General features: G+C 61.0%; 53 protein-coding genes (1 of these 53 cut by a window edge). 23 read left to right on the forward strand and 30 right to left on the reverse strand.

Annotated features, from left to right (window positions below):
- Positions 1-375 precede the first annotated feature (375 nt).
- The 6 genes from ACXAH0_RS14120 to ACXAH0_RS14145 form a co-directional block, all read right to left on the reverse strand.
- A complete protein-coding gene (locus ACXAH0_RS14120) occupies positions 376-1,572 on the reverse strand; it encodes a thiolase family protein (RefSeq protein WP_475192249.1) in 1,197 nt (398 codons plus the stop codon).
- Positions 1,569-2,996, reverse strand: coding sequence for an AMP-binding protein (locus tag ACXAH0_RS14125; protein ID WP_475192252.1), 1,428 nt, complete (start codon positions 2,994-2,996; stop codon positions 1,569-1,571). Before ACXAH0_RS14125 ends, ACXAH0_RS14120 begins: the two co-directional genes overlap by 4 nt.
- Before the next feature lie 25 nt (positions 2,997-3,021).
- Positions 3,022-3,573, reverse strand: coding sequence for a biotin transporter BioY (locus tag ACXAH0_RS14130; protein WP_475181616.1), 552 nt, complete (start codon positions 3,571-3,573; stop codon positions 3,022-3,024).
- 79 nt (positions 3,574-3,652) lie between these two features.
- The gene (locus ACXAH0_RS14135) at positions 3,653-4,351 is read right to left on the reverse strand and encodes an energy-coupling factor transporter transmembrane component T family protein (protein WP_475192256.1); all 699 of its coding nucleotides are present in this window, start codon (positions 4,349-4,351) and stop codon (positions 3,653-3,655) included.
- Entirely contained in the window at positions 4,348-5,121 is a 774-nt protein-coding gene (locus tag ACXAH0_RS14140; RefSeq protein ID WP_475192259.1) for an energy-coupling factor ABC transporter ATP-binding protein, read from the reverse strand. Before ACXAH0_RS14140 ends, ACXAH0_RS14135 begins: the two co-directional genes overlap by 4 nt.
- A 114-nt stretch (positions 5,122-5,235) precedes the next feature.
- The gene (locus ACXAH0_RS14145) at positions 5,236-6,645 is read right to left on the reverse strand and encodes an aminotransferase-like domain-containing protein (protein ID WP_475192263.1); all 1,410 of its coding nucleotides are present in this window, start codon (positions 6,643-6,645) and stop codon (positions 5,236-5,238) included.
- Positions 6,646-6,742: 97 nt separating this feature from the next.
- Between ACXAH0_RS14145 and ACXAH0_RS14150 the strand changes: the two genes are divergently transcribed.
- Positions 6,743-7,339, forward strand: a complete 597-nt coding sequence (locus tag ACXAH0_RS14150) for a LysE family translocator (RefSeq protein WP_475192266.1) — start codon at positions 6,743-6,745, stop codon at positions 7,337-7,339.
- A gap of 27 nt (positions 7,340-7,366) precedes the next feature.
- Here ACXAH0_RS14150 and ACXAH0_RS14155 read toward each other — a convergent pair whose 3' ends face one another.
- Positions 7,367-7,555 (reverse strand): hypothetical protein, encoded by a 189-nt coding sequence (locus tag ACXAH0_RS14155; RefSeq protein WP_475181634.1) that lies wholly within the window; start codon positions 7,553-7,555, stop codon positions 7,367-7,369.
- 146 nt (positions 7,556-7,701) lie between these two features.
- Here ACXAH0_RS14155 and ACXAH0_RS14160 point away from each other — a divergent pair, with 146 nt between their 5' ends.
- Entirely contained in the window at positions 7,702-8,640 is a 939-nt protein-coding gene (locus tag ACXAH0_RS14160) for a LysR family transcriptional regulator (protein ID WP_475192270.1), read from the forward strand.
- Here the strand turns inward: ACXAH0_RS14160 and ACXAH0_RS14165 are convergent.
- Entirely contained in the window at positions 8,626-9,954 is a 1,329-nt protein-coding gene (locus tag ACXAH0_RS14165) for an aspartate aminotransferase family protein (protein WP_475192273.1), read from the reverse strand. The genes ACXAH0_RS14160 and ACXAH0_RS14165 overlap by 15 nt on opposite strands.
- Positions 9,955-10,144: 190 nt before the next feature.
- Here ACXAH0_RS14165 and ACXAH0_RS14170 point away from each other — a divergent pair, with 190 nt between their 5' ends.
- Positions 10,145-10,561, forward strand: a complete 417-nt coding sequence (locus tag ACXAH0_RS14170) for a YcbK family protein (protein WP_475181646.1) — start codon at positions 10,145-10,147, stop codon at positions 10,559-10,561.
- Positions 10,562-10,733: 172 nt separating this feature from the next.
- On the opposite strand, the gene coaBC is transcribed toward ACXAH0_RS14170, so the two are convergent.
- Positions 10,734-11,960: a bifunctional phosphopantothenoylcysteine decarboxylase/phosphopantothenate--cysteine ligase CoaBC gene (gene coaBC, locus ACXAH0_RS14175; RefSeq protein ID WP_475192276.1), complete on the reverse strand. Its 1,227-nt coding sequence runs from the start codon at positions 11,958-11,960 to the stop codon at positions 10,734-10,736.
- A gap of 27 nt (positions 11,961-11,987) precedes the next feature.
- Positions 11,988-13,184 (reverse strand): penicillin-binding protein activator, encoded by a 1,197-nt coding sequence (locus ACXAH0_RS14180; protein ID WP_475181658.1) that lies wholly within the window; start codon positions 13,182-13,184, stop codon positions 11,988-11,990.
- 216 nt (positions 13,185-13,400) lie between these two features.
- Between ACXAH0_RS14180 and rsmI the strand changes: the two genes are divergently transcribed.
- From rsmI to gshB, 3 genes are all read left to right on the forward strand, one after another.
- Entirely contained in the window at positions 13,401-14,318 is a 918-nt protein-coding gene (gene rsmI, locus ACXAH0_RS14185; protein WP_475181660.1) for a 16S rRNA (cytidine(1402)-2'-O)-methyltransferase, read from the forward strand.
- A 1-nt stretch (position 14,319) separates the two neighbouring features.
- The gene (locus ACXAH0_RS14190; RefSeq protein WP_475192277.1) at positions 14,320-14,721 is read left to right on the forward strand and encodes a YraN family protein; all 402 of its coding nucleotides are present in this window, start codon (positions 14,320-14,322) and stop codon (positions 14,719-14,721) included.
- Between the two features lie 239 nt (positions 14,722-14,960).
- Positions 14,961-15,905: a glutathione synthase gene (gshB, locus tag ACXAH0_RS14195; RefSeq protein ID WP_475181666.1), complete on the forward strand. Its 945-nt coding sequence runs from the start codon at positions 14,961-14,963 to the stop codon at positions 15,903-15,905.
- Positions 15,906-15,910: 5 nt separating this feature from the next.
- Here the strand turns inward: gshB and dgt are convergent, their stop codons facing one another.
- Together dgt and hppD are read right to left on the reverse strand one after the other, a co-directional pair.
- Positions 15,911-17,242 carry a dGTP triphosphohydrolase gene (gene dgt / locus ACXAH0_RS14200; protein ID WP_475192279.1) on the reverse strand — a complete coding sequence of 444 codons (1,332 nt, stop codon included), beginning with the start codon at positions 17,240-17,242 and terminating at the stop codon, positions 15,911-15,913.
- A gap of 472 nt (positions 17,243-17,714) precedes the next feature.
- Positions 17,715-18,827 (reverse strand): 4-hydroxyphenylpyruvate dioxygenase, encoded by a 1,113-nt coding sequence (hppD, locus tag ACXAH0_RS14205; RefSeq protein ID WP_475181676.1) that lies wholly within the window; start codon positions 18,825-18,827, stop codon positions 17,715-17,717.
- Positions 18,828-18,954: 127 nt separating this feature from the next.
- On the opposite strand from hppD, the gene ACXAH0_RS14210 reads away from it, so the two are divergent.
- Positions 18,955-19,422: an Lrp/AsnC family transcriptional regulator gene (locus ACXAH0_RS14210; RefSeq protein ID WP_475181682.1), complete on the forward strand. Its 468-nt coding sequence runs from the start codon at positions 18,955-18,957 to the stop codon at positions 19,420-19,422.
- A gap of 292 nt (positions 19,423-19,714) precedes the next feature.
- On the opposite strand, the gene ACXAH0_RS14215 is transcribed toward ACXAH0_RS14210, so the two are convergent.
- On the reverse strand, positions 19,715-20,146 hold the full coding sequence (locus ACXAH0_RS14215; RefSeq protein ID WP_475181685.1) for a hypothetical protein: 432 nt from the start codon (positions 20,144-20,146) through the stop codon (positions 19,715-19,717).
- A 245-nt stretch (positions 20,147-20,391) separates the two neighbouring features.
- On the opposite strand from ACXAH0_RS14215, the gene ACXAH0_RS14220 reads away from it, so the two are divergent.
- A complete protein-coding gene (locus ACXAH0_RS14220; RefSeq protein WP_475181690.1) occupies positions 20,392-21,141 on the forward strand; it encodes a tellurite resistance TerB family protein in 750 nt (249 codons plus the stop codon).
- Between the two features lie 51 nt (positions 21,142-21,192).
- On the opposite strand, the gene ACXAH0_RS14225 is transcribed toward ACXAH0_RS14220, so the two are convergent.
- Entirely contained in the window at positions 21,193-22,296 is a 1,104-nt protein-coding gene (locus ACXAH0_RS14225; RefSeq protein ID WP_475192281.1) for a citrate synthase/methylcitrate synthase, read from the reverse strand.
- A gap of 85 nt (positions 22,297-22,381) precedes the next feature.
- Here ACXAH0_RS14225 and ACXAH0_RS14230 point away from each other — a divergent pair, with 85 nt between their 5' ends.
- On the forward strand, positions 22,382-23,551 hold the full coding sequence (locus ACXAH0_RS14230) for a citrate synthase (protein WP_475192282.1): 1,170 nt from the start codon (positions 22,382-22,384) through the stop codon (positions 23,549-23,551).
- 119 nt (positions 23,552-23,670) lie between these two features.
- Here the strand turns inward: ACXAH0_RS14230 and ACXAH0_RS14235 are convergent, their stop codons facing one another.
- From ACXAH0_RS14235 to ACXAH0_RS14250, 4 genes are all read right to left on the reverse strand, one after another.
- A complete protein-coding gene (locus ACXAH0_RS14235; protein WP_475192283.1) occupies positions 23,671-24,153 on the reverse strand; it encodes a GNAT family N-acetyltransferase in 483 nt (160 codons plus the stop codon).
- Entirely contained in the window at positions 24,150-24,983 is an 834-nt protein-coding gene (locus ACXAH0_RS14240) for an isocitrate lyase/PEP mutase family protein (protein ID WP_475181704.1), read from the reverse strand. The genes ACXAH0_RS14235 and ACXAH0_RS14240 overlap by 4 nt, the downstream gene beginning before the upstream one ends.
- A gap of 182 nt (positions 24,984-25,165) precedes the next feature.
- The gene (locus tag ACXAH0_RS14245; RefSeq protein WP_475181707.1) at positions 25,166-25,630 is read right to left on the reverse strand and encodes a DUF1203 domain-containing protein; all 465 of its coding nucleotides are present in this window, start codon (positions 25,628-25,630) and stop codon (positions 25,166-25,168) included.
- Positions 25,631-25,711: 81 nt separating this feature from the next.
- A complete protein-coding gene (locus ACXAH0_RS14250) occupies positions 25,712-26,878 on the reverse strand; it encodes a hypothetical protein (protein ID WP_475192285.1) in 1,167 nt (388 codons plus the stop codon).
- A 204-nt stretch (positions 26,879-27,082) separates the two neighbouring features.
- Between ACXAH0_RS14250 and ACXAH0_RS14255 the strand changes: the two genes are divergently transcribed.
- The 11 genes from ACXAH0_RS14255 (at position 27,083) to ACXAH0_RS14305 (ending at position 39,734) form a co-directional block, all read left to right on the forward strand.
- Positions 27,083-28,702 carry a GMC family oxidoreductase gene (locus ACXAH0_RS14255; protein WP_475192286.1) on the forward strand — a complete coding sequence of 540 codons (1,620 nt, stop codon included), beginning with the start codon at positions 27,083-27,085 and terminating at the stop codon, positions 28,700-28,702.
- A gap of 4 nt (positions 28,703-28,706) precedes the next feature.
- A complete protein-coding gene (modA, locus tag ACXAH0_RS14260) occupies positions 28,707-29,471 on the forward strand; it encodes a molybdate ABC transporter substrate-binding protein (protein ID WP_475192288.1) in 765 nt (254 codons plus the stop codon).
- A gap of 48 nt (positions 29,472-29,519) precedes the next feature.
- Complete coding sequence (gene modB / locus ACXAH0_RS14265) at positions 29,520-30,227, forward strand: molybdate ABC transporter permease subunit (protein ID WP_475181722.1); 708 nt, start codon at positions 29,520-29,522, stop codon at positions 30,225-30,227.
- Positions 30,220-31,305 carry a molybdenum ABC transporter ATP-binding protein gene (gene modC, locus ACXAH0_RS14270; protein WP_475181725.1) on the forward strand — a complete coding sequence of 362 codons (1,086 nt, stop codon included), beginning with the start codon at positions 30,220-30,222 and terminating at the stop codon, positions 31,303-31,305. The genes modB and modC overlap by 8 nt, the downstream gene beginning before the upstream one ends.
- A gap of 71 nt (positions 31,306-31,376) precedes the next feature.
- Positions 31,377-33,173 (forward strand): sensor histidine kinase, encoded by a 1,797-nt coding sequence (locus ACXAH0_RS14275; protein WP_475192291.1) that lies wholly within the window; start codon positions 31,377-31,379, stop codon positions 33,171-33,173.
- 4 nt (positions 33,174-33,177) lie between these two features.
- Entirely contained in the window at positions 33,178-34,512 is a 1,335-nt protein-coding gene (locus ACXAH0_RS14280; protein ID WP_475192293.1) for a sigma-54-dependent transcriptional regulator, read from the forward strand.
- A 181-nt stretch (positions 34,513-34,693) separates the two neighbouring features.
- On the forward strand, positions 34,694-35,125 hold the full coding sequence (locus tag ACXAH0_RS14285) for a carboxymuconolactone decarboxylase family protein (RefSeq protein WP_475181738.1): 432 nt from the start codon (positions 34,694-34,696) through the stop codon (positions 35,123-35,125).
- 15 nt (positions 35,126-35,140) lie between these two features.
- Positions 35,141-36,055: an RNA polymerase sigma factor SigJ gene (sigJ, locus tag ACXAH0_RS14290; protein WP_475192295.1), complete on the forward strand. Its 915-nt coding sequence runs from the start codon at positions 35,141-35,143 to the stop codon at positions 36,053-36,055.
- Positions 36,056-36,309: 254 nt separating this feature from the next.
- On the forward strand, positions 36,310-37,317 hold the full coding sequence (locus ACXAH0_RS14295; RefSeq protein WP_475192297.1) for a DctP family TRAP transporter solute-binding subunit: 1,008 nt from the start codon (positions 36,310-36,312) through the stop codon (positions 37,315-37,317).
- A 106-nt stretch (positions 37,318-37,423) separates the two neighbouring features.
- Entirely contained in the window at positions 37,424-38,131 is a 708-nt protein-coding gene (locus ACXAH0_RS14300) for a TRAP transporter small permease (RefSeq protein ID WP_475192299.1), read from the forward strand.
- A 4-nt stretch (positions 38,132-38,135) separates the two neighbouring features.
- The gene (locus ACXAH0_RS14305; RefSeq protein WP_475192300.1) at positions 38,136-39,734 is read left to right on the forward strand and encodes a TRAP transporter large permease; all 1,599 of its coding nucleotides are present in this window, start codon (positions 38,136-38,138) and stop codon (positions 39,732-39,734) included.
- Positions 39,735-39,899: 165 nt separating this feature from the next.
- Here ACXAH0_RS14305 and ACXAH0_RS14310 read toward each other — a convergent pair whose 3' ends face one another.
- From ACXAH0_RS14310 to ACXAH0_RS14350, 9 genes are all read right to left on the reverse strand, one after another.
- Positions 39,900-40,181 carry an SCP2 sterol-binding domain-containing protein gene (locus ACXAH0_RS14310; RefSeq protein WP_475181752.1) on the reverse strand — a complete coding sequence of 94 codons (282 nt, stop codon included), beginning with the start codon at positions 40,179-40,181 and terminating at the stop codon, positions 39,900-39,902.
- A gap of 212 nt (positions 40,182-40,393) precedes the next feature.
- Complete coding sequence (locus tag ACXAH0_RS14315) at positions 40,394-42,193, reverse strand: IlvD/Edd family dehydratase (protein WP_475192301.1); 1,800 nt, start codon at positions 42,191-42,193, stop codon at positions 40,394-40,396.
- 112 nt (positions 42,194-42,305) lie between these two features.
- Positions 42,306-43,595: an HAD family hydrolase gene (locus ACXAH0_RS14320; RefSeq protein ID WP_475181762.1), complete on the reverse strand. Its 1,290-nt coding sequence runs from the start codon at positions 43,593-43,595 to the stop codon at positions 42,306-42,308.
- A gap of 1,206 nt (positions 43,596-44,801) precedes the next feature.
- Positions 44,802-46,523 carry an ABC transporter ATP-binding protein gene (locus ACXAH0_RS14325; protein ID WP_475192303.1) on the reverse strand — a complete coding sequence of 574 codons (1,722 nt, stop codon included), beginning with the start codon at positions 46,521-46,523 and terminating at the stop codon, positions 44,802-44,804.
- A 7-nt stretch (positions 46,524-46,530) separates the two neighbouring features.
- Positions 46,531-47,472: an ABC transporter permease gene (locus ACXAH0_RS14330; RefSeq protein ID WP_475192305.1), complete on the reverse strand. Its 942-nt coding sequence runs from the start codon at positions 47,470-47,472 to the stop codon at positions 46,531-46,533.
- Positions 47,473-47,486: 14 nt separating this feature from the next.
- Positions 47,487-48,461, reverse strand: coding sequence for an ABC transporter permease (locus ACXAH0_RS14335; protein ID WP_475181776.1), 975 nt, complete (start codon positions 48,459-48,461; stop codon positions 47,487-47,489).
- 74 nt (positions 48,462-48,535) lie between these two features.
- A complete protein-coding gene (locus ACXAH0_RS14340; protein ID WP_475192308.1) occupies positions 48,536-50,116 on the reverse strand; it encodes an ABC transporter substrate-binding protein in 1,581 nt (526 codons plus the stop codon).
- Between the two features lie 123 nt (positions 50,117-50,239).
- Positions 50,240-51,409: an acetylornithine deacetylase gene (argE, locus tag ACXAH0_RS14345; protein WP_475192310.1), complete on the reverse strand. Its 1,170-nt coding sequence runs from the start codon at positions 51,407-51,409 to the stop codon at positions 50,240-50,242.
- A gap of 63 nt (positions 51,410-51,472) precedes the next feature.
- Entirely contained in the window at positions 51,473-53,185 is a 1,713-nt protein-coding gene (locus ACXAH0_RS14350) for an adenylate/guanylate cyclase domain-containing protein (RefSeq protein WP_475192312.1), read from the reverse strand.
- Between the two features lie 203 nt (positions 53,186-53,388).
- Between ACXAH0_RS14350 and ACXAH0_RS14355 the strand changes: the two genes are divergently transcribed.
- Positions 53,389-53,748, forward strand: a complete 360-nt coding sequence (locus tag ACXAH0_RS14355) for an ArsC family reductase (RefSeq protein ID WP_475181794.1) — start codon at positions 53,389-53,391, stop codon at positions 53,746-53,748.
- A gap of 37 nt (positions 53,749-53,785) precedes the next feature.
- Here the strand turns inward: ACXAH0_RS14355 and ACXAH0_RS14360 are convergent, their stop codons facing one another.
- The 3 genes from ACXAH0_RS14360 to ACXAH0_RS14370 all read right to left on the reverse strand — a co-directional run bounded on the left by ACXAH0_RS14360 (position 53,786) and on the right by ACXAH0_RS14370 (position 55,780).
- Positions 53,786-54,574 (reverse strand): DODA-type extradiol aromatic ring-opening family dioxygenase, encoded by a 789-nt coding sequence (locus ACXAH0_RS14360; RefSeq protein WP_475192313.1) that lies wholly within the window; start codon positions 54,572-54,574, stop codon positions 53,786-53,788.
- 185 nt (positions 54,575-54,759) lie between these two features.
- Positions 54,760-55,341 (reverse strand): OmpA family protein, encoded by a 582-nt coding sequence (locus ACXAH0_RS14365; protein ID WP_475181802.1) that lies wholly within the window; start codon positions 55,339-55,341, stop codon positions 54,760-54,762.
- A gap of 19 nt (positions 55,342-55,360) precedes the next feature.
- On the reverse strand, positions 55,361-55,780 hold the full coding sequence (locus ACXAH0_RS14370; RefSeq protein ID WP_475181807.1) for a hypothetical protein: 420 nt from the start codon (positions 55,778-55,780) through the stop codon (positions 55,361-55,363).
- A gap of 172 nt (positions 55,781-55,952) precedes the next feature.
- Between ACXAH0_RS14370 and dut the strand changes: the two genes are divergently transcribed.
- Together dut and ACXAH0_RS14380 are read left to right on the forward strand one after the other, a co-directional pair.
- Positions 55,953-56,402: a dUTP diphosphatase gene (gene dut, locus ACXAH0_RS14375; protein ID WP_475192315.1), complete on the forward strand. Its 450-nt coding sequence runs from the start codon at positions 55,953-55,955 to the stop codon at positions 56,400-56,402.
- A gap of 8 nt (positions 56,403-56,410) precedes the next feature.
- Positions 56,411-56,563 carry the 5' end (the start) of an HAD family hydrolase gene (locus ACXAH0_RS14380; protein WP_475192318.1) on the forward strand. 516 nt of this gene lie beyond the right edge of the window, so 153 of the gene's 669 nt are visible here — the first part of the coding sequence; the start codon lies at positions 56,411-56,413; its stop codon lies beyond the right edge, outside the window.

Genomic DNA, 56,563 nt, shown 5'->3' on the forward strand with positions numbered 1-56,563 from the left:
TCGATCCTTGCTGAAAGATCAGCGTACCTGCGTAACTCCTTAAAACACCCAGCATCTCTACCAGATATCGCAAGACCAACGCCGCCTACGCTTCCCTTCCTTCATATCATATTGTCAAAGAACAGAGGAAAATCCTCTCAAGCCGCAAACCAAAAACCAGAGAAAACAAACCCAAAACCGAACCCTCAAGCCCGGCCCTCATGAGCCAATTTTCCGGAAGTAAGGTCGCAAAACCCTGTCGCCAGCGACGTTGCCGCCGTCGATGAGCGCGGTTATACGCACACCAAGCATGACCGTCAACAGCCGTGAGCGAAAAAAATGCAAAAAAGCGAAAAAAGTTTCATGAGATGAATTTTTCTTTATTTTCTCAAGGCGTTACTCTTTATCCACCTTTGCAAACCCACCCTCTGCCAGGAGGCCACTGGCCAGGCCTCCCGCCGCTGCAATCAGGGCCAGACCCAGCGCCGGAGCACCTGGATCCAAGGCTTTCTGCTGGCGCAAGCGCTCATAAAGATGAACGGCCAGAATGGCCCCCGACGCCCCGATTGGATGGCCTCTGGCCAATGCCCCGCCCAGGCTATTGAGGGTCTCCTTCCCAAAAGACAGGCGCGCCACCGTTCCCAATGCCTGCACCGCATAGGCTTCCATCAGCTCAACAGCGGTGATCCCGCCTAGGTCCTGGCGGACTGATCCGGGCCCTGGTTTTTCCAGAAGGCGGCGCGCCAGGTCAACCGGAACCAGCGCCGGTTGACCCGTGCTGCCACCCAGGGACAGCCCCTCCCTGACAAGGACGCCGGACCACCCGGCCTCTGCCGCCAGAGCGCTTGAGACAAGAAGCACGGCCGCAGCCCCATCCGCCTCACAGGCAATTGTTGCGGCCGTCAACCCTGTTGCCTGCCGCCCTGCCAGAACCGGCGCCCGGAGCGCGGCCTTGGTCCTGAGCGGCCGGGTAAAGCTGTCTCTTTTGGGAAAGGCCCCGCCTGCCTGCACCAGGCGCTCAGCCCAAAAGGGAGCTGCTGCCCGGGCCTTGTCATGGGAGCGAACAGCATAGGCTGCCTGATCCTCTCTGGAAACACCATCCTCTGCCGCAAGGCGGGCGGCGGCGTCTGTCAAGTCCGGGTCAGCGAAGGGCGGTGGGGCGAAGGGCGGTCGGGAATAGGGCGCAGGGGCTTCCTCCGGGGTGCGCGGCCGGTGGTAGCGCAAAGGCGCCCGGCTGAAGCTTTCCGCCCCGCCCGCCAGCACGATCCGGGCTGATCCGGCTTCAATCAGGCGGGCCCCCAAGACAATGGCGTCGAGCCCGGCGCAGCATTGGGTGTCCAAGGTCAGGGCTGGAACAGTGTCAGGCAGCCCCGCCCGCAAGGCTGCAAGACGCCCCGGATTGCCGCCGCCATAAAGCGCATTGCCCAAAAGAACCTGATCCACCTGATCCCCAGACAGACCCGCATCCGCCAGAAGCTGGCAGAACACCGGCGCGGCAAGCTCATCGGCCTGAAAGGCTTTCAGCGCGCCGCCGCGCGGGGCGACCGCCGTCCGCCGGGCGGCGATCATCACCGCCTTGGGCCGGTCCGTCACGTCTCCAGCTCCAGCGAGGATACAATGCGCTGGATATCCGGCTTGCCGCCGGGGGTCAGCGGCAGGTGCTGGCGGATATGGATCTTGCGGGGCAGCTTGCCCTTGGCAAGCTGGATCCGGCAATGGGCCAGAAGCTGCCTTTCAGGGGCCGGCAGGTCTTGCCTCAATTCAACCAAGGCTTCGATCCGCTCGCCGCGCACCGGATCTGAGATCCCGGTGACAAGCGCCACGGCCACCGCCGGATGCGCGCCCAGAACCGCCTCAATCTCTTCGGGATAGACATTCAGGCCCGAGGTAACGATCATCCGGCTGGCCCGGCCGGTGAGACGCAAATAGCCGTTCCGGTCCAGCGCGCCGTGATCACCGACGGTCAGCCAGCCGTCCTGCCAGCGCGTGTCCGGTGCCGTGCCGCAAAGATAGCCTGAAAAGAGCAGACCGCTTTTGACCCAGATGGCCCCGGGACTGTCCGGGGGATTGGGGGCTGACGGGTTGCCGATGGCAATTTCGACGCCCTTTGCGGCCCGGCCAACAGAGCCCTCGGGCACCGGCTCATGGGGGCTCGACAGGGTAATGAAGCTGGTCTCGGACGCCCCATAAAATTCATAAAGCGCCGCATTGGGAAAGAGCTGCCTCAAGGTCCTGCGGTCTTCATCCAGCCATTTGGCGCCGCTTGCCAGCACCTGGCGCAAGCCGGTCACTGGCCCGGAGCGGCGGGCAGCCTCACCCAGAAAATGCAGCTGGGTCGGGGTCGCATAAAGCACTGAGCCCGATTTCGCGCCCCGCAGCGCCGTCAGGATGGCGCGCGGGTCGAACCGGGGCATCAGCACGACCTCCTGGCCACTGACGGCCCCGCAGACGGCCCCAAAAAGATGCAAGGAGTGGAAGAGCTGGCCGGGAATGACAATCCGGCTGTCCGGCGCCAGGCCAAATTCCTGGAGCGTAACCTTAAAACTCTTCAGCCAGGAGCCGTGGGAACGCACATAGCCCTTGGGCACGCCACTGGAGCCAGAGGTGAACCCTGCATAGAAAAGATCGCCTGGTGCAGGCGGCCTGGAAGGGGCCGGGCGGGCCGCGGCTGCATCTCCTTGCAATATCTGCGCGGACAGCTGGTCCCCGATCTCAGCGTCCGGGGCAACGGCTGCTAGCACCTTGGCCCGGTGCGTCCCGGGCCAGGCGGGGTCCAGCACCAGCGCGACCCGGCCCTGGCGGGCACAGGCCAGAAAGGCAATCAAGAGGGCCGCCGGATCCGTCAAGGTCAGGGCCACCCGGCCACCCTGCGGTGCCCGCGAGGCCACAAGGGCCCCGGCCGCGCGGACCCGGTTCAGAAAGGCCCGGCGGGTCAGATGCAGACTGCCGCAGACAAGCGCCGGCTGTCCCGGGGCGTCCCCGGCCAGCCGGTCCAGACTGTCTCCGACGAAGCCCATCGTACCTCTGACCCGCCTTCCTGGCTCAGCTGCGCGAGAGAATTGCACCGGGCAGGCCGCGCGCAACCGTCTGGGCAATAACGGCAGCAATCGCGACCTTGATCAGATCCCCGGGAATATAGACCGCGCTCAAAGCCGTTGCTTTCAACAGAGGAACTCCCGCCATGAGGGCAATGCCGGGAATGCCGAAGAGATAGACCACGCCAATCCCGCCAACCACTGCCGCTGCGGCAGCCGAAACCAGAATGTTACGCTGCGCAGTCACCTGCATGATCCAGCCAGCCACAAAGGCCCCCACCGGAAAGCCGATCAAAAAGCCGGCCGAGGGGCCCGCAAACACTCCGAGACCGCCGCGCCCGCCGGCCAGGAATGGCGCTCCCAGCGCCACCAGGAACAAGAGCAAGAGCACAGCCAATGCCCCGCGCACCGGGCCAAGCATAATCCCGGCCAGCATCACTCCGAGGCTCTGGGCCGTGATCGGCACACCCAGAAACGGGATCATGACCGGCGGCACCAGACCAAGGGCAGCAATCAGCGCCGCGTAAAAGGCAATATGAACAAGGGAGCGGTCAGTCATGTTTTGGGTGTCTCCAGTTTATGTTTTTTATCCGGAAGCTGCTCCGGGGCGGGCATTGGCCCAATTCCTTTTTCGTTTTTCAGGCCCTCGAGCCACCTGACCTTCGAGGGGATTGCCCCGGGCAGGCCGCACTTGAGGCAGCGCCGGGGGCCGTATTGGGCGCCGTACTGGGGGCCGCGAGCCCCTGCGAGCCGCCTCTGGCCTGCAGGGCTTCGGCCACGTGATCGGACAGCCTCAGACACTGAATAGCAAGCGGCGGCAGCATTCTCCACGAGGAGATTCGGCCTGTGCGCGCCCGGTAAGCGTCTTTCAGTTTGCCATGGATCTGCAGCATATGGGGGGCAAAGCGCAGCACCAGGGTCATGGCCAGAGCCGGTTTTTGCGGTGGCAGGCCGATCCAGGCAAGCGGCCTGAACAGCGGCAGGACCGCCGCCTGCATGTCGTCCATGCGGGTGGTGAGCGACACCAGATGGGCCGCCAGAAACAGAACCGTCAGCCGCAACAGCACATTCACGCCGGTCCAGAAGGTTCCCGACAGCCCGTGGATGACGAGCAAGGCGGCCAGAAACACCGCGAGGCCTTTCAGAACCGTGAGCTGCGCGAGACCTTTCCGGCCAAGGCTGCCATAAAGCGCCAGCACAAGACAAAGAAGCCCCAAAAACACGGACAGGCTTTCCAGCCGGAACAAAGCCACGCTTGCCAGCGCAACGCACAGCAATTTCAGCCCGGCGGGGCAGCGATGCAGAAAACTGTTGCCAGTGAGATAGATCGGGATCACAGGGCAGCCAACTCCATCTTGCCGCCCGCACGCCGGTCCACATCCGCCTGAAACGCGCTCAACACCGTGTGCGGCGGGCCATCCATACGCAGCCGCCCCTCTTCCAGCCAGAGAACCCGGTCAAATCCGGCCAGATGATCAAGATCGTGGCTGATCATGACAATTTTCTGGGGCAGGGACAGGATCTTGTCGCGGATGCGGCGGGTGACCAGCCCGTCCAGGCTGGTCATGGGCTCGTCCAGCACCAGAAGCTGCGGCTCCATCACCAGAACCGCGAGAATGCAGACCAGCTGTTTCTGGCCTTCCGACAGCTCGGCAATGGGGAGGGGCGCAAGCGCTTCGCAGCGATGCTCGCAAAGGAATGCCAGGGCCTTTTCCCGGCTTTCCGCCTTGCCGTGGCCGAGCTGGGTCAGGCCGAAGGCGATTTCTTCTTCCACCGTCGGGAAGATGGCCTGGTGGTCCGGGTTCTGAAAGACAAAGCCCACATGGCGCGGCAATTCGGGGGCCGCTTGCGCGGCATCGGCGCCAAACAGGGTGAGCCGGCCGCTGTCCGGCTGGCGCAATCCGTTGAGCAGGCGCACGAAGGTGCTTTTGCCCGAGCCGTTAAGCCCGATGACCCCGATCCGGTCTTCGCTCAAGGCAAGGCTCAGCCCGGACAGGATGGTCCGCCCGCCAATGGCAACACCGGCGTCTTCAAAGACGGCAAAGGGGTTTGCCTTGGGATCGCAGACCCGTGCCTGAAGCAGTTTTTTGCGTTTGGGCCAGAACACCACATGACCTCGCCGGGGGCACCCGGACCTTTGTTCCTGCGCGCCGGAGCGCGGCCGGAGGTCCCGTTTTCTGCCGGGCTTATCGGCCGGATCGCCCGGATTGTCAAAGAGGGCCTATCCTACGGGCCGGGTCAGGGCAGGCAATTCGGCCAATTGGTCAATGGTGGCCCTGACCTTTGACAGCGCTGCAAAGAAACGCTCATCGCTTTCTTCCGAGCCGAAGGTCAGGCGCAGATAGGGGGCCTGAGCCTGACCCTTGGCCTGAAAATAGCGGGAGGACAGAACAGAAATCCCCTGATGGCCGAGCGCGGCCTGCACCGCATCCGGATCAACGGTGTCCGGCAGGCGCAGCCACCCGAAGACCTTATTTGTATCCCCTTGCAGAAAGTAGGGGGCCAGGGTCTCCCGGGCCTTGCGGAAGCGGACCGCATTGGCCTTGCGCTTCACCCGCAAGGTCTTGAAGAGATGCCCGTCGCGGACCCAGCCTGCGATCAGCTCTGCGGTGATCGGGGAGGCCATCCAGGTGCTTTCGCCAATCTTGTTGCGAATGGAATCGCCAAAGAGCTGCGGCACGTGCACAAAGCCGATGCGGCTGCCCGGAGAGCAGACCTTGGAGATACTGGCAATGGAGGCTGTCCGCTCCGGCGCCAGAGCGCCGAAGGCGGGCAGGGTGTCGCTCAAGAACGGCGTATAGGGATCGTCCTCGACAATTTTCAGCTCACAGCTGCGGGCCACGGCCACCAGATCGGAGCGTTCCTCCAAGGACATCGTATGGGTTGTCGGGTTCTGCATGTTGGGCATCAGGAAGACGCCCTTGACCCCATGGGAGCGGGCCACAAGCCGCAGCGCTTCCGGGTCCATGGCCCCGAACCCGCCATCGGCACGGCGCAGGGCCGGAACCGGCACCGGCTTCAAGCCCAGGCTGGCCAGGGAAGAGAAGATGGAGGGATAGGTGAACCGGTCAACGGCCACCGCGTCTCCACTGCGGAACAGCGCCTGACAGGTCACCTGGATGCCGTGCTGGGCTCCGCATGTCACCGCCACACGCGCTGGATCGGCCTCCAGCCCATAATCCTTGAACACCAGAACGCCGGTTTCCCTGTGGGCTTTGAGCCCTTCGGACGGCACAAAGCCGTTCAGCCGGTCGATTCCGGCCGTGCCCGCCATGCGCACGAGCCCTTCGGACAAGCTGGGATTGAGATGCGGATAGGCGAAATTGCGCGCCAGGTCGCAAATGCCCTCTTCATCTTCCAGGGGCACCAGCGGCGAGACCTTGTGGGTTTCCGGGGCAATATAGGTGCCCCGCCCCGTTTCGCCTTTGACCAGGCGGCGCCGCTCTGCCTCGCCATAGGCCCGGGTCACGGTGCCAAGCGTCACGCCAAGCTGATAGGCCAGTTCACGCTGGGGCGGCAGCCGGTCTCCCTGGCTCAAGACACCCCGGCCGATATCCGTCTCCAGAGCATCGGCAATGGCCAGATAAATCGGACCGCCAGCCTGATCGATCTTCGGAATCCACATTGTCATGAGGACAATGTTTACATTGACGGATACAATTTCTCAAGACAGTTAGTAGGTCTTTCTTTTTGTATCGATTGTATCCATATTGTTCTGGAGACTATCCATGGACGCTGCCACGCTGCTCGCCTTTGCAATTTTTGTAATTGTCATGACCGGAACACCGGGGCCGGGAAACCTGACCTTTCTGGCCATCGGAGCGTCTGCCGGATACCAGACCGCGTTTCCGGTGATTGTGGCCTCCCAGATCGGCGCCATCACCCTGCAGCTGAGCGTTGCCTATGGGCTTGGACATCTCATGGCGGCCGGGGGCCTTGCCGTCAGCCTCTTCAAGGGTCTCAGCATGGCCTATATGACCTATCTGGCCTGGCGGATCATTTCGCTCACCATCAAACCCAAAGGGGCCGTGACCGAACCAAGCTTCTGGGAAGGGCTTCTGATCCATCCGCTCAGCCCGAAAACCTGGGCCATGAATCTGGCGGCGTTTTCAACCTTTCTGGCGGGGAACGGGCTCTCCATCCATGAAAACGCTATGATTATGGTCAGCGGCTTCACCCTGGGCGGGCTGGTGTTTCACTCGCTCTGGGCCCTTGCCGGTGTCTCCATTCTGGCTCTGATCGGCGACGGCCCGGTCATGCGGGCCATCACCATCTTCATGGCCCTGGCCATGCTGGCGGCAACCGTGTGGGCGCTGTTGCTTTAGGCGACGGGCCGAACATCCGCTCCTTCCTCACTTGGATTGCAGCTCCATCTCAAGGCGCCATTTTTCTTCCAGAGACAGGCCGTGGGGTGCATCTTCCGTGAGGCCGATATCGCGCATCAATTCGGGCGGCAGATTGTGCGCCTTGAGGCGTTTGCGGGGCACGCGGCGCGGGCTGGAAAAAAATCCACCAATAAGCCGGGCTAAGGCTTGAAACACTTTTGAGGCCCCCGGAAGCGCCCTGCTTCCAGACGAACTTTGCCGTGACATAACTGAAACTCCTGATTAACCTGGCAGGACTATCGGCTATTGTGCAGTGGAAGACGAACGAAAGCTCAAGGGGCTATCATAAGGAGTGCTTATGCATGGAAACCCGCTTACCGCCCCTTCCCGCCATCCGGGCGTTTGAAGCCGCCAGCCGGAACCTCAGTTTCACAAAGGCCGGCGAAGAGCTGGGCATGACCCAGGCGGCGGTCAGTTACCAGATCAAGCTTCTGGAAGAACGCCTCGGATTTCCGCTGTTCATTCGCAAGGCCCGGCAGATCGAGCTGACGGAACGTGGCGCCCAGCTGGCGGATCGGATCGTCGATGCCTTTCAGGGGCTGCGCGACGCGTTTGAGGACATTACGTGCCAGAATGCGGGCCAGCTGGTGGTCTCCAGCAACACGACCTTCGCGGTCAACTGGCTGGCGCACAGGCTGGTGCACTTTCAGATGCAGAACCCGGATCTTGCCGTGCGCATCCTACCCTATGGCCCTTATGCCAGTCCCGAATTCGACAGCGCGGATATTGTGGTTTCCGCCTGCAAGGCCCCGCCCAAAAACTGGATTGCCCACGAAATCGTCAAAGCCGAGTTCTCCCCGATGCTGAGCCCGGCACTTGCCGCAACGGTGGCAGAGCTCAAGGACCCGACGGATCTGCTGCATCTGCCCCTGGTCGACCCGCAAGATCCCTGGTGGCAGATCTGGTTCGATGCCGCTGGTGTAAAGGACCCGGATTTGAGCCGGTCGCCCAATTCGCGCATGGGCTCGCAGGCCCTGGAAGCCAATCGGGCCATTGCCGGTCAGGGCGTTGCAATCCTGACCCCCTATTTTTGCAAACACGCGCTGGAGACCGGTCAGCTTGTCCAGCCCTTTGACTTGACCTGCCAAGTGGAGGGGGAGAGCTGGTACTTGAGCTATTCTCCCGCCAACCGGACATCCCGCAAAGTGCGCCTCTTCCGGGACTGGGTCCATGCGGAACTGGTCTGTGATGGCAAGGAACTGCCGGGGCTTACGACCCCGGCGGCCTCACGCTGCGCCTGAAAAGATCCTCGAAAAGGCTGTCTCAAGTTTGCCGGTGATCTCGTCAATCTGCGCGTCTTCCAGAATGAAAGGCGGAGCCAGCAAGATATGGTCGCCCTGGACGCCGTCAACTGTGCCGCTCATCGGATAGCAGATCAGGCCGGCCTCAAAGGCCGCCTTTTTGAGCGCTTTGCTCACCCCACGCTCCGGGGGAAAAGGGGTTTTCGTCTCCCGGTCCTGAACCAGCTCAATGCCCCGGAAAAGGCCTCGCCCGCGAATATCCCCCACATGCGGATGCTGGGCGAACGCATCGCTCAAGGCGGCCTGGAGTTTATCACCCATGGGCGTGACCCGCGCGGCCACTCCGCCTAACAGCTTGCGCACGACCGCAAGGGCCCCGGCGCAGGCGGCCGGGTGGCCCAGATAGGTGTGGCCGTGCTGAAAGAAGCCCGAGCCGTGTTCAATTGCCCCGTAGATTTCTGCCGTGCACAGCATGGCGCCAACCGGCTGGTAGCCGGCCCCCAGCCCTTTGGCGATGCACAGGATATCGGGGGAAATACCGTCCGGCTCATGGGCGAACAGGGTGCCGGTGCGACCCATGCCACACATGACCTCGTCCAGGATCAGAAGCACACCATATCTGTCGCAGATCTCACGGATCTTCTGAAAGTACCCCGCCACCGGCGGGACCGCTCCGGCCGTTGCGCCAACCACCGGCTCGGCGACAAAGGCCATCACACTGTCCGGCCCGAGCCGCAGGATTTCTGTTTCCAGCGCCCCGGCCACCCGCTGGCCATAGTCGAAGGCGCTCTCCCCCTCCTGCCGGCCCCGGTATTCGTAGCAGGCCGGAATGTGGGATGTGCCGATCAAGAGCGGCTGGAACGGTGCCCGGCGCCATTCATTGCCTCCCGCCGCCAGTGCCCCCAGCGTGTTGCCGTGATAGCTTTGGCGCCGGGCGATCACCCGGTGCCGCCCAGGTTCTCCTTTTTCCAGAAAATACTGGCGGGCGAGCTTCAGGGCCGCCTCGACCGCTTCGGACCCGCCGGAGACGAAATAGACCCTGTCGAGTACCCCCGGAGCCTGCGCACTCAATAGGTCCGCCAGATCTTCCGCAGGCAGGCTGGTGAAAAACCCGGTATGGGCAAAGGCAATCTGGCCAAGTTGCGCCTCAATGGCCCGGATCACATCGCTGTCGCTATGGCCGAGGCAGGAGACCGCTGCCCCGCCGGACCCGTCAAAATACCGGTTTCCATCGGCATCGATGATGTAGCAGCCCTCTCCCCTGACCGCGACAGGCGGGGAGGACTTGGTGTGACGGGGAAAGACATGGGACATGACGTGGCACCTGAACGGATACAAGACGCTTCAAGAGGCATTTGTCCCATTTGTATCAGATTATTAGATACACTGAAACATTTGTTTCTAATTCCTGTTAACCACGTTTTTCATGATAATTTTAATAAAATCAGATGCATTCTTGTGCCTTGGGGGACATCGCAAACCGTTTTAGACAAGGCCCGCCGTCATGCGTCAGCGCCCCTTCGCCTGGATCTTCTTAATCGGCTTTACCCTTGCCCTTGCCGGATGCGGCACTGTGGCCGGGGTCACCGGACTTGGCTGGGCGACCGGCTCCCACAGCTCCATTGACTATGACGACACGTCCTGGTGCGTGCCGCGCAAGCTGAAAAAGGTGCTCAACCGGGTCGCACGGCGCTATGGCAAGGTCACCGTTCATTCCACCAAACGCTGGTGGCTGGAGAACTGGTGGAAAGGCGGGGCCCGCAATTCCTATCACCTGAATTGCCAGGCGGTGGATTTTTCCGTCAGCGCAAACCCATCCTCCGTCATCGCCTTCCTGAAGGCCCAGCCGGAAGTCGGCGGCTACAAACACTATGCATCCGGACATTATCATATCGACACCGGTCCGCGCCGCACCTGGTAGGGGATCCTTCGCGGTCAAGGCCGCGCTGGCGGCCCGGGTCCCGGCTCTGTGGCCGGGACAGCCAAGGCTCAGGGGGCTGACTGCCATCCCGGACCCCGATCCGTGACCTAGAGGAACGGCCGATAAGTCTGTAGCATTAGATGTTGGAAAGCGTTCAGCCCCCTTGTGTGGATCAGCTGCCCTGCACAGTGGCGGCGGCGCGGGCGATAATCTGCCGGGCCACCTCCGCCTTGCCCAGTTCCGGCCAGTCTTCTACGCCGGTAGCCGTTACCAGGCGGACCTGGTTCACATCGCCGCCCATGATGCCCGTTTGCGGGCTGACATCATTGGCAATGATCCAGTCCGCCTTTTTGCGCGCCAGCTTGACGCGGGCGTTGTCGATCAGATTCTGGGTTTCGGCGGCAAAGCCAATCAGCAGCTTTGGCCGGAGACGGTCATGGTGCCCGATGGTGGCCAGAATGTCCGGGTTTTCGACAAGCTGCAGCGCGGGCGGATCTCCGCTCTTGTCCTTCTTGAGTTTCTGGGGCCCTTCTGCGGCCACCCGCCAGTCGGCGACCGCTGCGGCCATGATGGCGATATCCGCCGGCAGCGCGGCCTCAACCGCAGCCAGCATTTGCGCGGCCGTTTCCACCTGAACCGTGTCGACATTGTCAGGCGCTGTGAGACCAACCGGGCCGGAGATCAACGTGACCCGCGCCCCGGCCTCATAGGCAGCAGTGGCCAGCGCATGGCCCTGTTTGCCGGAGGACCGGTTGGCGATATAGCGCACCGGGTCAATCGGCTCATGGGTGGGGCCGGACGTGATCAGCACATGGCGGCCGGACAGCGGCAATTGCCCCGCCTGGGGGCCATCATCTCTCAGAACGGCGGCTGCTGCGGCCACGATTTCCAGGGGCTCACGCATGCGGCCGACACCAGCCTCGCCCTTTTCCGCCATTTCCCCCCGGGCCGGACCGGTGAAGCGGATGCCCCGCTCTTCCAGAACGGCCACATTGCGCAAGGTCGCCTCGTTCTGCCACATTTTCGGATTCATGGCCGGAGCAGCAAGCACCGGCTTGTCCGTTGCAAGCAAAATCGCGGTTGCCAGGTCATCGGCAATGCCATGGGCCATCTTGGCCAGAAGATTGGCGGTGGCCGGGGCGATCAGAATGAGATCGTGATCCCGGGCTAGGCGGATATGGCCGACATCCTGCTCCGCATCCCGGTCAAAGAGCTCAGAATAGACCTTTTCCGCTGACAGGGCTCCGACCGCAAGGGGTGTGACGAATTCCTGCGCCCCGCCGGTCATGACCGGCACAACCCGGGCACCCCGGTCCTTCAGGCGCCGGATCAGGTCAAGCGACTTGTAGGCGGCAATGCCACCACTGATGATCAAGACGATCTGTTTGCCTTCGAGCATGACCCCGTCCCCCGGCTGCGGCAGGCGTTAAGACCCCGAGCGGAAATCCCGCGGGGCTGGAGAGATCACCTGCGCGCCCTTGCCCGTCACCTGATAGACCGCAAGGCCCCGTTCGTTCATCCCGTTGGACCTGAAACGGAACAGCCCGTCAATCCCGATAAAGCCGTCCCGGTTGGTCAGAATGCTCGGCTGGAAGCGCTGGGGACCGGCAGACCGGATCAAACCGGCGGCCAGGGTGACCCCATCATAGACAAGGCTGGCATTGCGCGGCGGCACCGCGCCATAGCTGCTCTGATAACGCTGCGCAAAGGCCTGAAAGCCCTTGTCTTCCGGACCCGCAAACCAGGCCCCGGCCAGAACCGGGGTGTTTTTCACCTGCGTCGTGTCCCATTGGCCGGAACCAAGCAGCTTGACCGTGCCCAGATTGGCGCCCTGGCTGACAAGCGTCTGCACCACGAGGGCCGGGACACTTCGCCCGGCAGGTACAAACAAGGCATCAATGCTGGTCATGACCGATTTCAGGGCGGTGGTTTTCGCAACCAGATCGGAGGTATCCCCCCCGGTCATCTTGTAGCGCTGGATGGTGGCAATCCGGCCCGCGCCCCTGCCAACCTCCTGACGGAACGCAGCTTCTGCCACAGCGCCATAGGAGCCTTCGGGAATGAGCGCTGCAAAAGAGCGCTTCTGCTGGCTGGTGGCATAGCCAATGATGCGTTTGACGTCGGTTTCCGGCAGGAAACTCAACAGATAGACGCCCCGGGTTGCCACCGATGTGTCGGTGGAAAAGGCGATCACCGGGACACCGGCCGCACGTGCCGCAGTGGCCGCTCCGGCAACAGCGGCAGAAAAGACAGGTCCCAGGATCAGCTCGGCTCCCTCGGAGATGGCGGCCTGTGCAGCAGCACGGCCACCTTCGCTCGTGCCGCCCGTGTCCTTGACGAGCAGCTGGACATCCGCATTGGGAAAGCTCTGCAGCGCCAGGGAGGCGGCATTTTTGAAAACCGTGCCAATGGCCGCATTGTTGCCGCTGCCCGACAAAGGCAGCAGCAGGCCCACCCGCACGCTGCCCGTGCCCAGCACTTCGCCCGTGACCTGGGGCTGAAGGCTCGGCTGCACCTGGTCTCCCGGCAGAGACCCAAGTGTGGAGCCCATGCAGCCCGCCAAGGTGACCGTGCTGACCCCGGCCAGCGCTGCTTTCAGAAAGTGCCGTCTGTGCTGCTGCACGATGTTGTCCCGTGGTTTAAGCCAAAAAGAGGGGCAGCCTCCGCCGCTCCGCAACCTTTCAAAGACTTACGTATTCACTGCAGATGTGTCCAGTTCAAGGGGCTTTTCCACCGCACATACGCCTCATGAACAGTGGATTTACCTTGCATCGCCCCTCCGCTGGAGGTAGCGCAGGGGAGAAATGCGCCTTTTGCGCCCGGCCACAAGGGAGGCTCCATGGGGACCGACTCACCCGCAGCACCGGCAGACAAGAACCGGTACAGCCTGTCCGAACACGCCTTCCGCGCACCCAATCTGGAGCCCGCGCTTTATATTGTCTCCACACCGATCGGTAATCTGGGCGACATCACAGTGCGGGCGCTGGAGACCCTGGCCGCTGCCAGCATGATTGCCTGTGAAGACACCCGCGTGACCGCGACCCTGACCCAGAAATTCGGCCTGAAGACCCCGCTATTGGCCTATCACGAGCACAATGCGGACAAGCAGCGCCCCAAAATTCTGGCTGGTCTTGAAGCCGGGCAGCCTGTTGCCCTGGTCTCCGACGCCGGAACACCGCTTGTCTCCGACCCGGGCTACCGGCTGGTGAAGGATGTTCTGGCTGCCGGATACAAGGTGGTGCCGATCCCCGGAGCGTCGGCGCCGCTGGCCGCTCTGGTTGCTTCCGGTCTGCCGAGCGACACCGTTCTTTTTGCCGGGTTTCTGCCGCAAAAGGGCGGCCCGAAACGCAAACGCCTTGAGGAACTGGCCGATAGTCCGGCCACACTGATCTTCTTTGAATCGCCCCACCGCACCGGCGCGACCCTCCAGCTGATGCGCGACCATCTGGGCGCAGAGCGCGAGGCGGTGGTGGCCAGGGAAGTCACGAAGCGGTTTGAAACCTTCGAACGGGGGCCGTTGCACGATTTGGCCGAACGCTTTGACGGCCGGACTGTGAAAGGGGAGATCGTTCTTCTGATCGGCCCGCCCGCCCCGCAGACCCCGGACACACCGGCGGAAAATGTGGACGCCCTGCTGCGCGAGGCCCTGACCTGTATGCCCGTGAGCGCGGCCGCCAAAACAATTGCAAAAGCCACCGGCCTTGACCGGAACGACCTTTACAAGCGGGCGCTCGATCTGAAGTCCGGGGATCGTTGAGATGGCCACGGCCCCAAACAAGACCGGCCGGTCCAAGGACACGGCCCGGCGCCGGAAGGCCCATGCGCTAGGCCTGTCAGCGGAAACCTGGGCCGCCTGGTATCTGCGCCTGACCGGCTGGCGCATTCTGAAACACCGCTACAAGACCAAGGCTGGCGAGATCGACCTGATTGCCAAAAGGCGCAAGACCGTTGCCTTTGTCGAGGTCAAGGCCCGCCGCAGCCGCCTGGCCGCGCTGGAGGCGGTGACCCCGGCCAGTCAAAGACGGATCACGAAAGCTGCCAAGATCTTTGTAACCGAGCATCCAAAGGCCGGTTTCTATACGCTGCGCTTTGACATTGTCATTGTCCGGCCCTGGGCCCTGCCGGAGCGGATTGAAAACGCTTTCGATGCTTTTTCATGATCCCCCGATGATCCCGCAGTTCGCGCAGCTTTTGCGGGCCGTTCTCTCTAACGGTCCTCTGGACAAACCGGTCCGGCCACCGCATATCTGGACCAACCATTCTGAAATCCCCCTGGAACGGGCCGTTACACCCTGGTCCCGGGCATATCTTTGAAAGCGGTCCTCTTTTTGATAGTCATCCGGTGGAGGTGGCCATCAGCTGATCCAGCGTGGATCGCGCATCCTCCGGGAGTTGCCACATGGCTTTGAAAGTAGCGGTCCAGATGGACCATATCTCGACCATCAACATTGCCGGCGACAGTGCCTTTGCGATGATGCTGGAAGCCCAGGCCCGCGGCCATGAACTTTACCATTATACGGCTGACCGGCTGGCCCTGCGCGGCAGCGAGGTCATGTGCGCGCTGGAACCGGTTGAAGTGCGCGATGAAAAGGGCAACCACTTCACACTTGGTGCGCGTCAGCGCCGGGACATGCGTGAGATGGATGTGGTGCTTATGCGCCAGGACCCGCCCTTTGATCTGTCCTATATTGCGGCCACCCATCTTCTGGAAAAGATCCACCCGCACACGCTTGTCGTCAATGATCCGGCGCAAGTGCGCAACGCTCCGGAAAAACTGTTCGTCACCGAATTTCCCGACCTGATGCCACCCACGCTGATCACCAAGGACAGGGCGGAGATTGATCTCTTTCGGGAAGAGCATGGCGACATTGTCATGAAGCCGCTTTTCGGCCATGGCGGGGCGGCTGTGTTCCGCATCACGCGGGACGATCTCAATTACGGATCGCTCTACGACTTTTTCGATGCCACCTTCCGCGAGCCCTGGGTAATCCAGAAATTCCTGCCGAATGTGAAACATGGCGACAAACGGATTCTGCTGGTTGACGGCACCTTTGCCGGGGCCGTCAACCGGGTTCCGGCGGCCGGGGACCTGCGCTCCAATATGGTGCGCGGTGGCGCCCCGACCGACAGCGACCTGACCGGCCGGGAGCGGGAGATCTGCGCCCGTCTTGGGCCATCCTTGAGGGAAAAGGGCCTCATTCTGGTGGGGATTGACGTGATTGACGGCCTGCTGACGGAAATCAACGTGACAGCCCCAACCGGCATCCGCGCCATCCGCAAACTCGGCGGTCCTGATGTGGCGGCGATGGTCTGGGACGTACTGGAAGCAAAGGTCAAGGGTTAGGACGGTTAGTTTCCGGAAACCATGCGCGCTATTTTCAAGGTGAAGCGGTCCGTCATTCCGGAGACATAATCGGCCAGCGAATGGGCCGCGGAATAGGCATCAGTGACATCGCGCACATCCACATAGGCGCTGCCGATCAGCTGCTGGTGATAGGAATCCAGCTTGTCCGCGTCCCAGCCCTTTTGGGACAGCTGCTGATAGACCGAGAAGACACCGTTCAGCACGGTGCGCAAGGCGTTGCGGCCCTGGACTTCCAGTTCGGACTTTCTCGCTGTCGTGAAAAGCCGGGTGTTGGCCAGCTCTTCCATGGCCCGGAATTCGGCGGCCTTGCTGGACACATCGATCAGGGACCGGGAAAAAGTCCCGTTCATGATCGCACCGTACTGGTCCTTGAACGCTTCCACGCAGGCATCAATCGACGTTCCGATCGCCCGCGCCCGTGCATAAGCGATCCGTTCTTCCGGGGTTCTGTCCGACAGATCATGATTGGAGGCCGGAAAGAGGGCATTCAAATGCTCCAGGACCGTCTCGCTGGTGAAGTCGCCGGATGTATGGGCGTCTTCAAGATCCAGAATATTGTAGCAAATGTCGTCGGCCGCCTCGACGAGGAAAACCAGCGGATGGCGTCGCCACCACCTGCCATGCACCGACCTTTCTTCCATAAGGCCGACCTTTCCGGCCACTTCTTCAAACAGGCCCAGTTCGCTTTCAAAGAGCCCGTATTTCTTCAGGCCGCAATAGTCTGACGCCAAATTGGTCTGGATGCCGGCCGTTACCGGATATTTTGCAAACGCCCCCAAAATGCCATGGGCGAGGCGCATGCCGCCGTCATTTCGATACATTTCAAGGCGCGTCAAGATCCTGAACCCCTGCGCATTGCCTTCAAAGGCGGTCAGTTCCGCGCGCTGGCCCTCCGTCAGGCCGTTGAAAAGAGATCCGTCTTCTTCGATCTTTTCGGCAAACCACTGACCGATCGCCTTTTCACCCGAATGGCCGAAGGGCGGGTTGCCAATGTCGTGCGCCAGACAGGCCGCCTGGACGATGCCGGAAACAATGTGTTTGTCATCCGCCTCGATATGACCTTGCTCTTCCAGCCAGTCGCCCACCTTCAATCCGAGGGAGCGTCCGACACTGCCGGTCTCGATGCTATGGATCAGCCGGTGGTGAATGTGGTCATGCTCATAAAGCGGATGAACCTGGGTCTTGTTCGCCAGACGCCGGAAGGGGGCGGAAAACAGGATCCGGTCGACATCTTGAACATAGATCGGCCGGTGCAGACGCTCCACATAGTGCGAATCCCGCAACCGGTTGCAATCAATCAGTTTTGCCCAGTCCACATCCTGTCTCCCCTTCGCAGGCAACCCGGCCCGCCGGTGCCTTTCCCGCACCCTAGCAACCTTGGCCCAGGCAGCAAATGTCCAGTTCAGCCGCCAGCGGGAGAGGGAGACGATTTGCCCAAGAAAAAACCTCCGCGCAAAACGCGGAGGTGAAAGTTTGTGTGCTTAGACAATGCAACAGAGGGCCTCACGGCAGCCTCTGACTATAGAACCCACCGAGGTCCTTGTTCTTCCAAGAAAAATGGAAATATCGGGAAAAAAGTTTGCACCTTTCCGATGGTCAAAAAGGTTAGTGTTAAAAATCAATATGTTAGCTCATGGTCGGTCTCGAAACTTTTTTCGAAACATCAAGTGGCACAATCACTTAGTCAACAATGGGTTGCATCTGTTTTTCTACCCGAAAGCCCCGGCCCGCAAGCGCGAGCACCTGCGGGCCGGGGCAGTCTGATGCCAATCTCAAACGGCAAGCCGGTTATTCAGCCGCTTCCGTGGCCAGGACGCCCCGGCGGATCTGGTCTTCCTCGATGGATTCGAACAAAGCCCGGAAATTACCTTCACCAAAGCCTTCATCCCCTTTGCGCTGGATGAACTCGAAGAAGATCGGCCCGATCACGGTCTTGGAGAAAATCTGCAGCAGGATCTTGGTCATGCCGCCATCCACGACCCCTTCGCCATCAATCAGGATTCCATGTTTTTTCATGCGCTCCAGCGGCTCGTCATGGCCCTGAACCCGGTCATGGGACATTTCGTAATAGGTTTCCGGCGGGCCGGGCATGAATTTCAGCCCGTTGGCGGCCAACTGATCGGTGCTGTCATAGAGTGTGTCTGTGCCAACCGCGATGTGCTGAATGCCTTCGCCCTGGTATTTTTTCAGATATTCCTCGATCTGGCTGGTGTCGTCCTTGGACTCGTTCAGCGGAATGCGGATCTTGCCGCACGGACTGGTGATCGCCCGGCTGACAAGGCCGGTGATACGCCCGTCAATATCAAAGAAATGGATCTGCTTGAAATTGAACAGGTCCCGGTAGAAGTCCCACCACGTGTCCATATTGCCGCGATAGACATTGTGGGTCAGGTGGTCGAGGTAATAAAATCCCACCCCTTGCGGTTTCGGGTCCACCTCACCAAGCCAGTCGAATTCCGCCGAATAGGCCGAACCCGTGGGTCCATAGGTGTCAACGAAATAAAGCAGCGATCCACCGATCCCGACAATGGCCGGCACGTTCAGCGTTTTGTCATCGCCTTGATAGGGCGTCGCGCCCCTGGCCACCGCATGGTCAAAGGCGTGCTGTGCGTTCACCACCCGCCAGGCCATGGCCGGCGCACACGGCCCATGGGTGTCGGCGAATGTCATGCCGTGGCTACCGGGCTCCGCATTGAGCACATAGGTAATGTCGCCCTGGCGGTAGAGGGTGACCGCCTTGGTCTTGTGCCTGGCCACGGGCACATAACCCATCTTGCGGAAGAGGGCGTCCAGCTTTTCCGGTTCCGGATGGGCGAATTCAACAAATTCAAATCCGTCGGTCCCGGCAGGGTTGTCCTGCGAAATCCGGGCGGGCGGGGCGTCGTGCGGGAACGGTCCCATGGCTGATCCTCCTTGTGGTCACATGCTGAACCAGAAGAATGCCCGTCCCGGCGCGCAGGGTGTGTGCAAACTACGTGTATTTGCGTCATAATATGCACAATACTTGCAACAAAATGGATCTTTACGCATGACATACGCGCTTGATGGCTTTGATATGAAACTTCTGGCGGCGCTCCAGCAAAATGCCGCATTGACCAATTCGGAGTTGGGGGACGTGATTGGCCTTTCCGCCAGCCAGGTGTCCCGCAGGCGGCAGAAGCTGGAAGAGAGCGGAACCATCCGGCGCTACCGGGCCGCGCTCGACCCGGAGGCCCTCGGTCTCACCGTGACGGCCTATGTGGGGGTGACGCTGGGGGCCCACAGCCGGGAAAACGCGCGCACGTTCCGCACCATGGTCACGGCCATGGCGGAGGTGCAGGAGGCCCACACACTGACCGGGGATGTGGATTATATGCTGAAGATCGTGGTGCCGGACCTGAAGGCCCTGAGCCGGATCATCAACGACCAGCTGTTGCCCCAGGAAGCGGTCCAGAATGTGCGTTCGTCCATCGCCATGGAAACTCTGAAAGACGACAATCTGCTGCCGCTTGGTTAGAAGACGGCCCTTTCTGCGACTGCGCCTCCAGACCGCAGGGGCGGCCTCACTGGTACGGCATCCTTGATGCTCCCCCGTCCGCCGACCAAAACTCCGCCTCATTCAGAGGGCGGACGCAGGCCGGTCTTGAAGGCTCCGCCCCTTGTTCCGAGTGTGCCGCTCCTCTTTCGAGCCGGTCCATAGGCCCTCCTCAAGAGGAGGGAGAGCGGGAGATACGGGTCCTTGAAAAGAGACGGCACCGCGCAGGAGCTTGACCTTTGCGGCGGTTTGTTGCTCCCGGGTTCTCCCTGCCTTAAAACCCGAACAGTTTGATCAGATCCGACCAGACATCCTTGCGCAGGCCGGGCAGGTCCGGGGCGGGCTCTCCCTTTCCGTTTAACAGGCAGAGATCCGAATAGCCTTTTTGGGCGGACACAAGACAATCTGACGGCGCCGGCGTGCCATCGGCCAGGTAAAGCTTCTTACCGGCGGTGGTTTTGACCAGCAACACCAGCGGGCTGTTGCCGTCTGCCACTTTGAACACATAGGTCGGATAAGTCCCGCCTTGCGGCTGGCCCCGGTCCTGAACCACATGGAAGATGGCACGGGCGCCGGAACGTTTTTCGTCCAGCACAAACCGGTAGAGCTTTGCCGTTGCGCTGCTGCCTGTCTGCGCCAGCGCGCCGAAATAGGCTGCGTTGTCTTCCTGCGGAACCGGGTCATATGCCTCCGCTTTGCCGGACAAACCCGATGCCTGCGCGGGCGCGGGCGCGGGCGGGCCATGTGCGGCAGTGGGCAGCAAGACAGCAAGGACGGCGGCAGAAAACCTGGATCCTGATAGCGGCAAGAGCGGCTTCCCTTGAAAGATGGCGGAGGCCTGCTTGCTAGCCCATGCGATCCGCCAGCACAATCTTGCACCTGCGGGCAAAAGTCCCATCTGTTAGGTCACGTTACGTCCGCCCTGACCGGGGATATTTATGGGAGCCATTCATGTTTGATGCAAAATCCTTGCTGGATCAGTTTCTGGGAAGCCAGGCCGGAGGCCCGCAGGGCGGCCGTTCTGGTGCGCCCTCACAGCGCGGCGGATCGGGGGATCTCCTGTCGCAGGGCAAGGATTTCCTGACTTCCCAGGGCGGTGGCCTTGCGCTTGGCAGTCTTGCCGGGCTGATGCTCGGCTCCAAATCCGGGCGCAAGCTGGGCAAAAAAGCCGTGACCTATGGCGGGCTCGCGCTGGTGGCCGGTCTTGCCTACAAGGCCTATCAGGGCCACCGGGCCAACCAGCAAAATGAGCCGCGCCCGCACTATCCGCAGGACGAGTTGGTGCCCTTGGAGGCACCGCGCGGAACCGCCTTCGATCCGGCGGAGCAGCCCGGGGGCGAAAACGGATTTGCCGTTTCCCTTCTGTCGGCCATGATTGGGGCCGCAAAGGCAGACGGACATATCGACCAGCAAGAGCAGGACCGGATCTTTGCCAAGATCGACGAAGCCGGGCTCGACAGGGAGGCCAAGGCATTTCTGATGGATGAATTGCGGGCTCCGCTGGATCTCGACAAGATTGTCGCCAGCGCTTCGTGCCCGGAAACAGCGGCCGAAATCTATGCCGCCTCCCGCCTTGCGATCAACCCGGACCATCCGGCGGAAAAAGCCTATCTTCAGATGCTGGCCGCCCGCCTCGGTCTGGAAGAAGGGCTGATCAACGAGATTGAACTGGCCGTGCGCGAGGCGGAACTGGCCGAATGAGCCTGGGCCGTCCCGGTTGCCAAACCGGGGCGGCGCCACGGGCATGCAGCGCTACTGCGGCACCGGCCCGACATAGTGGGAGGCCGGACGGATCAGTTTGCCGGTCTCCTGCTGTTCCAGCATATGGGCGCACCAGCCGGGTGTGCGGCCAACCGCAAAAAGCGGGGTGAACAGGCTGCGGTCAATGCCAATCGCATCCAGAAGCACGGCCGTATAGAATTCCACATTGGTTTGCAGCGCCCGGTCCGGCTTGGCTTTTTTCAGCGCCGCCAGGGCTGCGGCTTCAATCTCTTCGGCAAGCCGGGCCTTTGGGCTGTCCCGCCCCAGCAGCTTCAGCCCTTCTTTGAGAACATCCGCACGCGGATCGCGGGTCCGGTAAATGCGGTGACCAAATCCCATCAGCCGCTCCTTGCGCTCAAGCGCCGCTTCAATCCAGGCCCCGGCCTTCTCCGGCGTGCCGATGGCGTCGATCATGTCGAGGACCGGCCCCGGCGCGCCGCCATGGAGCGGCCCGCTCAAGGCTCCCATCGCCCCCAGCACCGCCTGTTTCGGGTCGGCAAGGGTTGAGCCGATCACCCGGGCGGTAAAGGTGGAGGCGTTGAGGCCATGGTCGAGAATGGTGACCAGATAGCGGTTGAGCGCGCTGATACGGCTGAAGGTGGCAGGTGTGCCGTCCAGCATCCGCAGGAGATCGGCTGCCGCCGACAGGTCCGGATCCGGCTGCACCGGCTGAGCGCCGGTCTTCAGACGGAAAGATGCCGCCAGAAAAACGGGCAGGGCGCCGCAAATCGTGAGACCATCCTGCCCAGTGCCCTCATCGGGCAGCGCGGCAAGCCCCAGCTGCATGCGTTCATAGACGCTCAGCGTTTCCCCTGCCTGTTCCAGAACCGGCAGCAGGGAATAGGCGGTCTGCCGGGCTGCACCAAAAGCCTGTTTCACGCGGTCCGGGTCTGCCGGAATGTGGTCCTGCCACAGATGGGAGACGGCCTCTTCGAAGGACAGTTTTCCGGCCAGGTCCTCGATCCTGCGTCCGCGCAGGACCAGAACGCCGTTCTGACCGTCCACATGGCTGAGGCGGGTGAAGGCGGCGACAACCCCTTCCAGCCCGGCGGCGGTGTCTTGGGTCATCCGGGTGGGATTTGGCACATCGGTCATGGATCTCTCCTTTGGTTTGCCTGAGGCTGCGCTCACTAAGAGGACCCAACTTGAATTGATCAATATTGATTAATACAATCAAGATATGAGCACACCAATCTACCTCTCCGCCCGGGAAGCCGCCGCCGAACTCGGTGTCCAGCCCGCAACGCTTTATGCCTATGTCAGCCGGGGTCTGATTGCCTCCGTGGCCGGTCCCGGCAAGAAACGCCGCTATGACGCTGCGGATGTGCGCCGGCTGAAGGGCCGCCGCCAGGCGGAAGACCATACCGGCGCCCACCCGCTGAGCGGAGACCCGGTGCTGGAAACAGAACTGACGCTGATCAGCGAAGACGGGCCGGTGTACAGGGGCCGCAGAGCCCGGGACCTGGCCCAAACCTCCACCCTGGAAACAGTTGCGACCCTGCTCTGGGCTTCCGAAGACGACCCCTTTGCCGGCAATGTGCCGCGTCCTGCCCCCCCCATGCCCGCCGGGCTGGCGCCGCTGGACCGGCTGATGATGGCCCTTGCCGCCTGGCCGCTTCAGGACAAGGCCGCCTACACCCTTGCCCCGAAGCTGCTCCACACCAAGGCGGCGGCCCTTTTGCGCTATTCGGTGGCCGCCCTTCTGGGAACAGAGCCCTCGGACCAGCCCGTCCATACCCAGATCGCCAACGCCTATGGGCTGTCATCCTCTGGAAAGTCGCTGATCCGGGCCGCCCTGGTGCTGTCTGCCGATCATGAGCTGAACACCAGCGCCTTTTCAGCACGCTGTGCAGCCTCCACCCGGGCGCCACTCCATGCGGCGCTGATGTCCGGCCTCGGGGCGTTTTTCGGACCGCTGCACGGCGCTGCGCCGGACCGGGCAGCCGCCTGGCTCGCCACCCTCCAGCCCGAGACGGATTTTGAGGACGTGTTCGCGGACCGGCTGGCCCGGGGCGAGACCCTGCCCGGGTTCGGCCATGCCGTCTATCAGGGACGGGACCCTAGAGCGGATTGTCTTTTGGACCTGCTTGTCTCAACAGAAGCCGGACAGCCCTTTGTGGCCCGCCTGCCGGAACTGATTTCTGCGGCGGACAAACTGTTTGGCTTGCCGCCAAATATCGATTTCGCCCTGTCGGTACTACAAAAAGTCTATGACCTGCCCAAGGATGCGGGCAAGGTAATCTTCTGTGCGGGCCGGATCTCCGGCTGGATCGCCCATACATTCGAGCAGTATAAGAGCCACGAAAAGATCCGCCCCCGCGCCGCCTATATCGGCGAACGCCCGGAATAAAACCAACCTCTGGCTGCGCTTTCCCGGACCGGTGTCCGGATCTTAAGCCCCAGCCGAAATTGTTACAAAGCTTCGTTCTGGACACACCAGTCCGCAGGGCGCACGTCTTTTGCCTTATCTTACCCCGCCAGCATGCGGCGCAAATGCACAATGCGTTTGTCGCCGCGCTGTTCCTCGCCCGTCTCTTCAAAGCCGGAGCGTTTGTACCAGGCCCTGTTCGCCTTCATCAGAACATTGGTGTAGAGCCGCACCTCCCCATAGCCCATTTCCCGGGCCCGGTCCTGGGCCATGACCAAAAGCTGCCGCCCAAGACCCTCACCCTGACGGACGGGGTCAACGGCAATGCTGTCAATTAGCAAATACGCGTCCTGCGGCACCAGCACCAGGCTGGCCCCCAGGTGGCCTGCCTCGCCACGCAGCACCCAGACTTCAGCCTCCCGGATCAGTGCGCCATAATCCGCCGTCATCGGCGCAGGAACGGCGTTCATGACCGGGATAAAGACCTCATAGGCCCGCCGGGCGAGATCCACCAGAGGCCTTTCGTCCTGCGATCCCGCGCGTTCAAATCCCTCCCGGCTTGCGGTTTCTGTGTCCGGCGTCATGCGCTGCCCCTCATGAAAGCATCAAATTCGGCGAAGCCTTCCGCTCTTTCAAAACAGCCGAAAGAGCCCCCATCTTTCATGTCTTCTGCCGCCGCAAAAAACGCGCCGAGCGCGATCCGCGCAAGGCCGGACCCGATCGAGACCCGGGCAACGCCAAGGTCGGCGAGCTCCTTGCGGGTCAGATGAAACTGCTTGCGGCCGGCAAGAATGTTGAGCGGCGCGCCGACCCCCGCAAGCACAGCTGCAATCTGGTCCCGGTCTTTCAGTTCCGGCGCATAGACACAATCCGCCCCGGCTGCGGCAAAGGCCTTCAGGCGCGTCACGGTCCTGTCCAGTTCATGCTGGGTCCTGACCGGTCCTTCACTGCGGGCTGTCAGAACAAAATCCGGGGCCAGCCGGTTGCGCAGGTCCGCCGCTGCCTTGATCCGCTCGACCGCCTCGTCAAGCGGGTAATAGGGCCTGTTGGGATCTGCCGTGTAATCTTCGATCGAACAGCCCGCAAGGCCAACCTCAATGGCGCCTTTCACAGTTTCCACCACCGCCTCGGGGCTGTCGCCGAAGCCGTTTTCCAGATCCCCGTTCACCGGCAGATCGGTTGCGCCAATGATATCGGCCGCATGGGCGAGGGCATCCTCCCGGCTGATCAGCCCTTCCGCATCCTTTACACCCCGGGTCCAGGCATACCCGGCACTGGACGTGGCCAGGGCCTCAAACCGCATCCCGTCCAGGATGCGGGCGGTGCCAATATCAAACGGGTTGGGCATCAGGAACGCCCGCCCGCCGTCATGCAGGGCCTTGAAAGCGGTCCGCCGTTCTGCTGCGCTTCGCATGGTCCGATCCTCCTTACCAGTTTCGTCCGGCTCTGCCGCTCTTGTCCGCGGTGCCGCTGTCGGCGCACACGGTTTCAAACAAGACCGGCAAAAACCAGTTCCAGTTTAGAGAAAAAATTGGGCACCGGCCGGAAAACTCTCCTTAAGGAAGATTTTTGTTGAAACGCACCTTTTGCGTGTGTTCAGGGCGTAGCTCGGGTGACCTTGGCGGCGAAGCAACCGCGCCGTGCATAATGCAGATGCAGGTAGTCCGCCTCGGGATTGGCGAGATACGTCTCAATCAGCGGGATGGCCTCCTTCCCGTCAATCACATCCGCCTCAATGATTTCATGCGCGGCATTGAACGCCCGCACGGACAGAAGACGGCTGGAGATGGAAGCCGGAAGACGGTCCGCGTCCGGCTGGCGCGCCACAGCCCCGTCGCGGACAAAAATAGCGTGGCGGGAGCGGTAGGGGCTGTCCCCGGACTGGTGCTCGAAATTCAGGAGCAGCACCCGTGCCCCCTCTGGCGCATCTTCCAGTGACACGCGGCAGGGAAACTGGCCGTCAGAGATATGCGCTTGCACGTTATGCGACGCCAGTTGCCGATCGGACAGGCCGAAAAGCTTGGTGAACGGGTCAGCGGGCAGGGGGTGGATCTGAAACATTGTGGGCAGGTCTCCATTGGTTTGGACCCACAGACCTATAAAAAACGGAGCCACCCAAGACGACCCGATTTGCGAGCCGGCTCACACCGGCCGCTGCTGCCGGTGCCACGAGGTCAGCAGGATCATGCCCATGATCACCAGATAGGGCAGGTAGAACCGTGTCTCGTAATGCGGGAACACCAGATATTTCGCGCAGACGGACGCAAACACCGCAAAAAGCAGCACCTTGGCACGCAGTTCCATGGCTTCCACAGAGAGGCATCTGGCAAAAAACACGATTTGCGCAAACAGCACTGCAGGCCAGGTGAAGCCCATCAGCGCGCGCACCGTTGAGCGCATCAGAATTTCGAGGTAAGCGGCGATGGAAAAAGGTGGATCAAAACCCTCAAGGGTCGGCACATACTCGATATGGGTGAACCACAAATGGATCCACCAGCCCGGATGATGCGCGCCTTTCGTGAGCCAGAGATAGAGACCGGTGCACAGGGCAAAGCAGGAAGTCATGGTCCAGCGGCCCGGACCGTAAATAGCCGCAAACACAAAAAAGACCCCGATAAAGGCCAGATGGTCGGGCCGAACCAGAAACGCGGCCAAGAGGCTGAGGGCGGCCGGAAGGTCAAGCCTTTCCAGATAAAGCAGCGCGGCAAGCACCAGGAAAAAGGCTGCGTAGAGATCCGGTGACAACAGTTCGGCCGTATAGCCGAAGGCAGAGACCATCAGCAGCGCCACGACGACGGGCCCATACATCAGGCAGCCGCTGCGCCCCAGCCAGACCAGAAGCACGCCGCCCAGCCCCAGGGCGGAGGCCAGCGAGATGAGCCGAAGCGCCTCCACCGGCCCTGTGAAGGGCGCCAACAGGCGGGCTGTTTCAACATAAAGGATCTTGAGCCGGTAGAAGCCGAGCATGGTGGCGAAAGCCGTCGCATCCTCCGCCTGACGGATGCGGTAGGGCCGGTCGCCGGTCAAGGTGGCATAGGCGCCTGCCGGGATATTGTCCTTCACCGCCGTATAAGCCCGCTGGTGCAGGGCTTGCGGGTCCGGGATCTCCGGTTCCAGCATAACGGCCGTATAGGCGAGCATGTCCCAGTTGGAAACCGGAAAGAGATGAACGACGGCGGCGGTCATTACAATGAACACGCCCAGCACACCCCCGCCGATCCAGCCGCGCACGGGACGGTAAAGACGGCAAAGCAGGGTGAAGACAGCCAGACAACCGCCTTCCAGACTGCGTTGGGCCAAATTGGGCATGTTTTAAAAGCCTCGCCGGAGGGAACCTCCGCGACAATCGCAAGGCTGTGTAAGGATGAGGTAAACGAAAGCACAGGTCGCAAACAGCGCAAAACCGCCCCGCCTCCCCGGCGCGGCGATGGGTTGCAGGCCCTCCCCTATGTGGCTAACTTGACCGCCCCCCTCTGCCGTGCTCCATCGCAAAAACAACCGATAGGAGGAACTATGCGCGACCTTGGTTCTTGGGACTATGTGATTGTCGGCGCCGGAACGGCGGGTTGCGTTCTGGCCAACCGGTTGTCGGAAGATCCGTCTGTCAAAGTTCTGCTTCTGGAAGCAGGCAAGCGGGACAATTACATCTGGGTGCATATTCCGGTCGGCTATCTCTATTGCATCGGCAATCCACGTGTGGACTGGGGCTTCAAGACGGCGCCCGATCCCGGTCTCAACGGCCGCTCGCTTCTCTATCCGCGCGGCAAGGTTCTGGGCGGTTGTTCGTCTATCAATGGCATGATCTATATGCGCGGCCAGGCCTGGGACTACAATCACTGGCGCCAGCTGGGACTGACCGGATGGGGCTGGGACGATGTTCTTCCCTATTTCCGCAAGTCCGAAGACCATTATGCCTGGGACAACGACATGCACGGGCAGGGTGGCAACCTGCGCGTGGAAGAACAGCGCATGTCCTGGGAAATCCTGGATGCCTTCCGGGACGCCTGCGAACAGACCGGCATTCCCAAGACCCAGGATTTCAATGACGGCGACAATTTCGGCTCCGCCTATTTTCAGGTGACCCAGAAATCGGGCTGGAGATGGAACGGGGCCCGGGCCTTCCTGCGCCCGGCCCGCAACCGGCCGAACCTTCAGGTGGTGACCGAAGCCCATGTGGACCGGATCACCTATGAAACCGGCAAGGCCACCGGCCTGGATCTGGAGGTTGCCGGTCAGCCTGCCAAGGTAACGGTGGCCGGGGAATTGCTGCTGGCCGCCGGGGCCATCGGCTCGCCACAATTGCTGGAACTGTCAGGCATCGGCAATCCGGATGTTCTGCGCAAGGCCGGGGTCGAGCCTCGCCACGCCCTGCCGAATGTGGGCGAAAATCTTCAGGATCACCTGCAGCTCCGGCCGATTTTCAAGGTGAAGAATGTACTCACCCTGAACGAGTTGGCCAGCAGCTGGTACGGCAAGGCCAAGATCGGGCTGGAATATCTGCTCAAGCGCTCCGGCCCGATGGCCATGGCCCCGAGCCAGCTGGGAGCCTTTGCCCGCACGGACCCGTCCTTTGAGACGGCGAATGTGGAATTCCATGTCCAGCCCCTGTCCCTGTCGAAATTCGGCGAGCCGCTGGATCCCTTCCCGGCGATGACCGCCAGCGTCTGCAATCTGCGCCCGGAAAGCCGGGGGCATGTCCATATCGCCGCTCCGCAAAAGACACAGCAGCCGGAGATCTGCCCCAATTATCTGTCAGCGGAGGCGGACCGTCGGGTTGCCGCCGATTCCATCCGCCTGGCCCGCAAGATCATGTCCGCCCCGGCGATGCAGCCCTACGAGCCGCAGGAGCATCTTCCCGGACCGGATCTGACCAGCGAAGAAGACCTGAGCCGGGCTGCGGGCGAGATCGGCACCACGATCTTCCATCCGGTGAGCACCTGCCGCATGGGCGTGGACGAGGGGTCGGTGGTGGATGAGCGGCTAAGACTACGCGGGTTCGACAATATCCGGGTGATCGACGCCTCCGTGATGCCAAAAATCACCTCCGGCAACACCAATGCGCCAACGGTGATGATTGCAGAAAAAGGCTCCGACATGATCAAGGCAGACCGCAGAAGCGCCGGTGCGGCCTGAACCCATGCGCTGTTTCGCCCGTCTTGGACTAACCTGCTTTCTTCTGCTGTCCTGGCTGCTGCCCGTCTCGGCTGAACAGCTAACCGTGTTTGCTGCCGCCAGCCTGCGGGAGGCGGCGGAGCAGATCGGGACCGCCTTTGAAGCCCAGACCGGCACAAAGGTTGTTTTTTCCTTTGCCGGAACCGGCACGCTGGCCCGGCAGGTGGCCGCAGGCGCACCCGCAGACGTGTTTTTGTCAGCAGATGCCGACTGGATGGACTATGTGGCCGCAGAAGATGCGGTGGTAAAATCCTCCATCGAGGAGGTTGCCTCCAACGCCATTGTGCTGGTCGGGCCGGAAGGCGCCGCGCCGCTCCGCCTCTCACCTGACAGCCTGTCCCAAAGGCTCGGCGGAGAGCGGTTGGCAATTGCCGATCCGGAGACGGTTCCCGCCGGGCGCTATGGCAAGGCCTCTCTCAAAACCCTCGGCTTGTGGCAGAGCGTGTCGGGACAGCTGGCGCCGATGGAAAATGTCAGGGTCGCCCTTGCCGCCGTTGCCAGGGGCGAAACCCCCCTTGGCATTGTCTACCGAACGGACGCGGCCATCGATCCCAAGGTGAGCGAAGTCGTGGAACTGCCGCAGGACAGCCATCCCAGGATCCGCTATCTGGCGGCGCGGACCACAATATCCACAGCGCCCGGGGCCACCGTGTTTCTGTCCTTTGTCACCGGCCCGGAGGCACAAGAGATCTTGCGCTCCCTGGGCTTTGTGACGGATAAGATCAAGTAGGCTGCCCTGCCGGGGCAGTCCTGTGATCTTAAAACCCCGGGCCTGCGCGTGGAATTTATCAAGCTTCAACCCGCCGAATGGCAGGCTCTGCTTCTGACATTGAAAGTCGCCGCCGTTGCGCTGGCCGTTGCGCTGCCCGCCGCCATCTGTGTTGCCTATCTTCTGGCCCGCAGCCGTTTTCCCGGCCATGGGCTGGTCAATGCTCTGGTGCATATGCCCCTCGTCCTGCCGCCGGTTGTCACCGGCTATCTTTTGCTGCTGGCCTTTGGCCGCAAGGGCCCGGTGGGTGCTTTTCTTGATGAGGTGTTTGGCCTCCGCTTTGCCTTCACCTGGACCGGTGCAGCCCTGGCGGCAGGAGTTATGGCGTTTCCACTGATTGTCCGCCCGATCCGCCTTTCCTTTGAAGCAGTCGATCCGAAACTGGAAGATGCTGCGAAATCCCTGGGCGCGCACCGGATCATCAGCTTTGTGACCGTCACCCTGCCGCTGGCCCTGCCCGGCATTCTGGGCGGCGCCATCCTGGGTTTTGCCAAGGCGATGGGCGAGTTTGGCGCCACCATCACCTTTGTCTCCAACATTCCCGGCGAAACCCGCACACTGGCGCTGGCGCTTTACACCGCCACCCAGACCCCAAGCGGCGATCTGGCCGCCTTCCGACTGACTTTGATTGCGGCCTTTGTGGCCTTTACCGCCCTGATCGCCTCCGAATTTCTGGCCTACCGCCTGAAGGCCAGGCTGGGAGGCGCCCGTGCTTGAGGTTGATATTGCCGGAGACATCGGCACCTTTGCCTTTGAGGCCCGGTTTGAAAGTCCGGGCGGGGTGACGTCCCTGTTCGGCCAGTCCGGCGCGGGCAAAACCACGTTGACCAATATGATTGCGGGGCTCGTCCGGCCGAAACGCGGGCGCATTGTGCTCAATGGCCGGGTCCTGTTCGACGCGGACAAGCGCATCAATCTGCCGGTTCAGACCCGGCGGATCGGCCATGTCTTTCAGGAGGCCCGCCTCTTTCCCCATATGAGCGTCAAGTCCAACCTCACCTATGCCCGCTGGGCGGGGGGACGGAAGGGCAAGCGGGAGCTTGGCGAAGTGACCGGGCTCTTGGGGCTGGAGCCGCTTCTGGCCCGCAAACCGGAGACCCTGTCAGGCGGGGAAAAGCAGCGGGTGGCCATCGGCCGAGCGCTGCTTTCCGATCCGCAGCTGTTGATCATGGACGAGCCGCTGGCAAATCTGGATCAGGCCCGGCGCAACGGCATTCTGCCCTATCTCGACCGGCTGTGTGTGGAAGCGGATCTGCCAATTCTCTACGTCAGCCATTCGATCGAGGAAGTTGCGCGCCTGTCCAGCACGCTTGTGATCCTGTCGGACGGCACAACGCCGGCCTATGGCCCGGTGGCCGACATGCTGACCCGGACCGATCTCGGCCGCGCCACCGGCCGCCACGAGGCGGGCGCGCTGGTGCACGGCACGGTGGACCGGGTCGACAGCACCTGGGGCCTGACCTTTGTCGATATTGGCGGAGCCATCCTGCAGATCCCGGACCTTCCCGCCGAGGCAGGCGATACAGTGCGCCTGCGCATCCGGGCCCGGGACGTGGCGCTGGCGGCCGAACCGCCAACCGGCCTGTCGATCCGCAACGCCTTTCAGGCGAAGATCACCAGCATCTCGGAAGAATCTGGCCCCTACGCAGAAATCCTGTGTGCCCTGCAGGGCCAGACCTTGCGCGCCCGCATCACCCGTGCGTCCGTTGCCGATCTGGAACTGGCCACCGGCAAAGAGGTCACCGTGCTGATCAAGAGTGTGGCCATCGACCGGCGCCAGCGCAGCCTCGTTTGAGAAAGCGCAGAATACCTGCCGTTCCACACAGCGCGCTTTGGGACAACCGCATCCTCCCGTATACTGGTGCGATGACACGCAGACACAGGTCCGGACATTGGCGCACCAACTGGCGCAGGCTCAAGATCGGCATCGGGGCCGGAGTGGTCGTGACCACCCTGGTCATTGTCGTTCTGACCGGCTTGGCCAGCCTCCGGATCACACTTGCAGAGACACGCACCCGGGCAGAGGCCAATCTGGCCGTGCAGACCGCCGTGCTGGAACGTCTTCTGGACAAGTTCCGCCTGCTGTCGCCGCTTCTGGCCCGGGGTGCGGATATTCAGGATTTTTTCTTTGACGAGCAGCATGCGATGCAGCCGGGCATTGCCGCCATTGCCGCCGGCATGTCCGGCGCAGAGGAAATCTGGCTGATGGATGCTGAAGGCCAAGTGATAGTCTCCAGCCAGCACAAGGTCCCGGCCCATGCCCTTGGCGGCGCGCAGATGATCCCCGGCGCCTTTACCCAGGTCCGGCAAGGCCAGCTTGGGCGGGAGTTGATCCCCGGCACGCCGGCGACGCCATCGTCTTATGTCTTTGCCTCACCGCTGCGCCAGAATGGCCGGTTTCTGGGAGCGGTTGCGGTCCGGGTGAGCCTTGAAAAGGTGGAACAGGCCTGGGCGCTCAGCAAGGACCCGATCCTGGCCCTGAACAGGGCCGGACAGGTGGTCGTTTCCAACCGGCCGGAGCTGCGCGGCAAGTCCCTTGCCGGGCTGGACGGTACGTGGCGTATTGTCGATCTGGCCCTGCCGGGGCGGTTGAAGCTTCTGTTGCCGGGGGCCAACGCGGCCAAGCCCCATATGCAGCTTGCCGCCAATGTGCCGGTTCTGGGCTGGAAAGTCGTGACCCTGGTGGAAATCGGCGAGGCGCGTCAGCAATCGGGCTGGGCCATGCTGATCGCCCTTCTGGTCTGCGTCATCGCAGCCGGTGGCCTGGGGCTTGTTGTGGCCCGCCGCCAGGAATTCCTGCGCACCGAGCGCCGCAACAGGGCTGCAGCCCTCAGGCTGGAACGGCGGGTGCAAAGCCGAACAGCAGAACTTCGCCGCGCAAACACCCATCTGGAACGGGAGGTGCGGGAGCGGCAGCAGGCCGAAGCCAATCTGCGCCAGACCCAGGCGGAACTGGTCCAGGCCGCGAAGCTCGCCACCCTTGGGCGCATGTCCGCAGCGCTTAGCCATGAATACAATCAGCCGCTTGCCGCCATCGGCACTGATGCGGAAATCGCCGGGATGCTGATCGACCGGGGCCGGTCCGAGGAGGCCCGGGACAATCTGACCCGGATCGGCAGCATGGTGAAGCGCATGGGCGCAATCGCCAAGACCCTGAAGGGCTTCACCCGCAAGTCGGGCACCGATATCAAGCCCGTGTCCCTGCGCCAGGTGATTGACGAGGCCCTGCTGCTGCTGCAGCCCCAGATCAAACAGAGCGGCTTTGTGCTCTCCGTGGATCTGCCGCAGGAGGATATCATTGTCGAAGGCGGGCATATCCGCCTGGAGCAGGTGGTGATCAACCTTCTGTCCAACGCTTTTGATGCGGTCCAGTCCTGCCCCGCACCACTGATCACCCTATCGCTTGCGCGGGAAGGGGACGAGGCGGTGCTGCATGTGGCCGACAATGGGCCCGGCATTGATGAAGACATACTGCCGCAGATCTTTGACCCGTTTTTCACCACCAAGGATGTCGGCGCCGGGCTCGGACTGGGCTTGTCCATCGCCTATAAAATCGTCCATGACTTTTCCGGATCGCTGAAAGCAGCGAATCGCGACGGCGGCGGGGCGGTTTTCACCATGCGCCTGCCGGCCGCCGATACCAGGGTCATGGCTGCGGAATAAGGTGATGGATCAGGCAACGGTTTTGCTGGTGGACGATGAAGACGCGCTCCGGGGCTCGCTCAGCCAGGGGCTTGAGCTGACCGGCCAGAACGTCTTTGCCACCGGCCGTCCGGAAGCCGCCCTGGAGCGCATCACCCGGGAGTTTTACGGTATTCTGGTCACCGACATCCGCATGCCGGGCACGGATGGATTTGCCGTGATGCGCCGGGCCTTTGAAATCGATCCGGCCCTGCCGGTGGTGCTGATCACCGGCCATGGCGATGTGCCGCTCGCGGTCGAAGCCATGCGGGCCGGGGCCTATGACTTTCTGGAAAAACCGTTTTCCGTCGCCCATCTGGCCTCCGTTGTGGAGCGGGCGCTCGACAAGCGGCGTCTGGTGCTGGAAAACCGCAAGCTGCGGGAAGAACTGGCCGACAGGACCGGGCTGGAAAGCCGTCTGGTCGGCCGCACCCCGGCCATGGACCTGTTGCGCAAGAATGTAACGGCCCTGGCCACGACCGATGCGGATATCCTGATCCTGGGCGAGACCGGATCGGGCAAGGAGGTCGTCGCCCGGGCGCTGCATGATGAAGGCCCGCGCAAGGACCGGCCCTTTGTGGCCCTCAATTGTGGGGCCCTTCCGGCGGAAATCATCGAATCGGAACTGTTCGGCCACGAGAAAGGCGCCTTCACCGGGGCCAGCGGCCAGCGGATCGGCAAGCTGGAACACGCCCATGGCGGCACGGTCTTTCTCGACGAGATCGAATCCATGCCGCTGGAATTGCAGGTCAAGCTGTTGCGGGTGATCGAGACCCGCACAATTGAGCGGCTCGGCTCCAACCGGACCATTGACCTGGATGTGCGCTTCATAGCGGCCACCAAGGAGGATCTGGAAGCCGCCGGCAAGGACGGGCGCTTCCGTCTCGACCTGTTCTACCGGCTGAATGTGGTCCATGTGTCCATCCCCCCCTTGCGCGACCGGCTGGAGGATATCCCCCTGCTGTTCCGGCATCTGGCTGTGGAGGCACGGGCCCGCTACCGGCGGGAAATCCCCGATATCGGCGACGCCTATCTGTCCGGGCTGATGGCCCGGGACTGGCCGGGCAATGTGCGCGAGTTGCGCAATGTGGCCGACCGGTTCGTGCTGGGTCTGGAACAGCAGCCAGACCCGGCAGCCGGCCCGGGCAACAGCCTGTTCGATCAGGTGGCCGGGTTTGAAAAAGCTCTGATTGCCACTGAACTCCAGCGCAATGACGGCGCCATCAAACCCACCTATGAGCGTCTCGGCCTTTCTCGCAAAGCCCTTTATGAGAAAATGCGCAAATACGGCCTCGGCCGGGAGGACACCGCTCTTGGGTGAGGCCTTTGTCTGGCCTTGAGACGAAAGGCACTTTCGTCTGCAAAAGCAAACACATCCCGGTCCAGCATTGGAATTGTTGCAACGCATCTTCGAAGCAGAAAAGTCCTGGCGCCTGTCACAAACTGCAGCGCTCACTCGTCAAGGAAGTGTCACCTCCCCGAATTTCTTACGGAAGACACCCATGAAACACCAAGATGCCATCCACCATCAGGACTTCGCTCCTTCGATCTTAAAGAGATTTCTGGCTGCCAGCGGCGAGATCGGTAAGTCACCTCTGTCACCCGGATTGCGCCATTTGTTGGATCTGCGGGTCTCGCAGATCAATCAATGCGCGTATTGCGTCATGATGCACACAAGCGAAGCCTTGCAAGACGGCGAGCGCCAGGAGCGCTTGCAGCGGCTGACGGTCTGGCGCTACGTGGACGATTTCACCGACGCGGAAAAAGCAGCTCTTGCCTGGGCCGAAGCCTTGACGGAACTTGACCCGAAAATGGACTATGCGCCTCTACGGAAGACCTTGCGTGCTCATTTTGATGAGGCCAGCATCAGTGCAATGACAGCGGCCGTGGCTATGATCAATCTGTGGAACCGGATGCAGATCTCCAATCACTGAGACCATAGAGACGAGATGACAGACCCGTCCGACAGTGTTGTCTTTGAAAGGGCACGCCCGCGATTGCTCGGGCTTGCCTATCGCATGCTGGGCTCTATGGCCGATGCGGAGGATGCGGTGCAGGACACGTTTTTGCGCTGGCGGAATATTGACAAATCCACCGTTGTCAACGGGAGTGCGCTTCTGACGTCCATTTGCACCAACAGATGCCTGGACGATTTGAAGGCGGCCCGCAGGAAACGGCTCGACTATGTGGGCCCGTGGATCCCCGAACCGCTTCAGGTGGAAGCGGCCTCAGACCCGGAGGCGGATCTGGACCGGGCCCAGTCTCTCACCACCGCCTTTCTTCTTCTGCTGGACCGGCTGAGCCCCAAGGAACGGGCGGCCTATCTGTTGCGGGACGTGTTCGGCCAGTCCTATGCTGAGGTGGCTGCCGCCCTCGGCCTGTCAGAAGCCGCTTGCCGCCAGCTGGTCTCCCGCGCCTCCAAACATCTCAAAGGCACCGCCACCAACCACATGCCCAGCCCGGACCATCAGCAGCGCATGCTGTCGGCTTTTCTCGCAGCGTTGGAAAGCGGTTCGGTGGAGGTCCTGTCCGGGTTGCTGGCCGAAACGGTGCAGTTCCAATCCGATGGCGGCGGCAAGGCCACGGCATTGCGCCGGATTCTGGAAGGCCGGGACAAGGTTGCAAAATACCTGGCACGCATCCTGGGGCGGCTCCTGTCCGGCGCCCGCCTGGAACCTCTCGGGATTAACGGGCTCCACGGGATTGTGGTCTTTCAGGACGCCGGCCTCGCAACGGCCCTGACCCTCGGATATGCACCCGACGGCACGATTGCCCGGGTCTTTGTCATCCGCAATCCGGACAAGCTGCACCGGCTTGCCATACCGCTCCGCCATGACCTGAAAAGCGGGGGTCTTCAGCAATAGCCGCGCAGGCGCCCCGATGTGTCGGTTTCGACACATCGGTCAGCGTCCATGTGTCGGACTCCACCCATTCTCAGGAAGGTTTCTAAGAAAAGCCCCGGATACGCAGACACCCAAGGCCGGATTAAGCTTGGGTTTGCGGCCTTTGAGGCTGTTGGCGGAGATTTGGCACAGGTTTTGCCAAAACAGGTTCGACCAGCTCAAAAGCTGTCCGGCCCGAACGGCCGTCATACTGATATGTCTGGGAGGACATCCTAATGAAAAAGTTTGTTATCGCCGCTGCGGCCGCAGCGTCCTTCGCCATGTCGTCGTCCGCCTTTGCGGCCGATGAGTGCTCCGACGGCGAAGTCATCATCAAGTTCAGCCATGTCGTGGCTGCGCAAGGTCACCCGAAAGGCGAAATGGCAACCGCGCTTGCCAAACGCATCAACGCAGAGATGGACGGCAAGGCCTGCATGCAGGTATTCCCATCGTCTCAGCTTTTTGACGACAACAAAGTGATGGAAGCCCTGCTTCTGGGCGATGTCCAGCTGGCGGCCCCGTCCCTGTCGAAATTCGAGTCCTACACGCTGAAATACCGCCTGTTCGACCTGCCGTTCCTGTTCTCCAACATGGATGCGGTGACCACCTTCACCAAGGGCGAAAAGGGTCAGGAACTTCTGGGCGCCATGTCCGACTATGGATTTGTCGGTCTCGGCTACGTGTTCAACGGCCTGAAGCAGTTCTCTGCCAACAAACCACTTCTGGTGCCCTCCGATGCCAAGGGTCTGAAGTTCCGGGTTCAGACATCGGACGTTGCCGTGGCCATGATCGAAGCCATGGGCGCCAATGCCCAGAAACTGGCCTTCAAGGAAGTCTATGGCGCACTTCAGACCGGTGTTGTGGACGGTCAGGAAAACACCTGGTCCAACATCTACACCAAAAAGTTCTTCGAAGTGCAGGACGGCACCACGGAAACCAACCACCAGCTGCTGACTTACCTGGCCGTGACCTCCCAGGAATGGCTGGACAGCCTGGATGCGGATGTGCGGGACCAGTTCCTGACGATCTTCGGCGAGGTTTCCGACGAGTACAACGCCCGCTCCACCGAGATCAACGAAGCCAACAAGCAGAAGATCATCGAAAATGGCGGTGCTGTCCGTCAGCTGACGCCTGAGCAGCGTGACGAGTGGGTCAAGACCATGAAACCGGTCTGGGACAAGTTCCGCGACGATATCGGTCAGGATGTCATCGACGCGGCGGTGGCCTCCAACCAGGGCAGCTAAGCCCCGGGTATCCCAAGCCTTGCGTAAATTGGAAGAAGGCCCGGACGGCCTTCTTCCTTCAATCATACACAAGCTCGTTCAAGAGCGATTCATATTGGGGGGACCCATGGGTTCAGAGTTCATGGCCTATTACTGGCCACTCTTGCTCACCGCCGCTTTCTTCTGTCTTTATGTCGCCGTTGATCAGGTTTCACCGAAAACAATCGCGTCTCTGGACGAGAATATCATCGCAATCCTGCTGGCGCTGATGACACTCGTCACCTTCAGCCAGGTGATTGCCCGCTACATGTTCAATTCCGGCTGGGGCGGTGCGCTGGAATTCACCCGCGTGCTGTTTGCCTGGCTGATCCTGTTCGGCATGAGCTACGGCATCAAGATCGGCACTCATCTGGGGGTCGATGCGGTGATCAACCTCCTGCCGAAACCGCTCTTCAGGGCCGCAGCTCTTGCCGGGGCTGCGCTGACCGTTCTTTATGCGGTGCTGATGTTCGACGCGGGCTGGTTCGGCGCCCTTCTGGGCCTGGACAACAAGGGCGCAACCGGTGGCGCCTATGCCTATTTCGCCAAATTCTACAAAGTGCCAATTGGCATGGAAGACCTGAAATGGCCAGCCTTCATGTCCGAAGGGCTTGGCATTCGCGAACGGGTGCCCCGCTGGATTCCCTATATCATTCTGCCCATCGGTCTTGCTCTTCTGGCCTACCGGGCCGCACAGGCCTTTGTGCTGATCCTTCTCGGGAAAAAAGAGGCCATCATCGCCGCCCATGAGGCGGAGGATCTGGTGGCGGAAAACAAAGACGTGCTGAAGGACTAGGCCGATGGAAACCGCATTTCTGTTTATCTTCGTCTTCGGCTTCCTGTTTCTCGGGGTTCCGATCTCCATTTCCCTCGGCCTGTCCGCAGTCCTCTATATCGCACTGTTCAGCCATGACTCCATGAGTTCGGTGGCAGTCCAGCTGTTCAACGCCTCGCAGAACTTCACCTTGCTTGCGATCCCGTTCTTCATTCTGGCGTCGAGCTTCATGTCGACCGGCGGCGTTGCCCGGCGCATCATCCGCTTCTCCATTGCAACGGTCGGCTCCATCCGGGGCGGTCTGGCGATCGCCGGGGTGTTTGCTTGCATGCTGTTTGCAGCGCTTTCCGGCTCGTCTCCGGCCACCGTGGTGGCCATTGGCACCATCGCCATCGCCGGGATGCGCCAGGCGGGCTACACCAAGGAATTCGCGGCCGGTGTCATCGCCAATGCGGGCACGCTCGGCATCCTGATCCCACCTTCCATCGTGATGGTGGTCTATGCCGCGGCAACCAACGTCTCCGTCGGCCGCATGTTCCTGGCCGGGGTCGTTCCCGGGATCATTGCCGGTCTGATGCTGATGACCGCCATTTATGTCATGGCCCGGATAAAAAACCTGCCCGCGCAGCCCTGGCCCGGCTTCAGGGAAATCTGGGGCGCCCTTTCGGAAGCCGCTGTCGGCCTCTTCCTGATGGTGATCATCCTGGGCGGCATCTATCTGGGCATCTTCACGCCGACGGAAGCGGCTGCGGTTGCCGCCGTCTATGCCTGCCTGATCGCCCTCTTCGTCTACCGGGACATGGGACCGCTTTCAGGTATCGGCTGGCTGAATGACAGCGACGGTCCGCTGGCCCTGACCGGGTTCAAGACGATCACCTATGCCCTTGTTGCCATGTTCACCTGGTCCGGCATCGCCTCGCTCGTGACCGAGCGGGCCTTTTTCGGGCTGGACAGCGCAGGTGTTCTGATCGCCGCCCTGATCGGCTATCCCATGCTGCGCCATGGCCTCGGCCCGGCGCAGCTGCCTGCGGCCTATAGCGCTGGCGGGGCTGTCTGGGGACGGAACCTTGGCCTGATCGTCTGGAAGTTCTTTCCCGCCTTGGTCCACAAGGACACCAAGAAGGTTCTGACCGATTCCGCCAAGACCACCATTATGCTGATGTTCATCATCGTCAACGCCCTGCTTTTTGCGCACACGCTAACGGCGGAACAGATCCCGCAGGTTATCACGGACTGGATGGTGGAAGCGGGCTTCAACTGGTTCACCTTCCTGATTGCCGTCAACATCCTGCTCCTGATCGGCGGACAGTTCATGGAACCTTCCGGGCTGCTGCTGATCGTCGCCCCCGTTGTCTTCCCCATCGGCATCGAACTGGGGGTCGATCCGATCCATCTCGGCATCCTGATGGTGGTGAATATGGAAATCGGCATGATCACGCCGCCCATCGGGCTGAACCTGTTCGTGACATCGGGGATCACGGGCATGAGCCTGGTGCAGGTGGTCAAGGCGGCCGCACCCTTCGTGCTGGTCCTGCTGGTGTTCCTGGTGCTTGTAACCTATGTGCCGGCGATCTCCACCTTCCTTCCCTACCTGCTGATGGGGCCGGAGATCATCACGCAGTAAGCCTTGCGCAGCTGTTGTTTAGACTTCAAAGCGGCCGGAACATTCCGGCCGCTTTTTCATGTCTTGCCACGCACCTGGCCAGAGACCAGGCGTCACACAGGCCTCCCAACAAAAAAGCCGGCCCAAAGGACCGGCTGTCTGTTGGCAGGAACCGCAATAGGGCGCTTAAACGATGCTGCCAAGTTTCATGGCAACGCTCATGTCGCCTTCCACCTGCATCTTGCCGCCCATAAACGCTGCAGTCGGGTTCAAGTCGCCGGAGAGAAGCTCGGCCAGATCGTCCGGTGAGATCTTGATGGTGCAGTCAGCGTCCCCATTGTCATTGCTAACTTCAGTGCCTTGCAAAAAAATCACACCCTCACCGCCAAGGTCAAACTTGACGCTTTCTTCAATGCCGCCACCGGCGACTTTCCCGCGGACGCCTTCGGTCAGCTGTTCCAAGGACATGTTCAGTCTCCCATCTGAGTTCGGCTTGTGCCGGTGAGGGGGCTTTGAAGCATGCCGTTTACGTAACCGTCAAGTCCTGTTTTGCCGGATGCAAAAGATCCGCACATCCAGTGCCAGAACTTCGTCCGGACGGCCCCCGGCTGATGGCCGGGGCTGCCGTGGAAAAAGGCATGGCGCCACTGCGCGGCAACGCAAGAACGCCTCTGCCAGGATCAGTGGTTGTCGCGCGGCATACCCTTGGTATGGGCGATGTCCTGATATTTGGCAGCCGGTTCCAGCACCATGCCCCGGTCGAACTGGCCGACAATGCCGCGCTGGATTTCCTGCCAGGGGGTTTGGCTCTCCGGGACTTTGAACCCGCCTTGTGCCTCCAGATCCCGGTGCCGCTGCGCCAGTTCCTCATCGGAAATAAGAATGTCTGCCGTGCCCTTGTTCAGGTCGATCCGCACCTGGTCGCCAGTCTTGAGCAGTGCCAGACCGCCCATGGCCGCTGCCTCGGGCGCCGCGTTCAAGATCGACGGCGACCCGGAGGTGCCAGATTGGCGGCCGTCGCCGATACAGGGCAGCGAAGTAATCCCGCGTTTGATCAACGCCGCAGGCGGCTGCATGTTGACCACTTCCGCGCCGCCCGGATATCCGATCGGGCCGGTGCCCCGGATGAAAAGCATACAGTATTCGTCGATCTCCAGCGCCGGGTCATCCAGACGGTGGTGATAATCCTCCGGACCTTCAAAGACGATGGCCCGGCCTTCAAAGGCTTCAGGATCGTCCGGATTGGACAGGTAGCGCGTGCGGAATTCCTCCGAGATCACGCTGGTCTTCATGATCGCGCTGTCGAACAGATTGCCCTTCAGATTGATGAACCCGGCCCGCTCCATCATCGGCGCGTCATAGGGTTTGATCACATCGGGCAGGTCCGTGACCACGTCCTTGCAATTGCCACCGATTGTCTGGCCATTTGCGGTGACGGCCTCCGGATGGGGCAGTTTGCCATGGCGTATCAGTTCGGCGACAACCGCCGGAACACCGCCGGCGTGAAAATAGTCTTCGCCGAGATAATCACCCGCCGGCTGCAGATTGACCAGAAGCGGAATGTCGTGGCCGAGAGCCTGCCAGTCGTCATTGGTCAGCTCCACCCCCAAATGGCGGGCAATGCCGTTCAGGTGAATCGGCGCGTTGGTGGAACCGCCGATGGCGGAGTTGACGACGATGGCGTTTTCAAACGCCTCACGGGTCATGATGTCGGACGGTTTCTGGTCCTGATGCACCATCTCCACAATGCGCTTGCCGGTCTCATAGGAGATCCCGCCCCGCTCCCGGTAGGGCGCAGGGATGGCTGCGGCGCCCGGCAGCTGCATGCCAAGGGCCTCGGCCAGCGAATTCATCGTGGTGGCCGTGCCCATGGTGTTGCAATAGCCGACGGAAGGCGCCGCAGACGCCACCAGATCCATGAAACCCTTGTAATCGATCTCCCCGGCGGCCAGCATCTGGCGGGCTTTCCAGACAATGGTGCCCGATCCTGTGCGCTCGCCCTTGTGCCAGCCGTTCAGCATCGGGCCGACGGACAGGGCAATCGCCGGAATGTTGACGGTCGCCGCAGCCATCAGACAGGCCGGAGTGGTCTTGTCGCAACCGATGGTCAGGACGACGCCGTCAATCGGATAGCCATAAAGAAGCTCCACCAGCCCGAGATAGGCAAGGTTGCGGTCCAGCGATGCGGTCGGGCGCTTGCCGGTTTCCTGGATCGGATGAACCGGAAATTCAAAGGCAATGCCGCCCGCTTCGCGGATGCCTTCGCGCACTCGTTTGGCCAGTTCCAGATGATGCCGGTTGCACGGCGACAGATCGGAGCCGGTCTGGGCAATGCCAATGATCGGCTTGCCGGACTGTAACTCTTCCCGGGTGATGCCGAAATTGAGATAGCGCTCGATATAGAGCGCTGTCATGCCGGGATTATCCGGATTGTCAAACCAGGCCTGTGACCGGAGTGCCGGTTTTTTTGTGTCGCTCATGGCGCCTCATCCCTCACGCAGATTTTCTTGTTCACATGGCGAACGATAAACACCAGCGTCAGGAAGCTGTAAAGGCAGGGAATCGCTAAAGCAGTTTCACATTGCGAGAAAATCACGCCCGGGCCGGAAGCCCCCTGATCCCGGTGGCGCCGAGCCGGGCAAACGCCAGCAGAATGGAGAGGCAAAGCGCAAACAGAGCCGGGGCCGCCACCAGCGGCAATGCGAACAAGGCACCGGCAAGACCGGCTGCGGCCCAGAGCCCGCACAGCCCCCCCCGCGCGCGCAGCGCCATCCGGTCCCGCCGCATGGCAAGAGCCTTGAGCGCCGGAAAAGCCCCGATATCATCGGTGTCGCTGACCGCCAGCGGTGTCAGGCTGCCGTTCTGCATATCTTTGCCGGACGCACCACTTGCATAAAGCTCCAAAGCCATCCGGTCACCGGACAGGGTCAGAACGAGGGACCCTTCGCTTTGCGCCAGCCGGGCTGCAGCTTCATGCACCGTTTCCCCAGGCTGCGGGTTCTTGGGCAGGCCAAGACCCAGAAGATCCCCCAGGGCTTCCCGGGTATTGGGGCTGTCATTTGTGAACAGCCATGGGGTCAGGCCTTCTGATTTGAGCGCCATTCCGGCAACGCCCGCATCCTGGCGCAATGTGCCTTCCAGCCCAAGCACCCCCACCACACGTCCGCCAACCGCCACCCGCAGCACGGTTTTGCCGTCTGCTTCCAGGGACCGTGCAATGGCGTCGGCTGTGAAACTGTCGATCTTCAGGCGTTTCAGAAGATCCGGCGTGCCGATTGCCACGGTCTGCCCGCCCAGCAGTGCCACGACACCGAGGCCCGGGGCCGGATCAAACCGATCCGGTGTTTTGACAGATACCTGCCATTGGGCTGCAAGATGGCGCAAAGCGACCGAAACCGGGTGCGTGGACGGGGCTTCGGCAGAGGCGGCAACCGCCAGAAGGGTTTTGGGTTCGTTGTTGAAGGCCATCACGTTGGTCACCGTCAATTCCGGGCCGGACATGACCGCCGTCTTGTCGATCAGGATGTTGCGGGCCCGGCCAATCAGGGAGAGAGCGGATGGATCAAGATCCCGAACCCCTGCGGCCCGGGCCGCCTTGTGAAACACCGTATCGGCAAAGGCATTGATGCCGTCCACCAGCACTGGCCAGGACAAGAGAAGACTGGCCGCGGCCGCGGCCGGCGCTGAAACCGGATCAGCCAGCAACCAGGCCAGACCCACCGTGCCTGCCAGCGTCACCGATCCGGCCGCCTCCACCAGGCCGTCCCGGTCGCCCCGGGGCGGCAGAACGGCAACACCAAGGGTGCGCAATATCATCATGAAAGCCCCGGCAAGCGCCAGTGCATCCGCTCCAGAACCAAATCCACCAACGTGTTTCAGCACGGACGACGCCAGAAACAGAAACATCGAGATACAAACTGTCAACAAGGATAAAAGGCGCCCAATCTGCTCATTCAACGAGAAAGAGAGGCCAAGAAACGCAAAAAGCGCCGAAAACATGCTGAAAAAGAAGGCATTTAACGGCCCGGGCGGGGACAAACTCTGAAAAGGAAGGTGAGCGCCCTGGTCCGCCTCAAGCATGGCCAGGATCAGGAAGCCCGCGGAGAAACATATAGAAATAATCCAAGTCATCGCGTTCAAAGAAGTTTTCGGCATTTGAGACGGCTTTCGTAACGTCAGTCAGTTTGCTGGATCCGGGCGATACAGAGCATTGGGGACGAAAGAACGTGCTCATCGGACGTCCCCAAGCATGTGCAACCGGGGCCGTGTGGGCAATCTACTTAAGGTTACAGAACGAGCATAGAGGACTAGCTCTGGACAAGTTCTGGTCACTTCTGCCAATGATTTGTGCTGGCGTCGGCTTGCTCAGCCAGACAGGGTCTATACTGTATCGTGTGTATTGGGTGACCGAGCCGTTTTTATTTGAAGGCTCCAGGTAGAGTTATACTTTAAACGGGGTATTTTTGCCTGAAACTGTAATGCAGGGAACGCTGTTAAGCTTTCCCTGAATTATTGTTTCAAGGGCTTTTAATTTCTATCGGAGCGTTTTTCAGCCAAGGACAATTTCGGAAATCTTTGACAACCAGAGACCGGACGTAAGGTTTTTACTCTCCCTGCTCCGGGCCTGGATCCCAGGGGCAAAAATTGCCGGGTCCGGACTCGCCTGTGGTTATCATACGGCTTCGGTCCGGGAATCGGGGTCTTTCAGGGAGTCAAGGGAGCGACTCGCCCGAGTCCCAAAAAAGACTCTGGATCAAAAGGTTATACCAACCGCACCTGAAAGGTCCCAAACACGGCCTCTGGTGGCTCGTACCGGCCCGCCGGACGGCGTTGCGCCGCTTGAACGGCCAACCAGGCCGTCCTGCGCAACGCGCCTTGCCAGCAAACCGGATCGTGCCATCAGACGAGATCTTGTTAGGTGCGGTTGGTATTACCGTGCCAAGCCCGTTCTGGCAGAAACGATCTGTTCTGGCTGCTGCGCTGATATCCCTGATGTCCGTCAGCCAAAGGCAGAGCCGAAAAAGGCGGCTCTGGTTTCTCACCGGGGCCGCCGTCTTGGCCTTGGCCGCTGAACGCCTGCGCGCCCTGTCACGCCGTTTCCAGATTGGCTCTGGACAGAAGCTCCATGGAAGGCATCAGGTTCAAAAGCTCGCGCGTATAGGCATGCTGCGGGTTTTCAAACAACGCGTCGCACTCGGCGACCTCACACAACTCACCGTGCCGCATCACCCCGATCCGGTTGCACATCTGGCGGATGACAGCCAGATCATGGCTGATGAACAGCATGGTCAGGCCCAGCTCCTCCTGCAGATCCTTCAACAGGTTGAGGATCTGCGCCTGAATGGACACATCCAGTGCAGAGGTCGGTTCGTCACAGATCAGGAAACGCGGCCGGGTGGCCAGCGCCCGGGCAATGGAGATCCGCTGGCGCTGACCGCCGGAAAACTCGTGCGGGAATTTCTTCCCCGCCTCGACGCCCAGCCCGACATGATCCAGAAGATCATCCACAATCTGGCGGACTTCCATGTTGCTGGAGGCCAGTTTGTGGAACTTGATCGGCTCGGCGATGATGTCCTTCACCCGCATGCGCGCATTGAGCGACGAATACGGGTCCTGAAAGATCATCTGCATCTGCCGGCGCATGGCCAGCACTTCCTTGCGGTTCTTCAGGGAGGTCAGTTCGGTCTTCCCGAACAGGATCGAGCCACCGCTGGGGTGGTAGAGCCCGGTGATCAGGCGCGCGATGGTCGACTTGCCCGACCCGCTTTCGCCCACCACTCCGAAGGTTTCGCCCTGCTGGATGTCGAAACTGACCTTCTTGACTGCCTGGAAATATTTGCGCTGGGACGGGAAAACCGACCCGCGCGTCTCGAACCGCATATCCAGATCCCGGATCTGAACCAGAGGCCCGGACACTTTCTCATAGTCACGGGACTTGCCCAGCCAATGGGTCGAGATATCGATATGCTTTTGCGGGGTGCTGGCCTTTTCAATATAATTGACCACCGGAAAGCGCTCGACCTTGATGTCCGGGCGGGGGACGGCCGAAATGAGGCTCTGGGTATAGGGATGTTCCGGAGCCCCCAGCACCTGGCTCGTCACCCCATATTCCACCAGTTCGCCATGATACATAACCGCCACATGGTCGGTGATGTCGGCAATCACACCCATATCATGGGTGATCACCAGCATGGCCACGTTCCGCTCCACGCAGAGCTTCTTCATCAGCTCCAGAATCTGCGCCTGAATGGACACGTCCAGCGCCGTTGTCGGCTCGTCCGCAATCACCAGCTCCGGCTCGGCACACAGGGCCAGTGCAATTACCACGCGTTGGCGCATGCCGCCGGAAAACTGATGCGGATACTGCTTGATCCGCTCGGCAGGGTCCGGAATGCCGACCGCGTCAATCAATTCCACAGCCCGCTCCCGCGCCTGTTTGGCCGACATCGGCAAATGGGTGCGGATGGTTTCCACCAATTGGGATTCAACCGTCTGAAGCGGATCAAGCGACGTCAGCGGGTCCTGAAAGATCATGCCGATCTTGCGGCCGCGCAGCCGCCGCTTGTCCTTGTCGCGCAGGTTGTCGATGCGCTGGCCGTGGAGGTGGACCTCCCCGGCCGCGATGTGGCCCGGCTCCTGCAACAGGCCGATCACCGCGTTGCCAACAGTTGACTTGCCGGCTCCAGATTCCCCGACAACACCGAGGATCTTGCCGGCTTTCACGGACAGATTGACCCCATCCACCGCAACAAACACGGATTTGCGTCCGGGAAATTCGACGGTCAGGTTCTTGATATCGAGAACGTTCATCGGGCCCTTACCGCAGTTTCGGGTTCAGGGCGTCGCGCAGCCAATCGCCCAGAAGGTTGACATTGAGGACCAGCAGCGCAAGCGCCAGGCCGGGAAAAATGGCGATCCACCACTCGCCGGAATAGAGGAAATCGTTGCCGATGGCGATCAGCGTGCCGAGCGAGGGCTGGGTGGGCGGCATGCCGACCCCCAGGAACGAGAGGGTTGCCTCGGTGACAATGGCAAGTGCCAGATTGATGGTGGCGATCACCATGACCGGCCCCATCACATTGGGCAGGATATGGCGGGCCATGATGGTGACCGGGGGAATGCCGATCACCCGGGCTGCTTGCACATATTCCTTGTTCTTCTCCACCATGGTCGAGCCGCGCACCGTACGCGCATACTGGACCCAGAACGACAGGGCCAGAGAGACAATGAGGATGTAGAACGCATAGACATCCCGGTCGAGCCCGCCAAAGACCCCGGCGGCGATGCCGTCAATCAGAAGCGCGATCAGGATGGCCGGGAAGGTCAGCTGGACATCGGCGATCCGCATGATCACCGCATCCACCCGGCCGCCCATATAGCCGGCGACCAGACCGAGGGAAATGCCGATCACGGCTGCGGCAAACACGGAGCAGAAGCCGACAATCAGGGAAATGCGCATGCCGTATAAAATGCCCGAAAGCAGATCACGGCCCTGATCATCTGTTCCCAGCAGGAAGCGCGGATCGGCATATTCCATCCAGAGCGGTGGAACACGGGCATCCATGATGGAAATGGAGGCAAGGTCGAACGGATCATGCGGCGCAATCCAGGGGGCGAGAAACGCCGCCAGAAACAGCACCAGCGTGATAACAGCGGCCACGACGGTGACTTTGGAACGCAGGAACGCGTGAAACATGTCACTGTCGACTATCTTCGAAAGGCGGCCTTGGGCGGCGTCTTTGCTGGAGACGTTGGACATCGGAAACGGTCTCCTTAAGGCCGGCCCACGCGCAGGCGCGGGTCAATATAGAAGTAAAGAATATCGACGATGAAGTTGATCGCGACAAACAGGAAGGCTGTCAGCAACAGATAGGCGGACATGATCGGGATATCGACATTTTGCACCGCCTGTAGAAACATCAGCCCCATGCCCGGCCACTGGAACACGGTTTCGGTGATCGTGGCAAAGGCGATAATGGCACCGAGCTGAAGGCCGGTGATGGTGATGACCGGAACAAGCGTGTTTTTGAGCGCATGGCGGAAATGGACAAGCCGGTCCGGCAGGCCCCGGGCGCGGGCGAATTTGATATAGTCGGTTCGGATCACTTCCAGCATTTCCGCGCGGATCAGGCGCATGATCAGGGTCATCTGATAAAGCCCAAGGGTGATGGAGGGCAGCACCAGGGCCTTGAGGCCGGAGACGGTCAGAAAGCCCGTTGTCCACCAGGAGCCGATGGGCACCGTCTCCCCACGGCCGAAGCTTGGCAGCCATTGCAAGGTGACCGAGAACAGGAAAATCAGCAAAATGCCGATGAAGAAGGTCGGCAGCGAGATGCCTACCAGGGACACGGACAGGAACAGCCTGGAAATCGCAGACTCCCGGTTGAGCCCGGCATAGATCCCCATGGGAATGCCAACGGCCAGCGCGAACAGCGCGGAGGTGAAGCTGAGCTCAAGCGTTGCCGGAATGCGTTTGGCAAAGAGTTCGGAGACGGGCTGCCGGAACTGGTAAGATGTGCCGAAATCGAACTGCGCCGCTTTGGTGATGAAGTTGAAGAACTGGACGGGCACCGGATCGTTCAGGCCCAGCTTTTCACGAAGCGCCGCGCGCTCTTCGAGGGAGGTTTCGATCCCGACCATCTGGTTGATGGGATCTCCCACAAAACGGAACATGGTGAAGGCGAGAAGGGCCACCACCAGCATGACAATCATCGCCTGCATCAGGCGGCGTGTCGCAAAACCAATCATTTCGGCTCTTTAGGGTCTGGTATGAAAATACGCTCCCGGGGCTCCGGGAGCGTATCTTTGACGGGTGTCGTAAGTTAGTTCTTCTTGATGAAGCGGAACTTGAACTGATTGTCAGCGCGCTGGACAAGCTCGATATTCGACGCAACACCCCAGGCAAGCGCCTGCTGGTGCAGCGGGATGTAATAAACATTGTCGTGGCTGATCTTGTAGGCCTCGGCGATCAGGGCGTCCCGCTTGTCCTGGTCGATCTCAACCAGCACTTCGCCGGTCAGCGCATCAATCTTCTCGTCGCAGAACCCGCCCAGGTTGAACGGCGAGCCTTCGCCCGATTCCGTGCGGCAGTTCATCAGGTTGGACAGGATATTCCAGCTGTCGAGGGACCCGGGGGTCCAGCCCAGCAGATAGAAGGACGTGTCATACCCGCCCGATGCCAGAACCTTGGCGAAATATTTCGCCTTGGGCTGGGCATTCAGGTCGATCTTCACGCCGATGCGGGCCAGCATGGACGCAACGGCCTGGCAGATGGCTTCGTCATTGACGTAACGGTCATTCGGGCAGTCCATGCTGACGGTGAAGCCATCGCCATAACCGGCGTCTTCCAGCAGTTTCTTGGCCGCATCCGGATCATAGGGATAGCGCTCGAATTCATCCGACCTGGAGAACAGAAGCGGGGAGATCATGATCGCGGACGGCGTGGACAGGCCGCGCATGACCTTCTGCTTGATCGCATCGACATTGATGGCCTGATAGAAGGCCTTGCGCACCCGCTCATCCTTGAACGGGTTCTTGCCCTTCACATCAGAATGGAGCAACTCGTCCCGCATCTGGTCCATGCCCAGGAAGATTGTGCGCAGTTCGGGACCAGTCAGCGCGACCGTGCTGGCATTGTCATTGATGCGTTTGATATCCTGAACCGGGATCGGATAGACCATGTCGAGTTCGCCGGACAACAGCGCGGCCACGCGGGTAGCATCGGAGGAAATCGGCGTGAATTCGACCGTATCGATATTGTGCTCGGGCGTATCCCACCAGCCGTCATACTTCTCATAGACCGTCTTCACGCCAGCTTCGTGGCTGACGATCTTGAACGGGCCGGTGCCATTGGCATGCAGGGACGCATAGTTCGGCGTGGTGTCGGAGGCGGAGGTAACAGCGACAGCGTCGTGTTCGGTCGTCCACTCCTTGTCCATGATGTAGAACGTGTCCCACTCATAGTGCAGGATCGGATTGGGTCCGCTTAGAACAAAATCTACGGTGTAGTCGTCAACGATTTCCACTTTTGCATCAGACGGGACCCGCGGTGTCAGATCCGAGCCTTCTGCCCGGATGCGGTCCGCGGAAAAGGCCACGTCTTCGGCGGTAAAATCGTTGCCATTGTGGAATTTCACACCCTTGCGCAGATAAAACCGCCACCGGTTGGGCTCAATGATTTCCCAACGCTCCGCCAGAGATGGCTGAATGGACAGGTCTGCCCCGCGGCGGGTCAGGCCCTCATAGGCATTGCCCAGCGCCGACAGGGTAAAGGTTTCGTTAAGACTGTAAGGATCCAGGAAATTCAAGCTGCCCTGAAAAGCAAACTTGAATGTTTCAGCCTGTGCAGCAGTGATTGTTCCCGCCGCCAAAAATGCGGTGAGCGCTAGTGTCTTTTTGTTCATGTTCCCCTCGTTTTTCCCCGTTTCCTGCCCAACCCAATTTCGCCGGGCCCCTCAAATTTCTGAAGATGTCCGACAATGACTGGCGCGAACTATGACATTGCAAATGTCTGAGTTCAAATTTGTTTATGCCCGAATTCGCGACATTTCGTGCTGCAGTTTGTCCAAAAGGGATGCGCAACGGTCAAGCTCGGCAAGTGCAATAAATTCATCCGCTTGATGCGCCTGATCGATCGATCCGGGACCACACACAACCGTCGACAGGCCATGCTCCTGAAAGATCCCCCCTTCTGTCGCATAAACCACCACGTTCCGGCCATTGTCACCGGTCAGGCCGCGGACAACCATTTCGGCCATGCCGTCGGTTTCTTCCGCAAGGCCCGGCACATTTGCCAACTCCTCAACCTTTATTGAGCACTCGTCAGAAATTTCAAGCATTGCAGGAAGAACATCCTGCTCGATGAACCCTTTGTAGGCGGCAATCCAGCCGGCTGCGGCCTCTCCGGGCAGCAGGCGGATATCGGACACGAATTCGCAGGTTTGCGCCGTGATGTTGTGGGCCTCCCCGCCTTTGATGACGCCGCTATGGAGCGTCGTATAGGGAGGGATGAACGGGCAATGCGGGTCTGCCTTGGCCTTGTTGTCCGCTGTGCGCGCATCCAGCCAGGAAATCAGCCTGGCGGCTGCGGAAATGGCTGAAACGCCCCGGTGCAACTGGCTGGAATGGGCCGGATGCCCGGTCACCGTGGTCTTGAGAACGACAATGCCCTTGTGGCCGGTCACAACCTTCATATTTGTTGGCTCGCCCACAATGACGAAATCCGGCAGGGCTTCCCTTGCCAGAATGTCCTGTGCCAGCGGCCCGGCCCCGAAACAGCCGATTTCCTCGTCATAGGACAGTGCAATGTGGATGGGCCGCTGCAGGTTTGCGGCCAGAAAGTCCGGCACTTTGGCCAGAACCACCGCTGCAAAGCCCTTCATGTCGGCCGCTCCGCGCCCATAAAGCCGCCCGGCGTCAATCCGGGCCGTGAACGGATCACTTGACCATGCCTGCCCCTCCACTGGCACCACATCCGTGTGCGCGGACAGAACCACTCCGCCCGCCACCGCCGGACCGATGCGCGCGTGCAGGCCCGCCTTGGTGCCTGTCCCGTCCGGCACCCGTGTGGAAGCCACCCCATGACCGTCCAGATAACCTTCGACAAAGGCGATCAGATCGAGATTGCTGCGGTCCGAAATCGTGTTGAAGGAAATGAGCTTTTCCAGCATGTCCTGCGGTGTGTAGCGAAGTGTCAAAAAAAATCCTTTCGGGGCCGGCGAGCAGGCGGGTGATTTGTAGCCCTGATGCGCGGTTGTCCATCAAGAGGCTGGCAGGTCCAGTGTTTCCAGGCTGCGCAAGGCATATATCTGCAAGGGAGCTTCCTTGCCGCGAAGAGTGATTTCCGCCGTTTGCGCCTCCGGCACTCTGGCCTCGGCCGCGTCTATAACAGACTTGGAAACCACCAGGAAACTGCCCAACGACTTGTTTTCCGTTTCCAGGCGGCTTGCGGTATTGACCACATCGCCCAGGGCTGTCAGCCCGCCATTGGTCCCGGCTGCTCCGATCCGCCCCAGGATCGCAGATCCCAGATGAAGGCCGATGCCAAGGCGGATAGGGTCCCGGAACTGGGGGGCCTTTTCCGCGTTCAGGGTTGTCATCACCTGTTCGATCCTCCGGGCAGCCAGCAGGGCCTGCCGCGCGCCGGTCTTCGCATTGGTGTCCATGCCGAAGATGGCCATGATGCCGTCGCCGATGAACTTGTCGACAAACCCGCCCTCGGCGAGGATTGCGGCTGAGGAGAGGTCCAGATAATTGTTCAGAAGATACACCACATCGTAGGCAAGCTGAGCTTCCGTGATGCGGGTGAAGTTGCGCAAATCCACGAACATCACCACAACCTCCTGCTCCACGCCCCAATAATAGGCATCCTTGAGACTGTCACCGGACAGGGCACCCGCCTTGACCGACACCAGCGGCTGCACCCCGATATTGTGCTGCGGCCGGATCTGGCAAGCGAGCCGGACATCGTCTTCCGCACCGATCCTGGCTAGCACGGCCTTTTCAGCGCCTTCCGGCGGCGACAATTTATCCTTCCCCTCCAGCACCTTGACCCGGCAGGTTGAACATCTGGCGCGGCCCCCGCACACGGATGCAATCGGGACATCATTGCTGCGACTGATTTCCAGCAATGTGGCGCCGGGCTTGGCTTTCACCGTGAGGCTGCCGGGATAGGAAATGGTCAGCCTGAGGGCACTCAAGCTGAAGAGATAGCGGATCAGGATCACAAGCAGGCTGACGGCAATCAGGCCAAACACGACGGCGCGGATCTGGCCGGTCACCGTGTAGAGCCAGTCGAACTGGCCCTCTGTCACCGTCACCTTGACTTCCTTCGCCAGTTCCAGACGGCGCGCGCCTTCAATGAACCCCCAAAGGGCCAGAACCGGCAGAGCGATGGCAAAGGCCAGCGCGGCATGGCGCAGCCGGTGATAGAGCGGATATAGACGGAGCCAGAAATGCAGGCCCAGCATGGCATGGCCCCAGACCACCAGAAGCAGCAGGGATTGAGACACCGCATTGGAGGGCCAGAGAATGGTCAGCATCTGGTGATAGGTCGGGGAAAAGCCGAACCCGTTGGCGAGCCCCATGGTAGTGACCACATGGGGAATCAGCGTCCAGGGGATGTAGAAACCAAGGACAAGCTGGACAAATTCCCACCGGGGTATTTTCAAGGTCCGCCGCCGGGCGGTCCGCCACAGGGCCAGCACAACATGCGTCAGGGCCGCAACAATGAGAAGCAGCTCGCCGGGGACACTGCGCCAGATGCGGTAGTGCCAGACAGACGCCGCCTCCATCGCCTCGACAGAAACAATGCCCAGCGCATGGTTGGAAAAGTGGCTGAGGCAAAAGACGAACAGGATCAGCCCGCTCCACAGACGCAGGCGCTGGCGCCAGTTGCCCAGGGAAGGGGCCATTCTGGCCAGGGGGCTGGCCTGGGGCTTGGCCGAAGCAACCGGTTTTGTAGATGCTGTCATGCCTGTCTCCCGGCTGTTGCGCAGGACCTTTCCCTCTTGCTGGCTGGCGAAGGCGCGGCCCCTCCACCTTCGCTCAAAGACCTGATACTTGAGAACGCGCCCGGGTCAAGCCGGAGCCGTGGAAAGTGGCCCGCGGGGCTTGAAAGCCCGGCGCCAAAGCGCAACTCTCCGCGCCACAGAGCCTGATCAAGGAAAGACGCGCAATGAAAGTTTACGGCATCAAGAACTGCGACACGGTCAAGAAAGCCCGCAAATTTCTCGAAGAGGCGGGGGTCGCCTATGAATTTCATGACTACAAGAAAGAGGGTGTGGACAGCGGTAAGCTGGCGGATTTCGTGAAGGAGTTCGGCTGGGAAACCATTTTGAACAAACGCGGCACCACTTGGCGCAAGCTTGACGAAGATACCAAGGACGGTGTGACCGATGCAGCCAGCGCCCTGGACGTTATGACCAGCAATCCGTCCACCATCAAACGGCCCATCGTGGAAGGGGCGGTCAAGAATTTTGTCGGCTTTGACCCCGTTTCCTGGGAAATGGCCCTTGAGCTTGGCGAGCTGAAATAGACCTGCCGGTCCTACCTCCTTACCTGCGCCAAAGGGCTCATGCGGCAAAGCGGAAATAACTCATGCTGAGGGAGCCGTATTCATAGCTTCTGTGCAACAACTCCGCATGGGCCTGCGTCCCGGCGGCCCCCAAGGGGAAAAACACCGGAAGGATATGTTCATTTGTCGGGTGGTTCCGGCCATAGTCCGGAGCCGCTTCAAGGTTCTGAAAATAGCTGATCTGGCCACTTGTGAGACCTTTTTCCAGCCAGTTGTCGAATGTCCTGACCCAACCGGGAGTGTCCGCCCCTTGCGGGCCCATCTCGCCCAAATTGTGCGTGGTGCTGCCCGAGCCGGCAATCAGAACCCCCTTCTCCTTCAACGGGGCAATGGCGCGGCCAAGCTCATAGAGGCTTTGCGGGGTGCTGCCGATGGGAAGAGACAAGGCGGCGACCGGAATATTGGCACGCGGAAAGGCCAGGGACAGGGGCACCCAGGCACCGTGATCCAGCCCCCACTCGCTGTCCAGCTCGACGTCATAGCCACTTGCTTCCAAAAGCTTGGCTGTTTCATCAACCTGGTCTTCGCTGGCGCTCGCCGGATAGCTGATCTCGTAGAGCTCCGGCGGAAACCCCCGGAAATCATGATAGGTGCGCAGCGGCCCGGGGGCGGACAGTTTCAGCCGCTCCGTCTGCCAATGGGCCGACAGGATCAGCACCGCGTTCGGGCAATCCTGATATCTGGAAAATCCCTTCAGAAACCGGCTGGCCGGCGTGTCTTCCACGGCCAGGGTCGGCGATCCATGGGCGAAAAAGACCGGTGGAACCGGGTTCAGAGCCGCGCTCATCCGGGCTCTCCTTCCATTCACTTTCAACTCCATGCCTTAAGGATAGTCAGCTTCAAAGCGATCAGAAGGCACGTTTTCGGAAAAGGGCTGTTCCGGATTTGAGAACAATCCCGGCAAACAAAAACCGCCCCCGGCCTCCCGGGAGCGGCTGACAGGTCTGTGACCCTGCTGACCGGGTCAACCTGTCAACGGTAGCCCACATTGATCAGCTGGACCCGGCGGTTGATCGCCGCATCGGGTTTGGAGGGATCCCGGAGCTGCTCCTCACCGAGGCCGACCGCCTTCAGATACTCTCCCGGCACCTGGAAAGTGGTGACCAGCGCTTCGCGGACAGACTGCGCCCGTTTGATGGACAGTTCCAGATTGTATTCCCGCGGTCCCGTTGCATCCGTATGGCCGACAATGAAGAAGGTCTGACCCTGAAGATACGGTGTATGCAGCGCATCGGCGATCAGACCCACGGTTTCGTAGGATTCGGGCCGGATGCGGGCGGAGTTCAGCTCAAAGGTGATTTCCACGTTGAACTGGCGCAGGGAGGCCAGCTTGTCCCAGAGCGGCAGATTGCCCGGCGCGTTGCCGCCCGGATATTTCTGGATGTTCTCAAAGGCGGCTTTTTGCAAGTCATCCGCCGTGACATCAACTTTCTGCTGGGCGCCCTGAAGAGAGTTGATAATCTCGTTGCGGCTGAGCTTGGTCTGGGCAAACGCAGCGGAGGCGGACATGGCGACAAGAGCAGCCGACAGGCCGGCAAGTAAACACTTTTTCATGAAATTGCTCCGGGAAAACTTAACGGTAGCCCGCCAGGTCGATGGCGGTGTTGCATTTTTTGCTGACGGAAGGTTGCGCCTTTAGCAGGCAGCGCAGGATGTGACCGGCACCGGCCTTCACGCCCTTGCAATATTGGGCCGCATCGCGCTGGCAGATCTTCGGCGCCGCAGCCTGAGCCGCCAGCCGTTCCTGGATGAGTGACGTCACGACCTGCCGGTCGGCATTGCACTTTTGCGAAATCTTCGCCTGGTTTTCTTCAAGGCATTTGCCGATCCCGTTATTGGCCAGCGTTGCGGACTTGCAATAGGTGTTGATGTCCTTGCCGCAACTTGCCGACAGGATCTTGATGGCTTCGGCAAATCCGACCGTTTGGGCGAAGGCCGCTGGCGCGGCAACCAGAAAAACCCCTGCCGCAACTGCAAAAAACAAACGTCTCATGTTGCAAATCTCCCAACCAAGGCAACAATTCGATGGCCAGAGTGTTTCAGGAGAACGTCGCGACTTCAAGTGGTTAGATCAAATTTCTGCAGATATGACACTGCATTGGCAAACTTGACAGGAGACGCCGAATGTCGTCATTCGCACTCAACTCAAATACGGAACGAATTGCATGAGCGTTACTTTGGAACTGAAACGCCTCGACCATGGCCTTGACCTGCCTTTGCCGGCTTACCAATCGGAACTGGCCGCTGGTCTCGACCTGCTTGCGGCGGTCGACACGCCCCTTGACCTGGTGCCCGGCGCGCGTGCACTGGTGCCGACTGGCCTTGCCATGGCCCTGCCGGCCGGCTTTGAAGCACAGGTGCGCCCCCGCTCCGGCCTTGCGGCCAAACACGGCGTGACGGTTCTGAACACACCCGGCACCATCGACGCGGACTACCGGGGCGAGGTTAAGGTCATCCTGATCAATCTCGGAGACGCGCCGTTTCAGATCAACCGGGGGGACCGGATCGCCCAGATGGTGATTGCGCCCGTGCTGCAGGCCGAGATCCAAGAGGTCGGCGCCCTATCGGAAACGATCCGGGGCACCGGCGGTTTCGGCTCCACTGGCCAGAACTGACAGGTCCCATGACACCTGATCTGGTTATCTTTGATTGTGACGGCGTTCTGGTAGACACTGAACGGCAGACCAATGCCAACATGGCCAAGCTGGTCACGGAGCTTGGCTACCCGATCACCGGGCTGGAATGCCAGCAGCGCTTCATGGGCCGCACCCTTGAA

Source organism: Roseibium sp. AWQ4_290 (assembly GCF_056160985.1).

Excerpts from the sequence above, each read along its gene's own strand:
- ACXAH0_RS14370 (WP_475181807.1), bottom strand. The coding sequence starts at position 55,780 with ATGAGACGTTTGTTTTTTGCAGTTGCGGCAGGGGTTTTTCTGGTTGCC.
- ACXAH0_RS14240 (WP_475181704.1), bottom strand. The coding sequence starts at position 24,983 with ATGCGAAGCGCAGCAGAACGGCGGACCGCTTTCAAGGCCCTGCATGAC.
- ACXAH0_RS14295 (WP_475192297.1), top strand. The coding sequence starts at position 36,310 with ATGAAAAAGTTTGTTATCGCCGCTGCGGCCGCAGCGTCCTTCGCCATG.
- ACXAH0_RS14325 (WP_475192303.1), bottom strand. The coding sequence starts at position 46,523 with ATGAACGTTCTCGATATCAAGAACCTGACCGTCGAATTTCCCGGACGC.
- ACXAH0_RS14220 (WP_475181690.1), top strand. The coding sequence starts at position 20,392 with ATGTTTGATGCAAAATCCTTGCTGGATCAGTTTCTGGGAAGCCAGGCC.
- ACXAH0_RS14275 (WP_475192291.1), top strand. The coding sequence starts at position 31,377 with ATGACACGCAGACACAGGTCCGGACATTGGCGCACCAACTGGCGCAGG.
- ACXAH0_RS14210 (WP_475181682.1), top strand. The coding sequence starts at position 18,955 with ATGACATACGCGCTTGATGGCTTTGATATGAAACTTCTGGCGGCGCTC.
- ACXAH0_RS14350 (WP_475192312.1), bottom strand. The coding sequence starts at position 53,185 with ATGACAGCATCTACAAAACCGGTTGCTTCGGCCAAGCCCCAGGCCAGC.
- gshB (WP_475181666.1), top strand. The coding sequence starts at position 14,961 with ATGGCTTTGAAAGTAGCGGTCCAGATGGACCATATCTCGACCATCAAC.
- ACXAH0_RS14145 (WP_475192263.1), bottom strand. The coding sequence starts at position 6,645 with ATGACAATGTGGATTCCGAAGATCGATCAGGCTGGCGGTCCGATTTAT.
- ACXAH0_RS14190 (WP_475192277.1), top strand. The coding sequence starts at position 14,320 with ATGGCCACGGCCCCAAACAAGACCGGCCGGTCCAAGGACACGGCCCGG.
- ACXAH0_RS14330 (WP_475192305.1), bottom strand. The coding sequence starts at position 47,472 with ATGTCCAACGTCTCCAGCAAAGACGCCGCCCAAGGCCGCCTTTCGAAG.
- ACXAH0_RS14165 (WP_475192273.1), bottom strand. The coding sequence starts at position 9,954 with ATGTCCCATGTCTTTCCCCGTCACACCAAGTCCTCCCCGCCTGTCGCG.
- ACXAH0_RS14170 (WP_475181646.1), top strand. The coding sequence starts at position 10,145 with ATGCGTCAGCGCCCCTTCGCCTGGATCTTCTTAATCGGCTTTACCCTT.
- ACXAH0_RS14335 (WP_475181776.1), bottom strand. The coding sequence starts at position 48,461 with ATGATTGGTTTTGCGACACGCCGCCTGATGCAGGCGATGATTGTCATG.
- ACXAH0_RS14250 (WP_475192285.1), bottom strand. The coding sequence starts at position 26,878 with ATGCCCAATTTGGCCCAACGCAGTCTGGAAGGCGGTTGTCTGGCTGTC.
- ACXAH0_RS14305 (WP_475192300.1), top strand. The coding sequence starts at position 38,136 with ATGGAAACCGCATTTCTGTTTATCTTCGTCTTCGGCTTCCTGTTTCTC.
- ACXAH0_RS14230 (WP_475192282.1), top strand. The coding sequence starts at position 22,382 with ATGAGCACACCAATCTACCTCTCCGCCCGGGAAGCCGCCGCCGAACTC.
- ACXAH0_RS14245 (WP_475181707.1), bottom strand. The coding sequence starts at position 25,630 with ATGTTTCAGATCCACCCCCTGCCCGCTGACCCGTTCACCAAGCTTTTC.
- ACXAH0_RS14315 (WP_475192301.1), bottom strand. The coding sequence starts at position 42,193 with ATGAGCGACACAAAAAAACCGGCACTCCGGTCACAGGCCTGGTTTGAC.
- ACXAH0_RS14125 (WP_475192252.1), bottom strand. The coding sequence starts at position 2,996 with ATGGGCTTCGTCGGAGACAGTCTGGACCGGCTGGCCGGGGACGCCCCG.
- modA (WP_475192288.1), top strand. The coding sequence starts at position 28,707 with ATGCGCTGTTTCGCCCGTCTTGGACTAACCTGCTTTCTTCTGCTGTCC.
- ACXAH0_RS14255 (WP_475192286.1), top strand. The coding sequence starts at position 27,083 with ATGCGCGACCTTGGTTCTTGGGACTATGTGATTGTCGGCGCCGGAACG.
- ACXAH0_RS14150 (WP_475192266.1), top strand. The coding sequence starts at position 6,743 with ATGGACGCTGCCACGCTGCTCGCCTTTGCAATTTTTGTAATTGTCATG.
- sigJ (WP_475192295.1), top strand. The coding sequence starts at position 35,141 with ATGACAGACCCGTCCGACAGTGTTGTCTTTGAAAGGGCACGCCCGCGA.
- ACXAH0_RS14300 (WP_475192299.1), top strand. The coding sequence starts at position 37,424 with ATGGGTTCAGAGTTCATGGCCTATTACTGGCCACTCTTGCTCACCGCC.
- ACXAH0_RS14130 (WP_475181616.1), bottom strand. The coding sequence starts at position 3,573 with ATGACTGACCGCTCCCTTGTTCATATTGCCTTTTACGCGGCGCTGATT.
- hppD (WP_475181676.1), bottom strand. The coding sequence starts at position 18,827 with ATGGGACCGTTCCCGCACGACGCCCCGCCCGCCCGGATTTCGCAGGAC.
- ACXAH0_RS14285 (WP_475181738.1), top strand. The coding sequence starts at position 34,694 with ATGAAACACCAAGATGCCATCCACCATCAGGACTTCGCTCCTTCGATC.
- ACXAH0_RS14365 (WP_475181802.1), bottom strand. The coding sequence starts at position 55,341 with ATGAAAAAGTGTTTACTTGCCGGCCTGTCGGCTGCTCTTGTCGCCATG.
- coaBC (WP_475192276.1), bottom strand. The coding sequence starts at position 11,960 with ATGCTCGAAGGCAAACAGATCGTCTTGATCATCAGTGGTGGCATTGCC.
- ACXAH0_RS14235 (WP_475192283.1), bottom strand. The coding sequence starts at position 24,153 with ATGACGCCGGACACAGAAACCGCAAGCCGGGAGGGATTTGAACGCGCG.
- ACXAH0_RS14360 (WP_475192313.1), bottom strand. The coding sequence starts at position 54,574 with ATGAGCGCGGCTCTGAACCCGGTTCCACCGGTCTTTTTCGCCCATGGA.
- ACXAH0_RS14355 (WP_475181794.1), top strand. The coding sequence starts at position 53,389 with ATGAAAGTTTACGGCATCAAGAACTGCGACACGGTCAAGAAAGCCCGC.
- ACXAH0_RS14310 (WP_475181752.1), bottom strand. The coding sequence starts at position 40,181 with ATGTCCTTGGAACAGCTGACCGAAGGCGTCCGCGGGAAAGTCGCCGGT.
- ACXAH0_RS14340 (WP_475192308.1), bottom strand. The coding sequence starts at position 50,116 with ATGAACAAAAAGACACTAGCGCTCACCGCATTTTTGGCGGCGGGAACA.
- ACXAH0_RS14225 (WP_475192281.1), bottom strand. The coding sequence starts at position 22,296 with ATGACCGATGTGCCAAATCCCACCCGGATGACCCAAGACACCGCCGCC.
- ACXAH0_RS14160 (WP_475192270.1), top strand. The coding sequence starts at position 7,702 with ATGGAAACCCGCTTACCGCCCCTTCCCGCCATCCGGGCGTTTGAAGCC.
- rsmI (WP_475181660.1), top strand. The coding sequence starts at position 13,401 with ATGGGGACCGACTCACCCGCAGCACCGGCAGACAAGAACCGGTACAGC.
- dut (WP_475192315.1), top strand. The coding sequence starts at position 55,953 with ATGAGCGTTACTTTGGAACTGAAACGCCTCGACCATGGCCTTGACCTG.
- ACXAH0_RS14280 (WP_475192293.1), top strand. The coding sequence starts at position 33,178 with ATGGATCAGGCAACGGTTTTGCTGGTGGACGATGAAGACGCGCTCCGG.